Source organism: Streptomyces sp. NPDC043878, assembly GCF_056435735.1.
Window position 1 is genome coordinate 28,388 of sequence record NZ_JBWKDW010000021.1, and the last position, 57,671, is coordinate 86,058.

Annotated in this window: 41 protein-coding genes and 7 pseudogenes (1 of these 48 cut by a window edge); 19 read left to right on the forward strand and 29 right to left on the reverse strand. The window is 70.0% G+C overall.

Annotated elements, in window-relative coordinates; genetic code table 11:
• The 11 genes and pseudogenes from AC07AZ_RS26745 to AC07AZ_RS26795 all read right to left on the reverse strand — a co-directional run.
• Positions 1-1,206 (reverse strand): annotated as a pseudogene (locus tag AC07AZ_RS26745) (hypothetical protein); the annotation flags it as partial.
• A gap of 320 nt (positions 1,207-1,526) precedes the next feature.
• Positions 1,527-2,072 (reverse strand): hypothetical protein, encoded by a 546-nt coding sequence (locus AC07AZ_RS26750; protein ID WP_478852035.1) that lies wholly within the window; start codon positions 2,070-2,072, stop codon positions 1,527-1,529.
• Positions 2,073-2,125: 53 nt separating this feature from the next.
• The gene (locus AC07AZ_RS26755) at positions 2,126-2,416 is read right to left on the reverse strand and encodes a WXG100 family type VII secretion target (RefSeq protein WP_358386856.1); all 291 of its coding nucleotides are present in this window, start codon (positions 2,414-2,416) and stop codon (positions 2,126-2,128) included.
• An 83-nt stretch (positions 2,417-2,499) separates the two neighbouring features.
• Positions 2,500-2,832 carry a WXG100 family type VII secretion target gene (locus AC07AZ_RS26760; protein WP_478852038.1) on the reverse strand — a complete coding sequence of 111 codons (333 nt, stop codon included), beginning with the start codon at positions 2,830-2,832 and terminating at the stop codon, positions 2,500-2,502.
• A 63-nt stretch (positions 2,833-2,895) separates the two neighbouring features.
• Entirely contained in the window at positions 2,896-6,237 is a 3,342-nt protein-coding gene (locus AC07AZ_RS26765) for a right-handed parallel beta-helix repeat-containing protein (RefSeq protein ID WP_478852040.1), read from the reverse strand.
• A 2-nt stretch (positions 6,238-6,239) separates the two neighbouring features.
• A complete protein-coding gene (locus AC07AZ_RS26770) occupies positions 6,240-9,293 on the reverse strand; it encodes a hypothetical protein (RefSeq protein ID WP_478852042.1) in 3,054 nt (1,017 codons plus the stop codon).
• 1 nt (position 9,294) lies between these two features.
• Positions 9,295-10,632, reverse strand: coding sequence for a type VII secretion protein EccB (gene eccB / locus AC07AZ_RS26775; RefSeq protein WP_478852044.1), 1,338 nt, complete (start codon positions 10,630-10,632; stop codon positions 9,295-9,297).
• A 9-nt stretch (positions 10,633-10,641) separates the two neighbouring features.
• Entirely contained in the window at positions 10,642-12,048 is a 1,407-nt protein-coding gene (gene eccD / locus AC07AZ_RS26780) for a type VII secretion integral membrane protein EccD (RefSeq protein WP_478852046.1), read from the reverse strand.
• 58 nt (positions 12,049-12,106) lie between these two features.
• Positions 12,107-16,084, reverse strand: a complete 3,978-nt coding sequence (eccCa, locus tag AC07AZ_RS26785) for a type VII secretion protein EccCa (RefSeq protein WP_478852048.1) — start codon at positions 16,082-16,084, stop codon at positions 12,107-12,109.
• A 227-nt stretch (positions 16,085-16,311) separates the two neighbouring features.
• A complete protein-coding gene (locus tag AC07AZ_RS26790) occupies positions 16,312-19,191 on the reverse strand; it encodes a helix-turn-helix transcriptional regulator (protein ID WP_478852050.1) in 2,880 nt (959 codons plus the stop codon).
• 124 nt (positions 19,192-19,315) lie between these two features.
• Complete coding sequence (locus AC07AZ_RS26795; RefSeq protein ID WP_478852052.1) at positions 19,316-20,254, reverse strand: NADP-dependent oxidoreductase; 939 nt, start codon at positions 20,252-20,254, stop codon at positions 19,316-19,318.
• 216 nt (positions 20,255-20,470) lie between these two features.
• Here AC07AZ_RS26795 and AC07AZ_RS26800 point away from each other — a divergent pair, with 216 nt between their 5' ends.
• The 4 genes from AC07AZ_RS26800 to AC07AZ_RS26815 all read left to right on the forward strand — a co-directional run bounded on the left by AC07AZ_RS26800 (position 20,471) and on the right by AC07AZ_RS26815 (position 25,178).
• Positions 20,471-21,454 (forward strand): helix-turn-helix domain-containing protein, encoded by a 984-nt coding sequence (locus tag AC07AZ_RS26800; RefSeq protein ID WP_478852053.1) that lies wholly within the window; start codon positions 20,471-20,473, stop codon positions 21,452-21,454.
• Positions 21,455-22,082: 628 nt separating this feature from the next.
• Positions 22,083-23,072, forward strand: coding sequence for a bifunctional DNA primase/polymerase (locus tag AC07AZ_RS26805; protein WP_478852233.1), 990 nt, complete (start codon positions 22,083-22,085; stop codon positions 23,070-23,072).
• A complete protein-coding gene (locus AC07AZ_RS26810) occupies positions 23,069-24,631 on the forward strand; it encodes a DNA primase family protein (protein ID WP_478852055.1) in 1,563 nt (520 codons plus the stop codon). The genes AC07AZ_RS26805 and AC07AZ_RS26810 overlap by 4 nt, the downstream gene beginning before the upstream one ends.
• Positions 24,632-24,791: 160 nt before the next feature.
• Positions 24,792-25,178, forward strand: coding sequence for a DUF6009 family protein (locus tag AC07AZ_RS26815; protein WP_478852057.1), 387 nt, complete (start codon positions 24,792-24,794; stop codon positions 25,176-25,178).
• Positions 25,179-25,519: 341 nt separating this feature from the next.
• Here AC07AZ_RS26815 and AC07AZ_RS26820 read toward each other — a convergent pair whose 3' ends face one another.
• From AC07AZ_RS26820 to AC07AZ_RS26830, 3 genes are all read right to left on the reverse strand, one after another.
• Positions 25,520-25,996 (reverse strand): RICIN domain-containing protein, encoded by a 477-nt coding sequence (locus AC07AZ_RS26820; RefSeq protein WP_478852059.1) that lies wholly within the window; start codon positions 25,994-25,996, stop codon positions 25,520-25,522.
• A gap of 971 nt (positions 25,997-26,967) precedes the next feature.
• A complete protein-coding gene (locus AC07AZ_RS26825; RefSeq protein WP_478852061.1) occupies positions 26,968-27,573 on the reverse strand; it encodes a helix-turn-helix transcriptional regulator in 606 nt (201 codons plus the stop codon).
• A 441-nt stretch (positions 27,574-28,014) separates the two neighbouring features.
• A complete protein-coding gene (locus tag AC07AZ_RS26830) occupies positions 28,015-30,879 on the reverse strand; it encodes an AAA family ATPase (RefSeq protein WP_478852063.1) in 2,865 nt (954 codons plus the stop codon).
• Positions 30,880-31,157: 278 nt separating this feature from the next.
• Here AC07AZ_RS26830 and AC07AZ_RS26835 point away from each other — a divergent pair.
• Together AC07AZ_RS26835 and AC07AZ_RS26840 are read left to right on the forward strand one after the other, a co-directional pair.
• Positions 31,158-31,301 (forward strand): annotated as a pseudogene (locus AC07AZ_RS26835) (hypothetical protein); the annotation flags it as partial.
• Positions 31,302-31,384: 83 nt separating this feature from the next.
• Positions 31,385-31,759 (forward strand): Tn3 family transposase, encoded by a 375-nt coding sequence (locus AC07AZ_RS26840; RefSeq protein WP_478852065.1) that lies wholly within the window; start codon positions 31,385-31,387, stop codon positions 31,757-31,759.
• Between the two features lie 2 nt (positions 31,760-31,761).
• Here AC07AZ_RS26840 and AC07AZ_RS26845 read toward each other — a convergent pair whose 3' ends face one another.
• A complete protein-coding gene (locus AC07AZ_RS26845; protein WP_060895633.1) occupies positions 31,762-32,454 on the reverse strand; it encodes a GntR family transcriptional regulator in 693 nt (230 codons plus the stop codon).
• Positions 32,455-32,552: 98 nt separating this feature from the next.
• On the opposite strand from AC07AZ_RS26845, the gene AC07AZ_RS26850 reads away from it, so the two are divergent.
• Together AC07AZ_RS26850 and AC07AZ_RS26855 are read left to right on the forward strand one after the other, a co-directional pair.
• The gene (locus tag AC07AZ_RS26850) at positions 32,553-33,086 is read left to right on the forward strand and encodes a YbhB/YbcL family Raf kinase inhibitor-like protein (RefSeq protein WP_478852068.1); all 534 of its coding nucleotides are present in this window, start codon (positions 32,553-32,555) and stop codon (positions 33,084-33,086) included.
• Between the two features lie 33 nt (positions 33,087-33,119).
• A complete protein-coding gene (locus AC07AZ_RS26855; RefSeq protein WP_478852070.1) occupies positions 33,120-34,016 on the forward strand; it encodes an SCO6745 family protein in 897 nt (298 codons plus the stop codon).
• Positions 34,017-34,224: 208 nt separating this feature from the next.
• On the opposite strand, the gene AC07AZ_RS26860 is transcribed toward AC07AZ_RS26855, so the two are convergent.
• Positions 34,225-34,851, reverse strand: coding sequence for a TetR/AcrR family transcriptional regulator (locus AC07AZ_RS26860; RefSeq protein ID WP_478852072.1), 627 nt, complete (start codon positions 34,849-34,851; stop codon positions 34,225-34,227).
• A gap of 119 nt (positions 34,852-34,970) precedes the next feature.
• Here AC07AZ_RS26860 and AC07AZ_RS26865 point away from each other — a divergent pair, with 119 nt between their 5' ends.
• The 4 genes from AC07AZ_RS26865 (at position 34,971) to AC07AZ_RS26880 (ending at position 37,543) form a co-directional block, all read left to right on the forward strand.
• Positions 34,971-35,936: an alpha/beta hydrolase family protein gene (locus AC07AZ_RS26865; protein WP_478852074.1), complete on the forward strand. Its 966-nt coding sequence runs from the start codon at positions 34,971-34,973 to the stop codon at positions 35,934-35,936.
• 109 nt (positions 35,937-36,045) lie between these two features.
• Positions 36,046-36,435 (forward strand): DUF2255 family protein, encoded by a 390-nt coding sequence (locus AC07AZ_RS26870; protein WP_478852076.1) that lies wholly within the window; start codon positions 36,046-36,048, stop codon positions 36,433-36,435.
• A 3-nt stretch (positions 36,436-36,438) separates the two neighbouring features.
• The gene (locus AC07AZ_RS26875) at positions 36,439-37,293 is read left to right on the forward strand and encodes a cyclase family protein (protein ID WP_478852078.1); all 855 of its coding nucleotides are present in this window, start codon (positions 36,439-36,441) and stop codon (positions 37,291-37,293) included.
• Positions 37,294-37,336: 43 nt separating this feature from the next.
• Positions 37,337-37,543, forward strand: a complete 207-nt coding sequence (locus AC07AZ_RS26880) for a transposase (protein ID WP_478852080.1) — start codon at positions 37,337-37,339, stop codon at positions 37,541-37,543.
• Positions 37,544-37,866: 323 nt separating this feature from the next.
• Here AC07AZ_RS26880 and melA read toward each other — a convergent pair whose 3' ends face one another.
• From melA to AC07AZ_RS26910, 6 genes and pseudogenes are all read right to left on the reverse strand, one after another.
• On the reverse strand, positions 37,867-39,177 hold the full coding sequence (gene melA / locus AC07AZ_RS26885) for an alpha-galactosidase (protein WP_478852082.1): 1,311 nt from the start codon (positions 39,175-39,177) through the stop codon (positions 37,867-37,869).
• Entirely contained in the window at positions 39,174-40,130 is a 957-nt protein-coding gene (locus AC07AZ_RS26890) for a carbohydrate kinase family protein (protein ID WP_478852084.1), read from the reverse strand. The genes melA and AC07AZ_RS26890 overlap by 4 nt, the downstream gene beginning before the upstream one ends.
• A 42-nt stretch (positions 40,131-40,172) precedes the next feature.
• Positions 40,173-41,066, reverse strand: a complete 894-nt coding sequence (locus tag AC07AZ_RS26895; protein WP_478852086.1) for a carbohydrate ABC transporter permease — start codon at positions 41,064-41,066, stop codon at positions 40,173-40,175.
• Entirely contained in the window at positions 41,063-42,001 is a 939-nt protein-coding gene (locus AC07AZ_RS26900; protein WP_478852088.1) for a carbohydrate ABC transporter permease, read from the reverse strand. The genes AC07AZ_RS26895 and AC07AZ_RS26900 overlap by 4 nt, the downstream gene beginning before the upstream one ends.
• 12 nt (positions 42,002-42,013) lie before the next feature.
• Positions 42,014-43,344, reverse strand: a pseudogene (locus AC07AZ_RS26905) (ABC transporter substrate-binding protein).
• Positions 43,345-43,987: 643 nt separating this feature from the next.
• On the reverse strand, positions 43,988-44,803 hold the full coding sequence (locus AC07AZ_RS26910) for an endo alpha-1,4 polygalactosaminidase (RefSeq protein WP_478852090.1): 816 nt from the start codon (positions 44,801-44,803) through the stop codon (positions 43,988-43,990).
• A gap of 731 nt (positions 44,804-45,534) precedes the next feature.
• On the opposite strand from AC07AZ_RS26910, the pseudogene AC07AZ_RS26915 reads away from it, so the two are divergent.
• The 3 genes and pseudogenes from AC07AZ_RS26915 (at position 45,535) to AC07AZ_RS26925 (ending at position 48,747) form a co-directional block, all read left to right on the forward strand.
• A pseudogene (locus AC07AZ_RS26915) lies at positions 45,535-46,763 on the forward strand (Gfo/Idh/MocA family protein).
• A gap of 75 nt (positions 46,764-46,838) precedes the next feature.
• Entirely contained in the window at positions 46,839-47,729 is an 891-nt protein-coding gene (locus tag AC07AZ_RS26920; protein ID WP_478852092.1) for an SIS domain-containing protein, read from the forward strand.
• Between the two features lie 172 nt (positions 47,730-47,901).
• On the forward strand, positions 47,902-48,747 hold the full coding sequence (locus AC07AZ_RS26925; protein WP_478852094.1) for a class II fructose-bisphosphate aldolase: 846 nt from the start codon (positions 47,902-47,904) through the stop codon (positions 48,745-48,747).
• Here the strand turns inward: AC07AZ_RS26925 and AC07AZ_RS26930 are convergent.
• The 4 genes and pseudogenes from AC07AZ_RS26930 to AC07AZ_RS26945 form a co-directional block, all read right to left on the reverse strand.
• A complete protein-coding gene (locus tag AC07AZ_RS26930) occupies positions 48,666-48,989 on the reverse strand; it encodes a hypothetical protein (protein WP_478852096.1) in 324 nt (107 codons plus the stop codon). The genes AC07AZ_RS26925 and AC07AZ_RS26930 overlap by 82 nt on opposite strands.
• A 99-nt stretch (positions 48,990-49,088) precedes the next feature.
• A pseudogene (locus AC07AZ_RS26935) lies at positions 49,089-49,139 on the reverse strand (hypothetical protein); the annotation flags it as partial.
• Positions 49,140-49,251: 112 nt separating this feature from the next.
• Positions 49,252-50,295, reverse strand: coding sequence for an alpha/beta hydrolase (locus tag AC07AZ_RS26940; RefSeq protein WP_478852098.1), 1,044 nt, complete (start codon positions 50,293-50,295; stop codon positions 49,252-49,254).
• Between the two features lie 570 nt (positions 50,296-50,865).
• The gene (locus AC07AZ_RS26945) at positions 50,866-51,750 is read right to left on the reverse strand and encodes an aldo/keto reductase family oxidoreductase (protein WP_478852100.1); all 885 of its coding nucleotides are present in this window, start codon (positions 51,748-51,750) and stop codon (positions 50,866-50,868) included.
• A 93-nt stretch (positions 51,751-51,843) separates the two neighbouring features.
• On the opposite strand from AC07AZ_RS26945, the gene AC07AZ_RS26950 reads away from it, so the two are divergent.
• A complete protein-coding gene (locus tag AC07AZ_RS26950) occupies positions 51,844-52,707 on the forward strand; it encodes a LysR family transcriptional regulator (protein WP_478852102.1) in 864 nt (287 codons plus the stop codon).
• Positions 52,708-52,772: 65 nt separating this feature from the next.
• On the opposite strand, the pseudogene AC07AZ_RS26955 reads toward AC07AZ_RS26950, so the two are convergent.
• Positions 52,773-53,657: pseudogene (locus AC07AZ_RS26955) on the reverse strand (alpha/beta fold hydrolase); the annotation flags it as partial.
• A 53-nt stretch (positions 53,658-53,710) separates the two neighbouring features.
• Here AC07AZ_RS26955 and AC07AZ_RS26960 point away from each other — a divergent pair.
• Positions 53,711-53,860 (forward strand): annotated as a pseudogene (locus AC07AZ_RS26960) (IS3-like element ISMyma3 family transposase); the annotation flags it as partial.
• Positions 53,861-53,920: 60 nt separating this feature from the next.
• Here the strand turns inward: AC07AZ_RS26960 and AC07AZ_RS26965 are convergent.
• A complete protein-coding gene (locus AC07AZ_RS26965) occupies positions 53,921-55,174 on the reverse strand; it encodes an acyltransferase family protein (RefSeq protein ID WP_478852104.1) in 1,254 nt (417 codons plus the stop codon).
• Between the two features lie 405 nt (positions 55,175-55,579).
• Here AC07AZ_RS26965 and AC07AZ_RS26970 point away from each other — a divergent pair, with 405 nt between their 5' ends.
• Entirely contained in the window at positions 55,580-56,167 is a 588-nt protein-coding gene (locus AC07AZ_RS26970; RefSeq protein WP_478852106.1) for a DUF4158 domain-containing protein, read from the forward strand.
• On the opposite strand, the gene AC07AZ_RS26975 is transcribed toward AC07AZ_RS26970, so the two are convergent.
• A complete protein-coding gene (locus AC07AZ_RS26975) occupies positions 56,133-57,011 on the reverse strand; it encodes an alpha/beta fold hydrolase (protein WP_478852108.1) in 879 nt (292 codons plus the stop codon). The genes AC07AZ_RS26970 and AC07AZ_RS26975 overlap by 35 nt on opposite strands.
• A gap of 112 nt (positions 57,012-57,123) precedes the next feature.
• Here AC07AZ_RS26975 and AC07AZ_RS26980 point away from each other — a divergent pair, with 112 nt between their 5' ends.
• Positions 57,124-57,671, forward strand: partial view of an AfsR/SARP family transcriptional regulator gene (locus tag AC07AZ_RS26980; RefSeq protein ID WP_478852110.1) — the start only. It continues 1,390 nt past the right edge of the window; 548 of the gene's 1,938 nt are visible here — the first part of the coding sequence; the start codon lies at positions 57,124-57,126; its stop codon lies off the right edge, out of view.

A 57,671-nucleotide genomic window follows, 5' to 3' on the forward strand; every position in this document is an offset into this window, starting at 1 on the left:
CGACACCCCCGCCACCCGCGGCTGGTTCGGACTATCGAACGCAACCACAGGCTCCTGCTGCCCCGACACCCCCGCCACCCGCGGCTGGTTCGGACTATCAAACGCAACCACAGGCTCCTGCTGCCCCGACACCCCCGCCACCCGCGGCTGGTTCGGACTATCAAACGCAACCACAGGCTCCTGCTGCCCCGACACCCCGGCGGGGGCGGGGTTCACCGTCCTCCACTGGCGCCGTCCCCGGTCCCCCGGCGGCCCGGCGGGGGCATGGTTCGCCGTCCTCCACTGGTGCCGTCCCCCTTGGCCCTGCGGACTCTGGTACCCAGGCGCGTACCCGTTGCCCGCACCCGCGTACCCGTTGCCCGCACCCGCGTACCCGTTGCCCGCACCCGCGTACCCGTTGCCCGCACCCGCGTACCCGTTGTCCGCACCCGACGGGTTGTCCGCACCCGACGGGTTGTCCGTCTCCCCGTTGTAGCCCGACGTCGAGTAGTTATCCGTCGGCGTCGACGTCGGCGTACCGCCCGTCGCGGCCGGGTCGATAGGGGATGTCGGTTGGACGATGGAGTCCTTGTTGATCTTGTAGTGCTTCGCCAGGGCTACGAGCACCTGCCGCATGTCGTCGGTCATCATCTTGACGATCTTCTCGTTGGCGCTGACCCGGACCAGGCCGTTGCTCATCACGAGGTCCGGATTGATCCGGGCGGCCTCCTTGGCGTACCAGGTGTCGATGTCCTTGATCTTGGCGATCGCCTCGTACAGATGGTGCGCGTTGTTCGCGAGCTGCTGAGGTACGTTGTTGTCGCCGGTGACGCCGCCCGAGAGCACGCCGGCCATTTCGAGCGTCTGCTGGCCGAGCTTGGACATGGCGGAGCCGAAACCCGTCGCCGCCTCTCCCTTCCAGAGCCCGTTCTCACCGGTCACACCCTCGGCCAGGCCGGACAGGTAATCGCCGACTTCCTCCAGTACATTCTGCACGTACCAGAAGGTGTCGGCTGCGTCCTGGATGGTCTGCGGGTTGGAATAGCCGGCTGCCTTCTGCTCGAGGTCGGAACCCGTGTAGGCCGCGCCACCGGTGATCGCGGCCATGATGTGCTTCCAGTCCCAGTTGCTGTAATCGCCGCTGGTGTCGCCTTCCTCGTCGGGAAAGACGCCGTCGTCCCCCTCGGTGAAACCAGGGACGTCATTGCTCTTGCCGCCGTCGGCCATGCTTCCGCGCTCCCGTCGCGCAATGCCAATAACGCGCAACGCCACTTCATGGACGTTGCGCTGCCACATCACTCACGAGGCGCCCCGCCAGGTACGGGGCGCCGTTGTCCGTCATTCCGTGTGGCCACCGACGGCCGGTCGATCGGCGGCTGTGTGCGACGGCGTCAACTTCCCTCTCACTGCAGTCCTGACCGAACCGGCGTGACGGCGGCCGGAGATGAGCCCGGGCCGCCCGGTGACATGGCACCGGCTTCGCGCGAGTGGACGTCGGCGCCCGCGCTTCCCGCATCGGCATGCACACGCCGCCACGATCGTCACGATCAGAGCTGATCCGACTGCAACGCCTGGAGATCCGTCTCCGCTGTCGTGATCAGAGTCCGCAGCTCATCACCCCCCTTCTGGTTCAACTCCTCGATCGTGGAGTACTTCGTGGCCAGCGTCCGGAGGTTCTTCGCGGCGTCCATCAGTGCCGTACGCAGGTCATGAAGGGCCTTGGTGTAATTCGGCCGCAGACCCTTGTCACCGGTCACCGCCGCCTTGAGGGCCTCGGCCTCTTTGAAGGCACCGGGCGCGATGTCCTTGAGGTGATCGACCCGGGTCCAGGCAGTACCGATGATCTCGGCCAGCTCGTCCAGGTTGTCGGCGTACTTGTTCAGCACGTCGGTGTCGACCTTGACGTTGCCAGACCCGTCCGGGGAGACCCCCGGTATCGAAAAAGCGGGGAGGGTGGGGAGCGGCGAATGGTCGACCGTCCCCTCGCTGCTGTCGGAGTACGCTCCGCCGCTGTACTGCTGCGGTTCCTTGGAATGCTGGTTGTGGTTCTGGGTGTCGTTCGAGCTGTAGTTATAGACGCTCTGATCGCCCACCGTTGGTCACCTCCCGTCCGTAACCCACGTTGCGGCCCCTGGTCGTCAAGACGTCACGACTCCCAAAGGTTCATGCCGTACTTCTCGCCGTGCACGTAGTGCTCGGTGATCGTTCCCAGCGAAGCGGTGGCTTTATAAGCCTGCCCCTGCATGACCTCCGCTGCCGCGTCCCACTTGGCCTTCGCGACGTTGTAGGTCTGACGCGCGTCGCTGCTCCACTCGGCCAGGCGCTGCTTGGAGGAGTCGTCCAGGTTGCGGATCATCTCCTGGATGTTCTTGGTGATGGTGTCCATCTCGCCCGCGACGAACTCCATCTGAGAAAAGCTGACCTCGTACGTAGCCATGCTCGTTCCTTTCGTTCAGAAGCTTTGTGATCTCACCGGTCGGCCGGTCGGCGCGCCCCGCGTGGGTTCGCGCCGACGCCGGCTCAGAATCCGGGCAGACCCGCGCCGATGGCCTGCTGGAGGGAGCTCGCCGAGTCGGCTGTGCTGGTGTGCACCCGGTCGTACGAGCCGGTCGTCGCCTCGAGCTTCTCGGTGACCTTCTGGAGTTCCTTCTTGACCAGGTCGCAGTTCTCCAGCCACGTGTTGAGGGCGTTGATGAAGGTCGACCCGGCGTCCCCCTTCCAACTGCTCTCCAGAGTGGTCGCCTGGTTCTGCATGTTGGTGAACGCGCTGGCCGTCTCGGCGAGCGCCTGCTCGAAATGCGGCAGCGCCGCCCGCATTCCCGCTACATCGACCGTCGTCGTACTCTCAGCCATCGCTCATCCCTTCTTTGACTGGGTGGTGCACCGAGGTGTTCCCCGCGGCACCCTCTGCTGTGCTCAATCCTGCGCGGCCACCACGGCCGCGAGGAACGGTGAACGGTCTTCGTTGCCTGCCGGTACGCGGAGCTGTGCCCGCGTGTCACTAAGAGCCGCCGGTGCCGGGGCGAGGTGCGGTGCCGGGATGTCGCGGGGCCGCAGGGCGGGCGCCTTCGACCGCTCCGCCACGCGGTCCGCGAGACGGTGCGCGCCCCAGGCGCCGTCGGCGGGCGGCTGGACGGCCAGCAGCTCCGCCAGGGCGGCGTGGGTGCCCTCGCCGAGCTGGTGGCCGCGCGCGGCCAGGCGGCGGCAGACCAGCTCCGTGAGATCTTCCGGCCCGTAACCGGGCAGGTGCAGGTACTCCGCGAAACAGCGGGCGGCGGTACTGCCCTGTGGCAGCGCCGCACGGAGCGCGGTGGGCGTCGCCCGCAGGACCATCGCGGTGCGCGGGAAACGGCCCGCGGCGGCCACCACGGCGTCCCACACCGCCGTCCGCTCGTGCGCCGGCCGGGCGGTGAAGGCCGCGTCCAGGTCGAGTTCGAGGACCCCGCCCTCGGCTTGCTCGAACAGCGTGGCCGCATGGACCTGGGGCTGGTCCGTCCACCGGGCCGGAACCTGCGAGAGCGCGGCGCGGTGCACCGCCCCGTTGGGCAGGACGCCGGTCTCCGCGAGGCACTTCGCGTACAACGTGGACACGGCGCGCCGTCCGCTGCCCTCCTCGCCGATGAGGGCGACGTTGGCGGCCGGGGCGGGAGGACTGCCGTCGCGGCACAAGGCCACCAGATCGTTGGTGCGCTTCAGCAGTGCCGCCCGCACCTCCCGCAGACCGCACAGTCCGGCCAGTCGGCGCATGGCGGGGGGCGGTTCGGCGGGCGGCTGGGACGCCGCCGCCCCGGACGGAGGCGGCTCCGGCTTGCCGGCGTCGCCCTCCGGGACCGGGCCGATGTCGGCCGCCTCCAGACGGCCCAGCGCGGCCGTGTCGCGCGGCGGGTCGACGGCGAGGCGCGACGCCTGGTTGCTGATCATGGTCTCGAAGAGGGAGCGGGCGACACGGCCGTTGCCGAACGTCGGTCCCTTGGGGATGTTCTCGAAGTACCGGGTGAGGGCGTCCAGGGCGGAGTCGTCGAGTTCGTAGTAGTGCTTGGTGCACAGGCCCTGCACGATGGTGACCAGTTCGTCGACCTCGTAGTTGGGGAACTCCACCGTGCGGGCGAAACGCGATGCCATGCCGGGGTTGGACTCCAGGAACTGGTCCATCTGCTCGGAGTACCCGGCGACGATGACGACGATCTCGTCGCGATGGTCCTCCATCAGCTTCATCAGCGTCTCGACGGCCTCCTGGCCGAAGTCGGGACCGCTGCCCTTGGCCTGGTTGGTGAGCGTGTAGGCCTCGTCGATGAACAGCACACCGCCGAGAGCCTTGTTGAACACCTCGCTCGTCTTGATCGCCGTGCCGCCGATGATCTGGGCGACGAGCCCCGAGCGGGAGACCTCGACGATGTGGCCCTGGCTGAGGATGCCGAGTTCGGCCAGGACGGCGCCGTAGAGACGGGCCACGGTGGTCTTGCCGGTGCCCGGCGGCCCGGCGAAGACCAGGTGACGGCTCATCGGCGGCATGGGCAGGCCCAGCTCCTCGCGCCGCTGCGTCATCTTGTTGACGTTGATCAGGCCGTTGACCTCGCGCTTGACGCTTTCCAGCCCGACCAGTGCCTCGAGTTCGGCGAGCGGTCCGGTGCCGAGGGAGCTGGAGCGCCGCTCGCCGCCCGGTGCTGCCTTGTCCTGTCGCGTGCCGCCGCGGGAGGGGGCCGGCCCGTCGGACGGCGGCTCCTCGTGTTCCTCGCCGCCTCTGAGCCGGTTGACTCCCGTGCCGCTGTTGTTGGCGACCTCGCAGCGCTGGATGCCGACCAGTTCGTCCGAGTTGCTGCGGACACCGTCGCCCACGTTGTCGACGATCGTGCAGTCGCTGAGGTCCGCCCGGCCCGACGCCTGGATGTTGACACCGTGCCCCTTCGCGTCGTGCACCCGGCAGCCGGCCGCGGTGAGGGTGCCCCCGCCCAGCACCCGGGCCCCGTCGACCGAGGAACCCGTCAGCTCGCTGTCCCGCAGGACCACCTCCCCGTCGGTGCCGACGAGCACGCCGGCGTCCGCGATCGTGGACGACTCCACCTCGGCCCGTGCCCCGCCGGACACCGCGATGCCCCAGTCGCCCGCGGCACGCAGCCGCACACCGGCGAGCCGGGCGGTGGAGCCCTCGTTCAGTTCCACGCCGGTGCCCTGGTGGAAGTCGAGGTCGCCATCACGAAGTTCCAGGCGGGCGGAGCCCGACACACGCAGCCCGGCCGAGCCGTCCTGGACCGACAGCTCCTGGAAGACCGCGGTGGCGCCGCCGCTCAACTGCGCCGTGCCCCGGGCAGCCCCGCGGACGCGGAGCCGGACGAAGGCCGCCTGGCTGCCGTCATCGAGGAGCACGGCCAGCGGGGTACCGGTGATCGCGCAGTTCTCCAGGCGTGGCTGGGAGCCGCCGGTCACCTGGAGCCCGCTGGTGGTCGCGGAGTCCAGCGTGCAGTCCCGCAGCACGGGGGCCGCTCCACCGCTGACGTGCACCGACTGACCGCCCGACCCGCTGAGGGAGCACTCGGTGAACGTGGTCAGGCCGGTACTCGTCAGATACGCGTCAAGGCTGGTGGAGCCGGTGACGGTGACGCGCATCAGCTCCGCCTTGGCCTGCTGTTCCACCACGACCGCGGGCTTCTCGCTGTTGGTCACGGTGGTGGACTCGACGGTGACAACACCCTGCCCGTTGACGCAGATTCCGTTCCCGCCGACGCGTTCCAGGACGCAGCCGCGCACGGTGAGGCGTCCGTTCTCGGCGACGACGACGGCGGAGGAACCCAGATCGGTGAGGGTGGTGCGTTCCATGGTGTTGGCGGTGGGCGCGGTCACGACGATCCCGGCGCCGCCCGGATTGCTCGCCCGGCAGTCGCGCATCGCCAGCTGACCGTCCTGCCAGGCGATCACCGCGGCCCATGCGTTGCCCATCACGGTGCAGCCGTCGAGTGCCGCCTGGCCTCGGCGGACGTCGACGACGGCGGCGTTCGCGTCGGACCCGGCGAGCGTGAGGCCCGACAGCTGCACCGCTTCGGCGTCCACCACGACGGTGCTGCCCACCGGCGACTCGAGCCGCACGCTGCCGGGGTCGCCGTCCGCGGACAGGGTGACCGCGCGGTTGAGGGTGAGGGCCTCCTGGTAGGTGCCGGGCGCGATGGAGATCAGCGCGCCCTCCTCGGCGGCGGCCAGTGCCTGGGACACGGTGCGGTAGACGCCGGGGTGGGTCATCGAGACTCTCAGGACCTGCCGGTTCACGGCTACGCCCCTTTCTGCGGCAAGGTACCGGCCGAGGACCCGGGCTGCCGCGGCCCGTCTGGCGTTCTCGGTGGGGTCTGTAGCAGTCCGGGAGCGGCGCGGAAGGCTTCCGCGTACTCGTCGGGAAGCGGATCGCCCGTCCGCTCGGGGTCGTCACCGGCCTGCTTCCAGAAGGCGTGGATTTGTTCCAGGCCCGCCAGCGCGATCTCGTCGAGCGGCACGCGTCCCTCGCCGATGCGTCCCTGCTCGTCGACCTCCGACCTCGACAGCTCGCGCAGCATGATCGCCGGGCGGTCGCCGTCGACGGTGCGCAGCACCTTGAAGCCGGTGCCCGGCGGGAAGACGACCCGGTCCGCGATCTCCGGCAGCACCAGCGCCGTACGACGGGCCGTCAGTGACCAGATGAGGATGTCGGTGTTGCCGGTCAGGTCCCGGCGGATCGCGGACAGGGCCGAGAGGAACGAGCGCTCGGTGAACGCCATGCCCTCTCGGTACCAGGCGCGTTCGGCCGCGCTGAGGGTGGCCCGCAGCAACGCGCCGCCCCGGTAGGACGGCAGCCGGCGCAGTCCAGCGGCGGCGCAGCGCGACAGCGGCACGTGCGGCCCCGTCGCCGCGGCCCGGATGGCGGCGTCGATGGCCGGCGTCGCACCCGAGAGGTACAGGCGGACGGCCGCCAGGTCGGTCAGTGCGTCGCTCGCCGAGCTGCGCGGGCCGCCGTGCAGCCCCGGGGACTCGGACAGCAACCGGGTGACGAAGGCCGCGGCGGTGTCGTAACGGGCGCCGAGGCTCCGTCGCACCCAGTCGCGTTCCCGGTCGATGCCCTTCTCCGGTGGTACGACGTCAGCGGCGGGCGCGGGACTGGGCTGGACCCGAGGAGTGTCACCGCCCTGCGGCCCGGAGGGCACGGGAGGCGGCGCGGCCACGGGCTGGGGGGCGGCAAGAGCGTCGTCCTCGGCCGCGTCGGGGGCCGCCGCGGGGGGCTGGGGCGCGGGCCGGACCGGCTGGGGACTCGGTGACTCCAGGCGGATGCGCGGCGCCCCCGACGGTCCCGGGGCAGACGCCGGGCCGGGCGCGGGTGCCGGTCCCGGCGCGGGCGGCGGCACGTGGGTGGGCTCCGCAGACGGGGACACCGTCGGCACGGACGGGGACGGGCTTCCCGGCACCGGGGGGATGGCCGGTGCCGACGGCGGGGGATCCATCGGCACCGGCGCGGAGGGAACCGGTGCCGACGGCGGGGGATCCATCGGCACCGGCGCGGGGGGAACCGGTGCCGACGGCGGGGGATCCGTCGGCACCGGCGGCGGGAAGTTGGTCTGATCGGGTGCCGCAGGGGCGGACGGCGCCGCGGGCACAGCCGTCTCATGCGGGGGCGGCACGGCTGCCCGGCCCGTGGCGACGGGCGGCAGAGCGGGCAGGCCTGGGCCGGCCACCGGCCGCGCGGTCGGCACCACGGACGGCTGCGGGGCGGGCTGCTCCGGTCCCGGTTGCGACGTGGGCACGCGGGACGGCGGCACGTCGTAGGGCCGCTGCGGGGGCTGAGCGAGCCGGCCGGGAGCGGGGGCGGCCTCCTGCGTGCGGGCCGCCGCCGGGAGATCCGTCCACGCGCTCTCCTGCCCCAAGGGCGACGGTGCGGTCCCCTCCGTGCGCGGCGCGGCCTCCAGGACGCGTCCGTCGGCCGGGCCGGGCGCGGCGGGGACTGGTCCCCCGGGCGGCAGCGGCGGCGGGCCGCCTTCGGGGAAACGGCCCGCCTCGCTCGAGGGCATGATGCGGCCTTGCCGGCCGAACGAGGGGTCGAGGCCGCGCAGCAGTTCGTAGGAGATGTACCGCATACGGTCGGCGGCCATCGGGTTGGTCTCGTCGTACAGGATGGCGGGGTACACGGGATCGGCCGCCGCGGAGCGCACGGTGTGACCGTCGGGCGGCTCCACTGCCGGACGCACCCACAGGCCGCTCTGCACGACCTCCAGGACCACGTCGGGGGCGTACTGGTAGACGCCGTGCCCGATGGCCGGGATGTCCCCCACCGGGACCCGTGTGTTCAGTGGCACCGGGGCCTGCGCCCGGCCGCCGGTCTGCGAGCGCGGCAGGAAGCCGAACTGTTCGGCGTACGGCCGCCAGCTCAGCCTTCCGTCGCGTCCGATGGTGCGCACCACGGGTGCCCCGCCGTCCGCGCCGGGAGTGGGCACGCCCGCGTGGACGACGACGGGTTCGCCCAGCAGGTCGGCCAGGGTCTGACCGAGTGGTGTGCCGCTGGGGACGGCCACCGGACCGTAGGGCAGGAAGCGCACCAGGGGCCGCGCGGTGAGGGGCATCGTGTCCCAGAAGGCGGAGATCTCCTCCAGCGGCAGGGCGGACGTCCCCGGGCTGCCGAGCGCCACCCCGATCTGGTCGGGGTGGCCGACGAACTGGTCGATCAGCCACTGGCGGTGTTCGGGAGCGGCCGCGTCCTCCCAGGTGCCGCGGATCCACGCGCCACCGGGCAGCGGCTCGACCATGCCGCCCGCGCCGGTGGGGCGCGGCTGGTCGGGCACCGAGAACTCCCACTGCGGCTTGGGGAAACGCCGCGACTCCGGTACCGACGGCATTCCCGGCCGGTACCGCAGCCAGCCCAGGCCGTGGCTGGCGGGGACGAACAGTGCTCCGCCGGCCGCGGGGACCACGGTGCCGTCGGGGGCGAGCACGACCCGTTGCAGCCGGTCGGCGAGCAACTGGGCGGCCTGCTTGACGTCCTCCCGGGTGCCGCGGCCGGGGACGATACGGAAACTGCCGCCCCGTCGGGCCAGGGACCGGGCGACCTTCTCCCACACCGCGTCCTCGGGGCTGGCGGGCAGGTCGAGGACGACGAGGGTGTGCTGGGGGTCGGCGGCCAGCCGCCGGGTGAAGTTCAGCGCCCGGCTGTCCACGAAGCCGCGCGGGTGGACCAGCAGCGCCGTGCCGACGCTCCGCGACTCCAGGGCGGGTCCGCCGGTGCCCGGCGCCATACGGGACAGCCTGGCGGACAGGCGGTGGCCGAAGTCGCCGCGCGCCGCCGGACGGTCCCCGGACCGCCCGGCCATCTCAGCTGCCTCCCTGGACGACGGTAGCGGCCCGGGCCCGGCTGAGCCGGGGACCGGTGGGGATCAGGTCGAGGGTGGACGCCGGGAGGGTCCGCGGGGTGATTCCGCCGTAGCCGAGCGCGTCCACGGCCTGGCCCACGAGGGGGTACTTCACACCCTGCTCGGTGATCAGACAGGGGTCCGGGGTGTCGTAGTCCCCTGGCTTCTTCGGCGGAACGGCAAGGACCGCGTGGGCCGGTGGGACGACGACCCGGGTGCCCGCAGCCGTCACGCGCCCGGTCTCCCGCACCACCCGGCTGCGCACCCCTGAGTGGTCCACGGTCCGCAGCAGGCACAGCGCGGATCCGTCGGCGGCGGTGGCGTCGGTGCCGTTCAGCAGGTCGGGGATGCGGTGCAACAGGGAGTTGTCGGAGGAGGCGTTGACGGCGGCGATGTCGTTGGGGCTGACCTGCCGGGGGTCTTTGCCGCCCGGTGCGGCGGCGAGCAGCGCGGCCTCGGTGGCGGTGAGGGAGGCGATACCGTCGCGCCGGAGGACGTAGAAGTGGTCGGCCCCGCTGACGACGGTGTGGAACAACTGGCCGACTCGTACCGTGGCGCCCCCCAGGGTGCCGCCCTCGGTACCGGCCTCGGGGATGCGGGCGGGAGCGATGGTGGTGCCGGTGGGCAGCGCCTCCAGCCAGGCCGAGGGAGCGGTGACGGGCTGCTCGGTGTCCAGGCCGAGAGCAACGACGGAGGACCGGCCGTCGATGGGGTACTTGGTGTTTCGCCACAGCACGTAGCGGGTGCCGTCGGGGCCCGACACGAAGACACGGGCGTTGTCCGGCACACCTCGGGCGGACCGCGGAGCGAAGTCGAGTGCCTCACCCCCGCCGGACCCGGTGCGCAGGCAGTCCGTCCACGCTCCGATGAGCAGCGACGACGGCTGTGCGACATCGTCGGGGGCGCCTGGAATCCCCAGGAGCGTTCCCCGGGGCACGTCGTCCATCGACGAACGGGAGACCTGCTGCACGGCGGTGTTGCTGCCGACCATCAGGAGCGCGGAGGCGTAGTTGGCGGTGGGGTGCAGCATGCCGCCGATGTAGAGGTAGCGGTTGCCGGTCTCCTTCTCGACGACCAGAGCGCCGGCCTTCATCCACGACGTGTTGTCGACGGGCTTGATCACCCCGTAGACCACGGAGACGAGGATGAGCAGGACGGCGACGATGACTCCGAACATGGTGCCGAGGCCGGATCGGCGCATGGGGGCCTCGCCGGTCCCGGGGTCCCCCGAGACCAGGGCTGAGGCCAGACGGCCGGTGGCGAACTGGTAGGCGTGCAGGTGGTCGCGTCGGCTTTGCACGGCTTCCCCTCAGCTGACCAGTGCGCGGAAGTACGCGTACGCGTGCAGCAGTTGCAGTGTCAGTGGCAGCAGGGCCAGCGCCGTCAGCACCTCGAGGATGTCCGCGATGTGGCCCCACACCGGAAGCAGCCGGGTCGTGGGCAGCCGCCACGCTCCGACCAGCAGCGCTCCGGCGGCCACCAGCAGGGCCAGCAGCAGCGCGCACCCGACGAAGGCGGAGGCGGTCGACGCCCACGTGTACATCACGGAGAGCAGCCCGAGTGCACCGCACAAGGCCATCGGAACGCGCTGCCAGGTCGCGTTCAGGTTCTTGGAGCGCAGCAGTGCGGCGCCGGAGAGGATCAGGGCGAACAGCCAGTAAAGCCAGCCGTTGTGCTGGGCCAGCAGGACGAACGCGGTCGCGCACAGCAGCCCGGTGGCCAGGCTCATCACCGTGAGCATGGCGTCGGCACTGGCAGCGCGCCGCCTGAGGAGGGGCTCCAGTTGGGGGTCGATGTCCTCCTGGAGTTCGTCGGCGTTGCGCGGCAACTGCGGGACGCGCAGCCGGGCCAGCCGCAATGAGGCTCTCGGCGCGAGGTGGCCGAGCAGGAAGAAGACGACCGCAACCGTCACCGTGCTGCCGGCCGCGTCCAGGCCGAAGGCGGCGGACAGTGCTCCGGCGATCGTGGCGAGGACGGCCGTGAGCAGCATCGTGCTGGTCAGCGTCAGGGCAAGCCTGGGCAGGGCCAGCAGCACCGCGGACATCAGGGCGGCGCATCCTCCGCCGAGCATGATGTCGCCGGGTCGGGGCGACAGCAGGGCTGCGGCGCCGTGCAGGGCGGTCAACCCGGTCAGGGCCGCGAACACACCGGTGCCGAGGCCGGTGATCAGCAGGGTGGTCCGGTCGGCGGGCCGCCGCTGGTCCAGGGCACCGCCGGCGCACAGGGCGATGGCGGCGATCGCGTAGAGGATGGGTACGAGCGCACCGTCCGCGGTGCCGGGGACGGCCACGGCAAAGCTGGCCAGTACGAGGGCGGCGAGAGTGTGGAAGAGACGGCGGGTCAGTTCCGGACGCCATCGGTCGCGGTGCGAGCCGACGGCGTGGGCGACCCCGTCGGCGACGTCGTCGAACTCCAGCTCCGGCATCGGGTCGTCCGCGGGGCGCAGATACAGGATGTCGCCATGGACCAGTCCCGCGCTCTGCGGTGTGGCGTCTATGTCCAGCGGGGGCTCGCCCAGGCGCTGAAGTGTCCAGGTGCCGGTCCCCCGGTCGAGGTCTGTGGGGATGTGCCGCATCAGCATCGTCAGCAGGGCGGAGACGGGTGTGGCGACGGGTACGGCCAGGTCGGCACGGCCGACCGGCCCGGCGATCGTCAGTCGGCACACCTCCGTGCTGACCGTCCGGCGGGCGCCGGGGGCGGAGACTGCGGTGGTCATGGTGCTCCTGGAAGACATGAGGGATGGCGGTGCCGTGGGCGGGCGGCCGGGGCCGCAGTCAGGGGCCTGCGTAGCCGACCTGGATCAGCCGGATGCCGCGCCGGGTGACGAGTTGGGCCCGGCCGGGGGGAAGCGTCCGGGGCCGGGCCTCACCGACGAACTTGCCTTCCTCCTTGGGGTAGGAGTGCAGCAGAGCGGGGCTGCCAAGTTCCCAGATGCGGCGCAGGATGGGGTCCATCATGGCTCGGGAGGCGCCCGAGGTGGAGCGGGAGATCACCAGGTGCAGCCCGATGTTGACCGAGTGGGCGAGCATCGGGGCCAGGGAGTTCAGCGGTGACTGCGTGCCCATGCCGGGGCCGCCGCCGTACAGGTCGTAGTCGTCGATGAGCACGAACAGCCTGGGCCCGGTCCACCAGTCGCGGCGCGGCAGCCGTTCGGGGGCGATGTCGGCCCCGGGGACTCGTTTGCCAACCGACACCGCGGCGCTGCCGGCCAGCTGGGTGAGGCTGTCGCCGTCGACCGCGAATCCGACCCGGTATTCCTCGGGAACGGCGCCGAACAGGTCGCGGCGGGTGTCGGCGAGGAGGATGCGGGCCTCGTCGGGGGTGAAGCGGCGGGTGATGGCGTCGATGGCCAGACGCAGCACGTTCGTCTTGCCGGTCTCGCTGTCGCCGAACACCAGCAGGTGCGGAGTACTGCTGAAGTCGTGCCACACGGGGGCAAGCCGCTGCTCGTCCCAGCCGAGGCTCACCCTGAGGTCTCCTTCCGGCGGCGGCAGTTTGGACAGCGGCAGCTTGGTGGGCAGCAGCCGCACCCCGGGGGCCGAGCGCCCGGTCCAGAAGGTGTCGATCTCGGCGACCGCGGCCTTGGTCGCCGCGGTGAGGTCGTCGCTCCGTGAAGAGCTGTCCAGTCGCGGCAAGGCGCACAGGAAGTGCAGCTTGGAGTGGGTGAGCCCGCGGCCAGGCTGGTGGGGGACGGTGGCGGCGACCCTCGATCCGTGCTCGGACTCCCCGCCGTCACCGAGCCGCAGTTCGAACTTGGTGCCGAACAGATCGCGGGCCCGCGGACGGATCTCCGACCAGCGCACCGCCGAGGCGACGACATGAAGTCCGAACGACAGACCGCGGGCTGCCAGATCGGTGATGCGCGGTTCAAGGTCCTCGAAGTCCTGTTTGAGGGTGCCCCAGTTGTCGATGACGAGGAACACGTCACCGTAGGGGTCGTCGATCTCCCCGCTGTCACGCCTGCCTCGGTAGGCCGTCATCGACTCCAGGCCCAGGTCGGTGAAGCGCCGCTCGCGAACCTCCAGCAACTGGGTGAGTTCTTCCACGGTCCGCTGCACCCGGTCGCGGTCCAGGCGGGTGGCGATGGAACCGACGTGTGGCAGCCCGGCCACGGACTGGAGTCCGCCACCGCCGAAATCGAGGCAGTAGAACTGCACTTCGCGAGGGGTGTGAGTGAGGGCCAGGGCGAGCATCAGGGTGCGCAGCATCGTGGACTTCCCGGTCTGCGGTGCCCCAGCGAGCGCCATGTGCCCGTCCGCGCCCGCCAGGTCGGCCACCAGCAGTTCCCGCAGCTGTTCGAAGGGCCGGTCGACCATGCCGATCGGCACGCGCAGCTTGCCGAGCGCCGGGTAGTCGCTCGCGCTCATGCCGCGCTCCGGGTCGGGGACGATACCGGGCAGCAGCTGGTCGAGGGTGGCCGGGACGTCCAGCGGCGGCAGCCACACCTGGCGGGCCGGCGGACCGGCACCCTCCAGCCGGTCCACCAGGACCTCCAGCAGGCTCTCCTCGTCCTCCGAGGCGGGCTCAGCGGTCCGTGTCTCGGGTTCTTGGACGAGGATCTCCCCGGCCTCCTCCGCCGCGTCCAGGGACGGCGGCACGCGCTGCTCCATGCCGAACGGAACGATCTCGTCGCTGCCCTGCGCCGTCTCGGCGGAGCCGCCGGAGACGGTGGGTGACGCCGGGCAGGGACCGGAGACGTAGGCGGCCTTGAAGCGGGCCAGATTACTGGTGTCGATCTTCAGATAGCCGTTGCCGGGTGCCGAGGGAAGCTCGTAGGCGCTGCCCACACCGATCACACTGCGGGATTCCATGGAGGAGAAGGTGCGCAGCGCGATCCGGTAGGACAGGTGGCCCTCGACCCGGTGGATGCGGCCTTCGTCCAGTCGCTGCGAGGCGAGCAGCAGGTGGACGCCGAGCGATCGGCCCAGGCGGCCGATGCTGACGAACAGATCGATGAACTCCGGCTTGTTGGCGAGCAGTTCGGAGAACTCGTCGACGACGACCAGCAGTGACGGCAGCGGCGCGAGGGGGGTGCCGCCCAGCCTGGCCTTCTCGTACTCGAACAGGGACGAGTAGCCGCTCTCCCGCAGCAGTTCCTGGCGGCGCATCATCTCGCCGTTCAGCGAGTCGCGCATGCGGTCGACCAGGTGCAGTTCGTCGGCGAGGTTGGTGATCACCGCGGAGGTGTGCGGGAGGCGGTCCATGTTCAGGAACGTCGCGCCGCCCTTGAAGTCGACCAGGACGAAGTTCAGCACTTCCGAGGAGTGCGTCGCGGCCAGACCCATGACCAGCGTGCGCACCAGTTCGCTCTTGCCGGAGCCGGTCGCTCCGATCAGCAGGCCGTGCGGGCCCATACCCGCCTGCGCCGACTCCTTCAGGTCCAGCTCCAGGACCTCGTTGTCCTCGGTGATGCCGATCGGTACCCGCAGGCGTGTGCTCTGCGGGCTGCGGGTGCGCCACAGCGCGGCCACGTCGAAGGAGCGCGGGTCGCGGATGCCGAGCAGGGCACTGAGATCGAAGTCGGTCTCCAGGGGCTGGTCGACGAGGTCGACGCCGCCGTTGGTGCGGAGCGGGGCCACAACGCGCGCCAGGGACTCGGCCGCCGAGGAGGACAGCGAGTCACTCTCGGCGGTGACGACGGTCTCGCCCGCGTGGAACTGGACGGTGCCGTCCTGGAGCGTCAGCCGCAGTACGTGCGGTCCGCCGGTCATGGCGCCCGTGGCGTCGAGCAGTACGACATTGCGCAGTCCGGCGCCGAGCAGCCGCGAGGTCTCCGGGATGTGCACCCGGTAGGCCAGCACGACCACGAACGGTTCGCTGACCCGGGGGGCGGCGTCGGGATCATGGTCGGGGCGGTCGGTCATCTCGTGGCCGAGCAGGTTCAGCAGCGTGTCGGGGTCCTCCGCCACCAGCCGCAGCGGCCCGGTCGCGTCCTCCTCGTACGGGTGGAGGTTGTGCGGCAACCACTTCAGCCAGCCCCACTCGGCGCGTCCCACCGCGTCGGAGAGCAGCGCGACACGCAGTTCGTCCGGTGAGTGCAGCACGGCCAACTGCCCGATCACGGCGCGCAGCAGACCCAGCGCGGCGGCCCCGTCACCGGCGAGCTCCACACTGGTGAACCGGCGCAACGGCAGCGTCACCGGGAGGTGTCCGACCGACTGGTAGGCCTTGGTGAAGCGCCGCAACGAGATCGCCGACAGGGGTTCGAGGTCCTCCACCGGCTTGGTCCCGGGCGGCACCAGGATCAGGTTGGCGGGGCGGGAGCCCAGCCCGATGCGCACGTCCGCGAAGTCGTCGTGGCCGGCCCTGCGCTCCCACAGTCGCGGCTGGCCGGCCATGGCCAACAGGTCCTGCGGGCGGGGGTTGTCCCAGTGCGCCGCCGCCCGCTGCTCGGCCGCGGACTGCCGGACCCGCCTGCGCACCTGAGCCAGATAGCGCAGGTAGTCCCGGCGTTCGGCGCGCATCTTCCGCTTCCGGTCGGCACCGCGCCGGCCGAGCTGGCCGAGCCCCATGCTGATCATGGCGACGCCCATCATCCCCGACATCATGTACGTGGTCGTCGAACGGGCACCAAGGGTGAACATCATGACCATGGCGCCGACGCCGAGCAGCATCGGAAGGAAGACCAGCACCGAGGTGAGGTCGGCGGTCGGGGGTTCGGGGAGGATCGGGGGCTCGGCGAGCTCGATCTGGTCCTCCGGAGCTTCGGGGCCGGGAATACGAGGCGAGCGCTTCACGACCACGGTGCTCATGAGGCTGTCTCCTGCGGACTGAGGGGCATTCAGGGTTCCGCGGCAGTACCGGGACGGGGTGCCGGTACTGGTCTCGCGAGCCGCAGCAGTGCTGCTCACCCACCCTACGAACCGGCCCGGACGGAGTCCGGGCCTGCGCGGGCACATTGTCCGTGCGGACGGCGGATATTGCCTGCCCGTTCAGCGACTGCGGCCGGTGTCTCTCCCCGAGGGTGCCAACCGTGCTGTCAGGTCGCGATCGCGCTGTTCCCCGGGTCCGGTCCGCCGTGGTGGCCGCTGGTGTCCGGCACCAGCCCGAGCCGGACCAGAGTGCCGTCCAGCCAGGCCGCGGCCAGCTTTACCCGGGAAGGGCACCCGGTACGTCTGAACAACCGGGTCAACCGCTGCTCCACGGTCTTTTCGCTGCACGCGAGCCGGGCCGCGATCTGCCGGTTGGTCAATCCGACGCTGACCATCTCGATCAGAGTGATGTCTTCATCGCTGAGCCCTTTGCTCGCCGAGCGGCGTCTCGGCAGCGAAATGTTCCGGCGTTGCGCCGTGCGATCGATCACAGCACGCACCGGCCGCCCGATTGCCATCATGTGCGAGATCCGCTTCACCTCGGTCAGCCACGGCTGGGGGTCGTCGCCGACCTCCAGCAGGCCGTAACAGCACATCAGGCCCAGGGGCGCGTCGCCTCGCCGGGTCAGCGACCGGTGGGCGGCCAGCAGGCTGTCGGCGTCGCGATGGACCATGCCGCGTCCGATGAGCACCGCCTCGCGGCTCATGGGCGAGGCTGCCTCCTCGTGCAACGCTTCCAGTTCCTCCAGCGCTTGCCGCGCCGTCTCCGGCCGGTCTTCCAGCGCGGCCACCATGAGGATCCGCAGCAGCACTCTCTCCACGCCGGCGAGCGTGCCGTTCTTGCGTGCCCGGCGCGCGTCGCGCCATCCGCCCGCCAGCGCCTCGTCCGTCTGCCCCGACCAGTACCGCACGGCGATGCGCACCCGGTCCACCAGTGGATGCATAACGTTGTCGGGGATGAGGTCCAGCCACGCGTGGGCGTGCCCCAACTCTCCGCGCATGCAGTAGATCTCCGCCGCCAGTGCCCGGGCCAGCTGTCCCGGCCCGACCGCGCCGTCGGGGCGGCTTCGTGTCTCGATCCGGCGCGCGGAGGACAGGGCGCTGTCCCAGCGTCCCTTGAGGTAGTCGCGGACCATGGCCTGGTAGCGGATGGCGGTGCTGTGTCCGGCTCCGGTGTAGTGCTCACCCAGCACGGTTGCGAAAGCGCCCGCCAAGTCCCCGTAGGCTGCGGCGTTCCGCAGCCGGTCGAGAGCCTCCTCGGCGACAGCGCCGGACGGCAGCGCCTGCCGCGCGCTGTCGATCTCCGCCTTGCTCCCCACGGCGGCGGCCATCAGCCGCAATTCGGCGGGCGCGGGCAGCGGGCTGTAGCCGCATGCCGGGGTGGATGTGGGAGTCTGCTCGTCGTCCCATGCCGTCAGGGTTATCGGACCGATCCCGTACAGTGCGGCGAGCGACACCGCCCTCGCTACGGCCGGCATCGGCTCCAACGCGGTTCGGTAGCGCGCGCCGGCGCGCTGGCAGAAGGGGGGCCGATGCTCGTGCAGCACCGCGAGAACCCATGACTGGAGCGCGACTTGCAGGGCTGTCCCGTGCCCAGCGGACCGGTCTTGGGCGGGCGTGCTGTCCGCCCACCGTTCCGCACAGGCGAGCAGGGGTTGACCGAGTTCCAGCACCCCCTCGTAGTCGGCGTACCGGAGGCTGAGTTCGGCGGCCTCGCGCAGCAGAGCGGGCGTTCTCGGGTCGCCGGGCGACAGACGCCGCAGCGCCGACCGGTAGGCCCGCGCGGCCCGCCGCAGAGCCGACCGTGCGTCGTTGCGGGCTGCGGCGAGCAGCAGTGGGATTGCGAGCTCGTCGTCGAGTAAGGAGTCGGCCGCCGCGACGTGGTCGGCCAGGTACGGGTAGCGGGCGCCTGCGGTGGCAGCGTCCATCCGGTCGGTCACCGACGTGACGACCTGGGCGTGGACGCCTGGCAGATCGCTCCGCACGGGCAGCGTCCGCAACGTCGTGGCCAGTGCGGGAACGGGGAACGACAGGCGGCGGTCGCCGTCGACGGTCAGCACCTGGCTCTTGACTAACTGGTCCACACCGGCGGCGACCGATTCGGCGTGTGCTCCGTCCTGCGGCCCCACGAAGCGGAGGTCGTCGAGGCGGAGTTCGCCGCCACCGATCAGGTGGGCCAGCGTTGCGGCCAGCCCCACGGACTCGGCGGCCATATCGGGCCGCATGAGCCGGAGCAGCTCATCCGGGCGGCTGACGGGGTCCGGCAGGTCCGGGCGCTCCGTCAGGCAGAGCCGGCCGTCCAGTTCGAGCAGGCTGCCGCTTTCGCGCCAGCAGGTCAGCAGGGACAGCACTGCCTCCGGGTTTCCGGCCAGCGGTCCCAGCGCACGTAACAGCGCTGTCAGCAGCGCCGGTTCGACGGGGCGGCCGGCCCACCACGCGGCCAGCTCACCGATCCCGGACGGCGGAAGCGGCCGCAGCTCCAGCACTCGGTCTGCTGTCGCCGCCAGACCGCCTCCGTCGGCCCATCCCGCGCCCACGGGACGGCCGGCCATCACCACGGGGATGTCCGTCGGCCGGAAGGCGCGCAGTACTACGCCCAGAGCGGAGGCCGTCTGTGACGGCATCCGTTGCACGTCGTCGAGAACGACAGCGAAGGGGACGGACTGGGCGGCGTCGGCCAGTACTTCACCCATGGTCTTCAGCAGGATCGATTCACCACCGCGGTGGGTGATGCGCCACTGCACCCGGCGCACGGCGGTGATCCGGGCCGGCAGCCAACCGTCGTGGATCCTGGCGAGCACGTCGCACACGGCATCGGCCAGGGCCGCCACGCCAGGCGGCTCTTCGGTGTCCTCCCACTTCATCGTCACGACCTTGGCGCCGTTCCGCGTCGCCACCAGCCGTGCCCGCTCCAGCACGGCGGTCTTCCCTACCCCCGCCGGGCCGGTGATCAGCAAGGTCTGCGCCGACGTACCGGTGGATCCCAGGATCTGGGCCACTTCGTCGACCTCACGGTCCCGATCGATCAGAGACGCACGGTGCCGCACGAGCACTCCTCACACGCCTACGAGCCGCCATCTTCCAAGTCGATCACTTGCACACCTCGCGAGGGCGGCCACCACGTGGCGGCGGGTGATCGTGATTGTCTTTTCAAACGCCAGTGGGTGGGAGTCAGATGCTGGGCACGACGACGACCTTGCCGTTGGGCAGTGCGCCCGCGGCGGCGTGCAGAGCCGGCAGCTCTGCCAGCGGTACCCTCCGGGCGACCTCCACGCGCAGCTCGCCACGGTCGATCAGCGCCACCATGTGCGACAGCTGCTCAGCGTCGCTATGGACGAACAGATTGATGCCGCGTACGCCGCGATCCTCGTCGGCAGGCGCGGGCATCCACACCGTGGTGTGCACCAGCACACCGCCGGGGCGGATCAGGCCGAGGAGGGCGGCCAACTGAGCCGGTTCGACCGGCGCGAGGTTGAGCGCGACGTCGACCGGACGTTTCACCGCCGCGATGACGTCGGCGGTCGTGTGGTCGATGATCTCGTCTGCGCCCGCCGCCGTGACGCGCGAGCTGCTGCGCGGGCCGGCCGTGGCGATCACGTACGCGCCGGCCCACTTGGCCAGCTGCACGGCGTAGCCGCCGACCTTTCCGCCCGCACCGTTGATCAGCACGCGCTGCCCGGCCGTCAGCTTGGCGTGCTTGAACAGCGCCTGCCACGCGGTCAGGCCCACCAGCGGCAGCGCAGCCGCGTCGGACAGCGCGATGCTCCTGGGCGCCGGTGCCAGGACGTCGGCCGGTGCCAGGACGTACTCGGCGGCGGCGCCAGCCTTCGCCATTGGCAGGAAACCGATGACCTGGTCACCGACCTGGACGCCAGTCACGCCCTCGCCGAGCGCGTCGACGGTTCCGGCGACGTCAATGCCGGGTGTGTGCGGAAGCGTCACCGGGATCGCCCTCAGCATGAGGCCAGCGCGGATGTTGGCGTCGGCCGGGTTGAACGACGTCGCCGCGACACGGACCCGCACCTGCCCGACGCCGGGAAATGGCTGCTCGACGTCCTCGTAACGCATGACGTCCGGGTCGCCGTACTGATGGAAACGCACTGCCTTCATATGTCTTTTCTGCTTTCGCCCGAGAGGTCGCGGTGGCCTTGCTCCGCATGCGGAGCAAGGCAAGGCATGGTCTCTGTGGCGCCGGGTGCACCCGCAGGCGGTTGATCGTCAACGGTTGAAGTGCAGCCAACAGTAGGAACGGCCGTGCGGGGAAAGCGTGTACGTTTGCGACACCAGATGGGATTCCGGCGACATCTTCATCGGCGCGGAGGACACATGAGCAGCAGGCCGCGTTTCCTTGGACCGAGCGCCCAGGTGGGCACGTTCACCGCCGAGACCGACTCCACCGGAACCGGCCGGGGAACGTGGGAGCCGTTCATCGACACCTGGAACGACCGCATAGGAGACCTCTACCCCCTGCCGGAGTTCAGCGCTTCCACGGTCGACGGCTTCCAGGGAAAGGTGCGCTCGGTCACCCTGCGGGACACCGTCGTCACCGAACTCTGGGGCTCCTCCCCCGTGAGCACCCAGTCAGTCTGGACGCACGAGCACGACCACATCAGGCTGTACGTCGGGCTGCGAGGTGCGATGACCCTGGGGGACCCGCACGACCGGGGCGGTGACGCGTACGTCTCGGCCGGCACCTACTTCATGCACCACGTCGTGACGGAGAACCACTTCCACACCACGCCGGAGATCGGCAATTGCATCTTCATCTTTCCCGGCGACGCCCTGCGGTCCCTGGTCGCCGGGAAACCACGCGCGGGCCGGGCCACCTCGCCCGCGGCGCAGATCCTCATGGCGCACACCAGCATGGTCCAGCGGACCGTGAGGGACCTCAGTCCGGGGACCGCCCACGCGTCCCGCAACGCCCTGCTCGAACTGGCCAAGGGACTCGTCCTCGACCACTTCGACGACCACGAGCCCACCTTCACCCCGGCGCTGGCCCAGGCGGCCAAGGACCTGGCCGACGCCCGGCTCACCGACGCCGGTCTCTCCCCGGCCGCGATCGCCGCACACCTGCACGTCTCGGTGCGCACCCTGCAGCGGGCCTTCACGAGTCTGGACGAGTCGTTCAGCGCCTACGTCCGCCGCCGGCGTCTGGAGGAAGCGGCCGCAGCGCTCACCGCCCCCGGATCACGGCTCAGCGTCTCCGAGGCGGCCGCGCGCTGGCACTTCACCGACAGCAGCCACTTCATCCGCGCATTCAAGAAGCACTACCAAGCAACACCGGCGCTGTTCGCCCGCCGACCGGGCTGACGACTCAGCCGTCCCCGTCCGGTCCCATGCCCGTTTCCCATCCTCCGGTATGGATCTTTTTCAGTCCCGTAGGAGAACGTGCAGTTCAGAAGGTTGCGTAGCGAGTGAACGGGACTGACGGGACTCACCTTGGGAGTTATTCCGATGAGGGGCGCGCGTACGGGCGCGTATAAGACCGCATATGCTTGTCACTGCTACGCAGCTCATATATGCGCCCTTCGGTCCCGTCAGTCCCGCGAGGCGAGGCCAAATAGCTTCTGAGCTGCATGTTCTCGCACGGGACCGAAGCGGGACCGAACCCCTGCCGCGAACCGACTGTCCCCGCCCCGCAGGATGTGAGCCTCCGGTGGGGTTGACGGGACTCACTTTTCCGACACGCTTGCCCTGCCCCCCTCAACGTCGCGATAGTGTGCGCTAATCTCTGTGCCGCATGCCTAAATCTCAGTCCCGTTAGTCCCGTCAGCCTCCGCCCACTTGCAGGCCCTGCTGCTGACGACGAAGACTGCGGACCGAACAGATTCGACAAGGACACCCAGTGCCCCGCGAGGTTGCGACATCCTTGCCCCCCCTTTCGGGACGTGGCGAGCCACGTGATGTGGCGCGTTGGTGCGCCGCCGCGGGCTGGCCGGTGCATCCGCTGGCGCCTCGGCAAAAGACGCCAGCGGCCAACTGCGAGCGTTGCAGGCGAACTCGGCACAACCCAGCCGACTGCCCTTGTATCCCCGCTGGAGGCTGGTGCCACGGCTTCCACGCCGCTACGACTTTGCTTCAGCGCATCGATGCCTGGTGGTCCGCCCAGACCCGCCTTGGGGTAGGGGTCTCCTGCGGTCCCGCGAACCTCGTGGTCATCGATGTGGATGCGCATGGCGCACAAGTCCCTCACCGCTCCCGCCTGCTGCCAGGCATCCCGATCGGTCCGCAGGTACCCCTCACAGGGCTGGCCACCGGCTTCGACACGCTGGCACTTCTGGCAGCTCTACGCCACGAACCGAGTCCCGCGGAGGACGAGGAGACCCTGCGCGTGCGTACACCATCCGGTGGCCTCCACATCTGGTACCGCAACCCCGATCCTGAAACGCGCTACCGATCGTCCACAGGGTCGAGTCCCGAGGTCGCGCTTGCCTGGCAGGTCGATGTCCGCTCTGATGGGGGCTATATCCTCGCGCCGGCCACACGGACAGCAGCCGGTACATATACCCGGGTAGGAAAAGCCCGGCGTCCTGCTCTCCTCCCCGGCCGGCTGGCCGCTGAACTCGCCCGCACCGGCCACGTACCCTCCAGCCCGGCAAACCGCCTCCCACCTGACGCACCGACCGCACGACCCCGCCGACGAGCGGGCAAGTCCGCGAGCCGGATCCTCGAGCCTCTCCTGGAACTGGTCGCCGCCTGCGGGCCCATCCCCGAAGGAGCCGGCTTCACCGAGAAACTCAACCGGGCAGCTTTCACGGCCGGAGGCCTCATTCAGGGCGGCCACCTGACGGAGACGGAGGCGAAGACTTTGCTGTTGGAAACAGCCAACCGCGCGCGCCCCCACCAGGAACGCCGCAACGTCTCCATCATCGAATCCGCTCTGTTCGCCGGCAAACAACGCCCGCTCCACCCCAAAGGACGCTCATGAGCAGCGCCGAAACGCCCCCCTTCGACGCCGTGGCCGCAGCCGAGCAGATCCACCAGCAGCAGAGTCTCGACCTCCACCTGGCCGACGGGCCGCCACTGCTGCCGGCGCAGGCGGCTGCCGAAGCCGCCCGCCGTCCACTCCCGCCCACCGTCGGCCTGCTCCCGGACGAACTGACCGATCGGGCAAACGCCAAACTGTTCGCCCGGCTTTACAGCGACCGCTTCCGGCACGTCGAAGGACTCGGCTGGTACTGCTGGGACCAGTACCGGTGGAAGCGCACCGGAGGGGAGAAGGGAGCCATGTGGGCGGCCGGCGACATGGCCGAGCACATGCCGCGCACCGACCCCCGCGGCATCTTCAGCGACCGCGACCTCGCAGCACACCGCCGCCGCACCCAATCCACCGCAGGGATGAAAGCCCTCCTGCAGCAGGCGCAGGCCGCCCCCGGCCTCAGCCTCGACCCCGACACCCTGGACGGCGACATCTACGTCCTGTGCACCCCCGGCGGAGTCGTCGACCTCAAAACCGGCGAACTGCGCAAACCGGACCCGCTGTCCGACATGCACTCCCGCGCCACAACCGTCGCCCCGCACGACATGCCGATCCCGCGCTGGTACAGCTTCCTGCGCGACACCTTCGGTGACGACGACAAGGGCCGGGAAACAATCACCTTTCTCCACCTGCTCCTCGGCTACTCCGTCACCGGCGATGTCGGCGCCCAAGTCCTGCCGTTCCTCTACGGCTCCGGCGCCAACGGCAAATCAGTCCTGCTCGAGGTGATGATGCAGATCCTCGGTGACTACGCGAACGCTGCACCGCCGGGCTTCCTGATGGAAAAGGGAAAATTCACCGAACACAGCACTGAACTGACCGAACTCCACGGTCGGCGCATCGTCGTATGCAGTGAGCTCAAGCCGAACGACAAGTTCAACGAGGCCCGGGTCAAGCTCCTCACCGGCGGCGACACCATCACCGCCCGACGGATGCGGCAGGACTTCTTCACCTTCACGCCCACACACAAGCTGTGGCTCCTGGGCAACCACCGTCCCGAAGTCGGCACCGGCGGCTACGCGTTCTGGCGGCGCATGCGGCTCATCCCCTTCGAACGCAAGGTGCCCAACGCGCGCAAGATCGACAACCTGGCCCAGGAACTCGTCCGCGACGAAGGACCGGGCATCCTGCACTGGCTCATCCAAGGCGCACGTCAGTACCTTGCCACCCGCGACCCCCTCCACGGCCCCGCCGCCGTACGACTGGCCACCGAAGCCTACGAGAAAACCGAGGACCACATCGGCCGCTTCATCGCCGAACGGTGCACCACGCTCACCAACGGACAGCCCAACCCCGACCTGCGCGTAGAGCAGAAACTCCTCTACGAAACGTATGGCCGCTGGTGCTCAGCAGAAGGCATCCGACCCGCGACGAGCCGAGCCTTCGCCAGCCGCATCCGCCAGGAACTCGGTCTATCCTCCCCGGCAGAGATGATCAAGAACAATGACCGCAAGCTGTACCCAGGGCTCGCCCTGCTCCCAGAAGCCGGAACGGAGAGCGTGGAATGAGCACGGTGACGCAACCCGGCACACTGGGAAGGCCCACCGACGCGCCGTACGATGAAGGGCGCGACGTTGAAAAAAGCTGTGCGAGGAAACACGGGGCAAGCGGTGGTCTCCCCACAGGGACCGGCCGGCAGCCGCTCGACGAGAAGGAGGGTCTTCGGCCATGAGCTCGATGCTGCAAGACAGCCAGCTCAACGATGAAGTAGAAGTGGTGTGGCTGGAAGACCCGGCAGACCTCGACTACGTCCGGCAGGCCCTGGACAAAGTGCATACCCGCCGAGGCAGGCCCCGATACGAACGCGACGGACGCCTCATCGGCTACAGCAACCTCAAAGTCGGCGCCGCAAGTGACCCCGACAGCGGCCTCTTCGCCCGACGCACGTTCTTCCTCCTGCCCCACGACCGCGACAACGAGCCGACCGGACCCTACGAGGTAGGGGCGCCTGGGGAAGCCGTGGATCCCAGCACCATCGAGCCCGGAAGAGTCGGTGCCAAGACCTCGCGCTCCCAAAGGGGCCGCGCCGCCGGGATAGCCCCAGCCAGCAAGTAGCAAGCACACTGCTCGCTCGGCTGCCCACTGACGAGACCGGCGGGACTCAGTCTGCCCGGGGGACACACCCCACAGTGGCCTGGGACGGTGAGGACGAGTACAAGCAGGGCGCGACAAGATGACGGGACCGACGGGACTGACTGATGGACTTCTCTGCGCTGCGGTGCGCCGGACGCACTCCGGGTCATGCGTATGGAGAAGTGTCAGTCCCGTCAGTCCCGTCTAGCGTACGCACGCCATAGCCGACCAGCGCTATTTCAGTCCGCCCAGAGGCAGCCTGGCGGACTTCTGTCAGCCATCCCCGCGTCTCGGGGCAACCCCACAGGGCCGGGGTGAGCAGGTCAATGGGTTGGCCATCCCCAGTCCCCGGCTGTGGAGCCGCAGGATTCGATCTGGAGCCGGGCCTCGGACCCGGCTCCCGCGCCACCGGTGACGCCGAGACAGAGACCGTGACTCGTCAGGTTGCGTATCTGGTAGTGGTTCTGGTGCCCGTACGCCAGGTACCAGAGCTGGTTGTCCCCGGTCGTGCCGTCACAGGAGTACTCGATCACCTTCGTACCGGCTGCTTGGGGATCGTTGGTAGGAAGGTCCATGCACAGGCCGTCCTTGGTGTTGCGGATGACGAACAGCCGGGCTCCGCCTGGTCCCTTCGGCCCCGAGGCGACCCTGAGGCTCCACATCTGGTTGTCGATCGAGCCCGGCTGGCACTGGTACTGCTGAACCGGGACGTTCGGGGACCCTGGGTCGTTGGTCGGCACGTCGGCGCAGTACCCCGTCCCCAGGTTCTTCAGGAGCACGTTGTCGGCACCTGCGAACACCGCAGGGACACTGACGGTGGACTGCTTGGTGCTGTTCGCAGTGCTGTGCCCGCCGGTGCGGGTCTTGCTGTGCCCGGCCTTGTGTTTCCCGGACGCGGGTCCGCGGGCGTTGCCCAACGATGGCGACCGGGCGGGAACGGATGGCGTCGAAGGGTTGCCGGAGGGCGACGCCGACCGCGAAGGCGCTGCCGATGACGGGACCGTCTGGGGCTGTGGCGGGTAAGCGCCCACAGAGGCGTCGGCGGCCTTGAGCGGCCTTGTATGGTCGCCCTTCGATGACGAATCCGAGTTCGCCGCAAGGAACGGGACCGCGATCATCGCCGCGGCACCGAGGGCAGCGCCGACGTACACCATTCTCGTTCGGCCGGACGAGGTCTGCCCGCGCTCGTCCTTGTCCGGGCCCGCGGACACCGGCGGGGCCTGGGCGGTGGTCTCGGCCGACGACGAGTCACTCTCCCACACGGCCAGAGCGCCGCTGTCCGCCGGTGTGCTCCTGCGTCCGTCCCTGTCCGTACTGCCGGGCTCGTCGGTCGCGCCGCCTGCCGGAACCGCTGTCTGCTGCTGCACCGGTTGTGACGCGGGGTCGGGGGTCAGTGCCGCGGAGGAGTTGATGGGTACCGCGGGCAGTGCGGCCGCTCGGCGGACCAGTGGACTCTGGGCGGCACCGGCGGCGTCTTGTTGCGTGGACGAGGACAAGCCACGCCCTCCTTCCGAGGGTTCTGGTGCCTGGCGAGGGATGGGACGGGGATCGTCCTTCGAGGCCAGGGAGGTCAGCGAACGTCGGCCTGGTCGGGACCGCGTCGCGCAACCCCTGCGATCATGGGCAACGTTGTCCAGGCGGGCGTGCGGGACGCCCACGACCTTGTACTGCCGCCCGGCCGGCCCTTCGTGATCAGGAGGGGGGTCGCTGCTGGGGCACGGCTCCCGGGCTGTTGACGCCTCCATCCCCTGTTCGAGGATGTCGGAAGCCCTCAGATGATGCCTGAGCGTATGGCGTAGGAGACGGCGTGGGCCCGGTTGCGCAGCTGCATGCGCTTCATGAGGCCGTACAGGACGTACTTCACGGTGCGCTCCGAGTAGGAGAGTTTTCGCGCGATCTCTGAGAGCTCCTGGCCTTCGGCCACCAGGCGCAGTACGTCCACTTCCCGGGGAGTGACGCCGGAGGCGTTCAGACCGCGGGGGGTCAGGACCTCTCTGTGGGTCCACTGCACTTGTTCCAGCAGGGTGCCCTGAAGAGCGGGAGGAAAGCTGCCACCGCCTGACGCGACGGTGAGCAGCGTCCGGACAAAGGCCTGGGGGGTGAAGGAATCGCGCCACAGCACGGCGCGCACGCCTCGGTCGACTGCCATCGAGATGTTGGCCAGCCACTGCCGTCCCACCACCAGTACGAAGCGTGCTTCCGGCCGGTCGCACAGGGTGGGGAGCAGGTCGAGGGCTTCGGCGTCCACGGTGTCCATCGCCACCACCATGACGTCCGCCTCGTACGGCTCGTCAGCGGACAACTCGACGACGCGGCGGTCGTTCTTGAGGGAGCTGACCAGTCCGGCCCGTGTGACGGCGTCGGGAGCGTGAATCACCACCCGAGTTGTGTCTGTCACCACCTGCTGAGGCATTCGCTTTCCCTTCGGGAACCCGTGCTTGTTGTGCGGCCTGTTGCAGCTGATGAAGATCGTGTCATGGCTGCATCGGCACCTGGCGTCCCTTCGGGCCCTCCCCGTTAAGGGCAGGGAAATGTCGCACGAGTGTCCAGTGGGCAGATGGGGCAGAACGGTGACTTTCCGTTGATTCCAGCATCGCGCCCCGGTTCGTGGCAGGCACCCGACCGGCACAGAGGGGACAACTGCGGACAGGAGCGGAGCACCCGGGGGCAGGACCCACCGTGCGGGTGGGGTGCCGGCGCGTGCGTCTCGCCGGGGTGGAAGGGAGATATCCGGTCACCGGACGGGGAGACCTGGTGTACGCGGTGGAGCAGCGCTGCCACGGCAGCCAGGAGAGCCGGGTGGCGGAGCCCGCGCCGGTCAGCGGTCCTGAGTGAGCACCGTCGTCACGACTTCGGCGCGGGACCGCAGGCCGGTGCGCGCCAGCAGCCGGGAGATCCGGTCCGCGACGGCCTTCTCGCTGAGACGCAGCACGGTGGCGACCTGGCGGTTGGTGAGGCCTTCGGCGATCAGGGTGGCGAGGAGGTGCTGGCTTTCGGCTGTGGCCTCTTTGCGACCGGGGACGGTGAGGCCGGCTTCGCGCAGCGCCGTCCTGGTGTGGAAGCGCCACAGCGCGGCCCCGGTCTCCTGGAACAGTTCGTAGGCCTCGTGCAGCAGGGTGGCCGGGCCCGCGCCGTTGTCGGCGGCTGCCGACAGGGTGACCGCGGTCTCGAATGACTGGGATCGGGAGCGGGCCAGATCCACAGCTTCCCGCAGGTCCCGCCGGGCACGGTCGGGGGCGTCCTGGCGCAGGACTCTCGCAGAGGCCAGCAGGTAGAGCAGGCGTGAGCGGCCGCTGTCGAGCTGCTGCGCCACCTTGTGAAGGCGCCTCAGGCAGGTCACCGCCTCACTGGTGCGGCCTGCTTCGACGTGTATCCCGGTGAGGGCGGCCCATAGTTCGTCGGTGCCGTGGACGTGTGCGCGGGCGTCCGCAGCGCTCAGGCCGCGGCGGAGCGACCGGGCGGCACCGGACGGGTCGCCGAGAGTCCGCAACACGTCGGCTTCGGCATGGTCCAGGGAGTGTTCGAGCGGACCGTCCGGCCCGCCCCGTGCGCTGTTGATCAGGCGGTGTGCGTTGTTGACGCCGCCCCGGGCGAGGTGAATGGCCGCCATCCGCGCCGGAAGCAGATACCTGTCGGTGGCCGACGTGACCGCCTGGCCGGTGGCCAGCGACCAGCGGGCAGGTTTCAGTGCCTCGTCCCAGCGGCCTTCCAGATGGCGCCAGAGGAACAAGCCGTACGGCGGCAGTGCTTCGGGCGTCAGCCCGCGGTCGGACAGCAGGGCTTGTGCCCCCTGCAGGTCGGAGGAGCACAGCAGTTGTTCGCACAGGACGACCGTCAGCACGTACCGCAGGTCAGGGGGCAGGTCCTTTGGCTCCGGCGTGGTGAGTGAACGCGTGAACAGCTCGGGGTGGCCCAGCATCAACTCGGCGGCGACGCGGTAGCGGTGGAGGACCGGCACTGTACGGCTGTCCGGGGTGGTGTGCCACAGTGGCTCGGTCCGTGAGAGCAGATCCACGGCCTCCCGCCACCTCCCCAGGTGGCACAGGGCCACTGCCCTGCCTCCCACGGCCGCCCCGGCGGGCAGGGGCGACCTGTCCCACCACTGCGCCGTGGCCATCCGGGTCAGGAACGGCCAGTCCTTCTCGACTGCTGCCACTGATGCCAGCACACCGGCGATGCCGTGGAGCAGCGGCATGGTGACACCGTCGTGAGGCGTGCGCAGTAGTGATTCGGCGATCGTCCGCGCCGCCGGGTAGTCGCCTGAGACGTATGCGGCTCTCACGTTTCGCAGCAGGGCGGGGCCGCGGGCCGCCGGGTCCTCGATGAGGCGGGCTGCCGCCCGGAACCAGCGCAGCATTCCCCGGCCGCCCAAGTCGGGCCACTGGCGTTCCGCGATCGCGGTCAGCTGTTCCACCGCGCGGTCACGGTCGACCAGGGGGCCCGCGTCAGCTATCCGGTCCGCCAGATAGAAGTCGGCCTGCGGCTGCGGGAGCACGATGGCCGCCCGCCGGCCGCCGGTAGACCCTTCCGTGGTGTCCCACAGCGCCGTCACTGCGGCCGCGGAGAGCTGACTGCGCTCCGAGGGGCCCAGCCGGGCTTCGACGGCGCAGGCCATCAGCGGGACGCGGAACGCCCAACCGCCTGTTCCGGTGCCGTCCTGGCGAGGGAGCTCCTCCAGGATCCCGGCCTGGGTCAGGTCGCGGATGCCCTCGCTGACAGTGGCGTGGGGCAGTCCGATGGATGACCCGAGCAGCTGCGGGGCGCAGGGGCCCAACGGCCACAGCACGCTCAGCGCCCCGGCCACTGTCCGGCCGGGTTCGCCCAGTGTGTGCAGTGTGGCGAGGAACGGGGCACTGTCCGGCAACGCGGGCACCGGAACGCCGGCCAGGAAGGCGTGCCCCTGGACCACCCGGATCGCGTCCTGTTGCGTCCATGCCGTGAGCAGGGCGTCCATCGCCCCCGGGACCCCTTGGGTGAGTTCGTGGGTCCGCTGGACGAGAGCGTCGTCGGGGGTCGCCTGAAACCGTTTCGCCAAGGCGGCCTCGATGTCATGGGGCTGTAAGCGCGGGAGGTCGATGGTCCGCACCGCCTTGCCCTCTGCCAGCCGTCGCCCGGACAGGCCCGGCTCCTGGGGTCTGTCCGGCCCGCCCGCCGACACCACCAGCCGGGTGCGTGGATCGATGCCCGCGAAGTCGAGTTCGCTGAGGATGGTGAGCGAGTCGGCGTCGCCGTGCTCGATGTCGTCGACCACCAGCACCGTGGGTCCGTATTGCGTCACAGCGGTGGTGAGCGCTTCCGCCGCCGCCGTCCGCTCGCCCTTCTCGGCAGCGGACATCATGTTCGCCACCAGCCTGCCGCCCGACTGCTGGTGCGCCGTGTCGGACTGGGTTTTCACCAGGGTGGTGATCAGGCGCAGTGCCAGCAGCAATGGGCGTTCCTCGTCACCTGGCACGCATGCGAAGAACAGCGCGCTGGCCCCTTCCGCCCGCAGTCGTCCATGGGCCGCTCGCAGGAACGAGGTGCGCCCAGCCCCCGGTTCGCCCCGGACGCATACCAGGCGCGGCCCGTCCGGGTCGCTCAGCAGGCCGTGGATCGCCTGCAGTTCCGACTCACGTCCGACCATGCGCTCCTGCGTGCGCTGCACGCGTGCCGACGGGTCACCGTGGGCCAGATCTGTCGTCACTTTCCGATCAGCCACTGCCGATCGCGCCTTTCGCCGAACGATGCACAGCAGTCGGGTGCGCCCGATCGTCTCGGGCGGACCCCAGTGGACAAACGTACGTCCATGGCTGTCATTATGGCCGCCTATACGGCCCTGTTCTCCTGAAGCTACGGCGAAGTGACAATTAGCTCTCCGTAGCGGATCCGGGGTGCGCTTGTCAGCGTTCTTGATCTTCTGGGCTCATTGGGGGCCGTGCTCGGCGAGGTTGGTCCGGTCATGATGACCGGAGGGAGCGCGGGGTGCGGCATGAGCGGGAGCCGGAGGACCTGATCGAGGTCTGGACGCTGCTGGAGGAGGACCAGGAGCAGCTGCGGAACAAGGCGGGGGCGAACCGGTTGGGGTTCGCCCTGTTGCTGAAGTTCTTCGAGGTGGAGGCCCGGTTCCCGGAGGACGCCGTGGAGGTCCCGGTGCCGGCGGTGTCGTACGTCGCCCGCGCTACTCGATCACCGCAACGAACATCCGGCACATGGGCCACATCGCCGGCACCTACCAAGTGCAGTTCCTCGACGTGCTCCACCGCGATCACGCCGAGATCGAAGACCGCGTGCGCACCAGGAACTCCGCCAACCACGACCTGTTCTACGGCAAGGACGGCGACCTGAACGGCTCCGACAAGGAGTCCCAGGAAATCTCGATGCTCGCCCTGCACCTGTTCCAGTCCGCGCTGGTGCACGTCAACACCCTGCTGCTCCAGGACATCCTGAGCGAGGAGATGTGGCAGAGGCGGCTCGCCGACGCCGACCGGCGAGCTCTGTCCCCGTTGTTCTGGACCCACGTGAACCCATACGGCCGGTTCGAGCTGGACATGAATTCCCACCTCGACCTCGCTGTTGTGGCGTAAGTCTAGGTGGCCTGGCCTGAATCGTCGGTCAGAGCAGCCGCGGTCAAGGTGAGGTGCTGGACCAGGACCGCGGCTGCGGTGTCGGCGTCGCGGGCCAGCACCGCCTCCTCCAGCCTGCGGTGTTCCTTGGCGCCGTCCCGGTCGGGGTTGCGGTGCGCCGACCAACGGCGGGCCAGCTCACTCGCGGTCCACAACCGGTCGAAGGTCTCCAGCAGTGCGCGGTTGCCACACCCCTCCAGCAACGTGCGGTGGAAGGCCCTGTGAGCCTCGGCCCAAGCGCCGGTGTAGTAATCGCCCTCTTCCGGCACGTACGCCGGAGTGCGCACCAGACGATGGTGGGCGGCCCGCACACGGGCCTCCCAGTCGACGTCGCCGCGCTCGATGGACATGCGCAGTACGACCGGTTCGACGGTCCGGCGGGCTTCCGCGATCTCCTGCCAGCGGCGGTCGGAGAAGGACGGGACTGCGAAACCGCGGTTGGGCAGCCGGTCGGCGAGCCCCTCGCCGACCACCCGCACGAGCGCCTCGCGCACCACGGCCAGGCTCACGCCCTGCTCCTTGGCAAGATCTTGCGGCTTGAGGGGGGCGCCAGGGGAATGGTCCCCGCGCATGATCGCGTCCCGCAGGTGTGCGTAGACCTGCTCGGAAAGCATCTGCTTCCCCGGCGGGGTCGAGGAGTGCGCCGTCTGAGTCATGAACCCATAGTAGACGATCCACTAAATAATCGATTATCCGTGTTACGGTCGATTCAGTAGCCGATGAGGACGTCCTCGTCCGGAAAGGAACGACCGCTGTGCCTGCCAACGACCCCTTCGCCCGCCTCCCCCAGGCTGCCTCGTTCACCGTCACCAGCACTACCGTCACCGACGGCGCCGCGTGGCCGCCCGAGCAGCACTCCTCCGGCCTGCCTGGCGGGAAGGACATATCTCCGCAGCTGTCCTGGAGCGGCGCCCCGGACGGCACCAAGAGCTATGCCGTCACCGTCTACGACCCCGACGCCCCCACCGGGTCCGGGTTCTGGCACTGGGCGGTCGCCGACATCCCCGCCACCGTCACCGAGCTCCCCGAGGGCGCCGGCAACCTCACCGGCTCACAACTGCCCGCAGGTGCCTACCAGTTGCCCAACGACGCCCGCGTGGCCCACTACATCGGCGCCGCCCCGCCGGCCGGACACGGCCCGCACCGTTACTTCATCGTGGTGCACGCCCTCGACATCCCTGTCACAGGCGTTCCGGCCGACGCCACACCGGCCGTCCTCGGCTTCACCATGGCCGGTCACACCCTCGGACGCGCCGTGTTGATCGCCACGGCCGAAACGCCCGCCTGACAGCGCCGCCCGACTCCCGGAGACACCACCGTGATGCACCTCGACGCCCTTCCCGACCACGCCCGCACCGGCGACGGCCCGATGGACCTCAACGCCGTCCGTGACGTCAGCCGCGCCGTCAGCGCCGCCCACCTGTTCATCTACCTTGCCCCCGAGAGCGCCGAGGAGGCGGCCGGGCTCGGCGTGACCGACCGCGGGCCGGTATATCTGGCCTTCCGGTCGGCCGCGATGGGCGCGGTCCCCTGGCACGTCACGCTCGCGGCCTTCTACAACTTCAGCCCGCGGGCAGTGAGGGCCATGGCGGGCGTGTGGGACGCCGCGTCGCCCGAGCGGTGGCAGGCCGCCCGCTTCCTGGCCGCCGGACGGGCGATGCGGCGTGTCAACGTACATCTCACGGACGACCACCTCTCCGAGGCGCGCTCGCTGATCGACCCGGTCATCGCCGGTGCCGACCACGCCGGCAAGGTGCTCGCCGCCGCGAACGCCTCGGTCGCGCTTCCATCCGATCCTCTTGTCGCACTGTGGCAGCAGATCACGGTGGCGCGCGAGTGGCGCGGCGACGCCCATCTCGTCGTACTCGCCGACAACGGCCTCGGGCCATGCGACTGCCTCGTTCTGCACACCGCGACCGGCCGCCTCCCGACAGCCCTCGCGCGAGCGACCCGTCAGTGGGACGACGAGGAGTGGAGCGCGGCGACGGCACGCCTCGTCGCGCGCGGCTGGCTCGACTCCCATGACGTTGTCACCGACGCCGGCCGTGCGGCACGCGAGCGCATCGAAGTGGAAACGGACGAGCACTGCGCCGCGCTATGGGCGCCGATCGGCACCGCGGGTGCCCGCCGCTTCGCCTCGCTCATCGCGCCGATCACCAACGCGTTCACCGCGGCAGGGACGTTCCAGACCGTTCATGGACAGCCTGATCTCGCATAAACGAACCTTTGCGCGAGCAAGATCAATCGCGAGCCGCCAAACCCTCGCCGACCCCGGATTCGTTCTCACGGCCCGCCATTCCGGCTCGCCCGGCCCACCCAACCGATCCCGACACCCACCGGCCGCGCCACCTGCCCACCACGGCCGCCGTGACGGCCGCGCTCGGTAACGGCCGACGGAACGGGGCCTGCTTCATCAAAGCGCGAAGTCAGTGAGCGGCGTCTCCCTCGGAGCGTGAACGGCCGCTCCGCTGCTCGGTGGTGAGAAGGCCGGTGACGAGCAGGTCGACCAAGCGGCCGGCGTCGTAGCGGGCGTCGTTACCGGCGCCGATGCAGAGGTTGCCGATGCCGCGCATGAGCATGAACCCGGAGATCTGTTTTGTGCCGGTGTCGCCGAGCGCCGCAAGCAGGAGGGCGTCGCAGACGGGTACCAGTTGGTCGAGGAAGTACCGGTGCAGGGCGTCCGCGCCGTCGGCATCGGCCCCCATGGCGCCGGCCAGCCCGTGCTTGGTGACGAGGAAGTCCACGAACCCGGCCACCCACCGCCGCAACGCCCCGCTGGGTTCCGCTGCCTCCTGCAGCAGGGCCGGCCCGGCCTCGGCCAGCGCTTCGACCTGGTGACGATAGACCGCCGCGATCAGAGCGGGGCGGGTCGGGAAGTGCCGGTAGATCGTCCCCATCCCCACACCCGCCTGCGCCGCGATCAACCGCACTGGCGCGTCGACCCCGTGCGTGACGAATACGGCTGCGGCCGCATCGAGCAGGACCCGCTCGTTGCGGCGGGCGTCGGTCCGCTTGCTGCGCGGTGCTGCGCCAGGGGTGTTCGGGTCGGTCATCGAAGGTACTTTCGTCGAGGCTTTTTGCGAAGCGGAGCAATGTTCCGTATCATGTGGAGCGTCGCTCCGCTTTCATTGTTGACGGCGGGAACCCAGAACGCAAAGGACAGAGGACTCTCATGAGCAGCGCTCCCGCAACAACCGATACTCCGATCGTGCACGCCCTGGACGAGGTCGTCGGCGCCGGCGACCGAGTCGTGTCCGTCGCCCCTGTCGCACTGGACGCCCCCGGCCGGGCCGTTCCGCTCGCGGTGCGGGTCTCCGCACCGGTGGCCGGTGAGAGCCTGCCGGTACTGCTGTTCTCGCACGGCAACGGCTGGTCGCTGGACGGATACGCTCCGCTGACCGCGTTCTGGGCATCGCAGGGCTTCGTCGTGGTGCAGCCGACCCACCTGGATTCCCGGCGGAACGGCATCGGATTCGACGACCCGGCGTTCGGGCAGATCTGGACCGAACGGTACGCGGACCTGGTACGCGTTCTCGACCAGTTCGACACCGTGGAAGCGGCCGTACCGGGGCTTGCCGGGCGGGTGGACCGGGACCAGGTCGTCGTCGCCGGCCACTCCTGGGGCGCGCAGACGGTTCAGATGCTACTCGGTGCCCGCATCCTCGACGGATCCGGGCACGTGGGCAGGGACTACGCGGACCGACGGGTCAAGGCCGGTGTGCTGCTGGCCGCGACCGGGATCGGTGGCGAGGAACTGCACCCGTTCGCCAAGGAGCACTTCCCGTTCATGAACCCGTCCTTCGCCGAGCTGACCACGCCGACGCTCGTGGTCGCCGGCGACCACGACCAGTCCAAGATGTCCAGCCGCGGCCCGGACTGGTTCACCGACGCCTACACGCACAGCCCCGGAGCCACCGACCTGCTCACCCTGTTCGGTGCGGAACACTCCCTGGGCGGTATCCCGAACTGGGAAGCCGCGGAAACCACCGACGAGAACCCGGAGCGCGTCGCTGTCCTGCAGCGCTTGACCACCGCCTATCTGCGCAGCGCCCTGAACCCGTCCGACACCAGCTGGGACAAGGCAGCCTCCGCCCTCGCCGAGGCCGGAACGGCGATCGGCCGCATAGACGGCAAGTGACGGCAAGGAACTGCGAGCAACCGCGAGCAACTCTCGCGGCGGTGCCGCCGCTGCGACACCGGCAACGGCGGCACCGTCTGCCTCCCCTCGGCGGAAAGGACCGCATTCCATGACCGGCTGGACCTCCCGGCAGCTCGACACGATCGCCACGGCGGACGACTTCCGCATAGCGCCCTTCCGCGGCGACGGCGTCACCCCCGGCACCTTGATCTGGGTGTGGGCTGTCCATGTCGCAGACGCGATCTTCGTGCGCAGCGGGAACCCGGAATCCAGGTGGTTCGCCGCCGCGATCCGGCAGCGGGCAGGAATCGCCTCTTTCGGCGACTTCTCCGGCCCCGTCGTCTTCACCCATGTCACCGACGGCCCGACGAAGGACCTCGTCGATGCCGCGTACACCGCCAAGTACGGCGACGACCCGTACTTCTCCGCCGGACTCCTCGCCCGTTCGCGGGAACAGATAGCCCGCGTCCTCCCCGTCCGTCCCACTGATCGGAGCTGACAGATGCCCGACACGCCCCGGTGGGGTGCTGACGACGAGCTCGGCACACTGCACTACATCACCGACACCGTCCGTACCCGCGCCCTCGCGGCAGCCCGCACCGGCCGAACGGTCTCCCTCGCCCGCGCCGTGCACCCCAGACCCGCGCCGGTCGGACCCGGTGCCGCCACCGACGGCGAAGCCGCCTGGCAGCAGTCCATCCTCTACACCGGCACCCCGCCGGCAGCGATCGCCGAACAGTGGATGATCACCCCGCACCACCCCGCCATCACGCACCTCGACGCGCTCTCCCACATCATCGTCGACGGCACCGTCTACCCAGGCGTCCCCGTCGAAGACCGGGTCACCCCCGCCGGTGTCACCACCGGATCCACCGCTGTATTCGGTGCCGGCATCCTGACACGAGGTGTGTTCCTGGACCTCGCACCCGGTACCCGGCTTGCCGACGGGTACCCGATCACCGCACGCACCCTTGATACGGCAACACGGGCCGCAGACACCACCGTTCAATCCGGAGACGCGATCGTCGTCCGGACCGGCTGCGATCCCGTCAACCCGAACAGAGCGGCAATGCCAGGACTTGACCGGTCAGCGGTCGCCTGGCTCGATGAACGCCGGATCAGCGTCTGGGTCGGGGATACCGGCGATGCCTGGCCACCACTCGATCCCACCGATCCCATGCCCCTTCACCGGCGCGGCCTCCACGACCTCGGACTGCCCCTCGTCGACAGCGCCGACCTTGAAGCTCTCACGAGCACCTGTGCCGAGACCGGCCGCAACAGCTTCCTGCTCCTCCTCGCCCCGCCGCGCATCCACGGGGCCAGCGGGACACCGGTCAACCCCATCGCCGTGTTCTAGGGTGCGTTTCAGAAGTGGATCTTGATATGTCAAGATCCACTTCGTGGCGAGGCACGATCTGACGAATGCGCAGTGGGCGAGACTGGAGCCGCTGCTCCCGGCCGGGAAGAAGCCCGGGCATCCGCCGGTGCACACCAAGCGGCAGCTGATAGACGGCATACGCTGGCGCACTCGCGCTGGTGCTCCGTGGCGGGACGTGCCCGAGGGGTACGGCCCGTGGGAGACGGTCTATGGCTTGTGTGCGCCGTGAGGCGCTTCGTTGTATCCCCGACTCACTCGTACTACAGCCGGAGATCTTGTGACGGAGCCTGCGGTGCGTCGTTGACCGGGCATGATGCTGGGTGTGACGGCTGGGCAGATAGCCGAGTGGGATGCCGAACTATCGGTGTTGACCGGGTCGTTGGGGTTCTTGTTCAACCGGCCGGAGCCGCGGGTGGTGTTCGCGCAGTTCATCGAGGGACTGCTTGCGGAGCTGCCGAAGAAGAACGGCATGACGCTGTCGGAGCGTGCCGGGCATTTGCACCTGGTCCGGCCGGCGGGCCGACGCACTGCTGGCCCGCCGGTCGCAGCCGCTCACGAGCCCAGGCGGACACGCAGCCCGGGCTGGAGGAGGTCGCCGTGGGCGGTGACCATGTCGTCGCACAAACGCCAGATGTCCTCGACCGGCAGGGCCGCGGCCGTGGCGGGGTCGGTCATCGCCGCGTGCCTGATGTGCCGCGGTTCGTCCTCGATCACCGCCCGCACCACCAGGTCGTTCGCGCTCAGGTAGGTGCGGTTGAGCGCCGCCAGCTGGGGCGGGAGGGAACCGACTCGGGTCGGCTGGACGCCCAGCGAGTCCACCAGGCACGGCACCTCGACGACGCCGTGCGCGGGCAGGTTGTCGATCAGGGCCCGGTTGGGGACGTTGCCGTAGACCGTGCGCGGGGTGCCGGTGACCATGCTGTGGATGATCTGGGGCGCGTACTCCATCGTCCCCTCGACGGCGACCGGTGCCCCGGCGGTCAGCGCGTCGCGGGTCTTCTCGTAGGTGGCGACGTTCTCGTCGACGATCTTGAGGTACTCGCCGATCGGCAGCCGCAGCCGTTCGACCTCGCTGCTGTGGTGCAGGTACCAGGGAACGTACTCGGAGGAGTGCTCGCTGGTCTCCGTCGGGTAGTAGCCGAGCCGGCGGTACATGTCGACCCGGACCCTGCGGCGCAACTGGTCGTCGGAGGCGATCAGTTCGTCGAGCTTCGGGTAGAGGCTCCGGCCCTGGTGCTCGAAGCGCAGCACCCACGCCTGATGGTTGACGCCCGCGGCGTGGTAACTGATCTCCTCGTAGGGGACCTTGACCAGATCGGCGAGGTCGCGCATCGTCCAGTACACCGAGTGGCACAGTCCCACCACCCGGGTCAGGCCGGTGGCCTGCGTCAGGTACTGGACGTTCATGGCCATGGGGTTGGTGTAGTTCAGCAGCCAGGCCTGCGGGCAGACCTCGGCGATGTCTCGTCCCAGTTCGCTGAGGAACGGGAAGGTGCGCAGGGCGCGGAAGATGCCTCCGATGCCGAGGGTGTCGCCGATGGTCTGGCGTACGCCGTAGCGGGCCGGTACCTCGAAGTCGGTCCGGGTGGCCTCGCCCATACCGATCTGCACGATGTTGATGACGAAGTCGGCCTCCGCCAGGGCCTTGCGGCGGTCGGTGTCCGCAGTGACGGTGGGATCGGCGCCGAGGGTGTCTGCGATCCGGACGGCGGCGGCGTACGCGGTGGCCAGACGCTCGGTGTCGATGTCGTGCAACGCGATGTGCGCCGACTTCAGTTCGGCGAACGCGAGGAGGTCGGCGATCAGTCCCTGGGTGAAGACGACGCTGCCTGCGCCGATGAAGGCGATCTTGGGGGTGGTCATACCGGGGTTTCCTCGGTCTCGGAAAGGCGGGCGAGGGCTTCGTCCCGCGTGGGCTGTGCGGTGGTACCGCCGTGAGCACGGGTGGACAGGGCTCCGCAGACCGCGGCGAAGCGGAGCGCTTCCGGCAGGGGTGTCCCGTCGAGCAGGGCGGCGATGAATCCGGCGTCGAAACTGTCCCCGGCGCCCACCGCGTCGACCGGCCGGACCCGGATGCCCCGGGTGGTGAAGAGCCGTTCACCGTCGTGGCACAGCGCGCCGTCGGCGCCGTTCTTGACCGCGGTGACCGGGCCACGGCGGGCGAGCCGTGCGGCGGCCTCGGCGGGATCGTCGGTGCCGAGGCGGGCCAGGCGCCGGGCTTCGGCGGCGTTCGGCAGCAGGAAGTCGGTGTGGGCCAGGACCGCGTCCAGGCCCGAGGCCTCCCACCGGCCCGCCGGGTCGTCGTTGGTGTCCAGGGAGGTGGTGGCGCCGTGCCGACGTGCGGTGCGCAGGAGTTCCGGGAGCGCGACCGCGAGCTGTGGCATCAGGAAGTAGGAGGCCGAGTGGACGTGCCGCGCGGCCCCTAGCAGCGTCGCGGGCACGTCGTCGGCCGTGGTCGCGGCCAGGGTGCCGGGGGCGGTGACGATGGCCCGGTCGTCCCCGCGGGTGAGCACGACCGTCATGGGGGTGGGCCGGCGGGGGTCGAGCCGCAGCGCCTCGGTGTCGACGCCGTGGGCGCCGAGCCGGTCGCGCATGTAGCGGCCGGCGTCGTCGTCGCCCACCCGGCCGGCGAAGGCGACTCTGAGGCCGAGGCGTGCGGCCCCGCAGGCGACGATCGCGCCGGATCCCCCGACGGTGAGGGTGCCGGTGGGCACCAACTGTTCGCGCTGGCCGAAGGCGAGCGGGCCGACGAGCGGGCCGACGACGACGTCGGGGTTGACGTCACCGATGACGAGCAGGTCGAAGGTGTGCGGCATTGAGGTGTTCCTGACTGAGTGGTGTGTCGGGTGCGAACGGGGTCAGCCCTTGAGACCGGTGGAGGTGATGGACTGGATGAACGCCTTCTGCGCGCCGAGGAAGGCGAGCAGGACCGGCAGCACGGCGATGACGTTCCCGGCCATCACGGCGGCCCACTGGGTGTGGTGTTGTCCCTGGAAGGTGGTGAGGCCGAGCTGGAGCGTGTACTGGGTGTCGTGGTTGATCGCGATCAGGGGCCAGGTCAGGTCGTTCCAGGTGCTCAGAAACGTCAGGACGGCCACCGTGCTGAGGGCCGGCCGGGACAGCGGCAGCACGATCCGCCACAGCAGGTGAAGCCGTGAGCAGCCGTCGATCCAGGCGGCTTCCTCCAGCTCGCGGGGCAGCGAGAGGAAGAACTGGCGCAGGAGGAACACCGAGAAGGGCGTGACCAGGGACGGCACGATCAGCGCGCCGAGGGTGTCGATGAGGCCGAGCTGCCTCATCACCAGGAACGTGGGGATCATCGTCAGTTGGAACGGGATCGCCATCGTGGCCAGCATCAGGCCCAGCAGCAGCCGGGAGCCGGCAAACCGCATCCGGGCGAACGCGTAGCCGCCGAGGGTGCCGAGCACGAGGTTCGCGGTGACCGTGACGAGGCTGACGACGAACGAGTTGGCGAACCAGCGGGGGAACATCGCGTTGCCCAGCACATAGCGGTAGCCGCCCAGGTCGAGGTGGGAGGGCCACAGCGCCGGCGGGAAGCGGTTGATCTCCGCATTGCTCATGACCGAGCTGAGCGCCAGCCAGATCAGCGGTACCGCGAAGAGCAGGGCCATCGGCGCGAGCAGCAGGTGCCAGGGGCTGAACGGCAGTAGCGGGTGCCGTCGTCGCGCGTCGGGCCGGGGGGCGGAGGAGGCCGCCTGTGCGGCGCCGGGCGGGGCGGAGACGGTGGTCATACGGAGGCCCCCTGGACGCGGCGGCGGACGAACTGGAAGATCAGGCCGATCAGGCCCAGGGCCACGGCCAGGACGTAGGCGGAGGCGGCCCCGTATCCGGCGGTGGCGTTCTGGAAGGCCTGCCGCCAGATGAAGTAGACGATCACCGTGGTGGAGCCGAGAGGGCCGCCCTTGGTGGTGACGTACACGAGGTCGAACGTCTGGAGGGACTCGATGGTCTGCCACAGCAGCAGGAAGACCGTGACGGGCGTGAGGGCGGGCAGCGTGACGTGGCGCAGGAGCTGGAGGCGGCCGGCGCCGTCCAGCCGGGCCGCCTCGATCAGCGAGGCCGGCACGTCCTGGAGTGCCGCGAGGTAGATCACCAGGCAGAAGCCCGTACCGCTCCACAGGCTGATCGCGACAAGTACGGGAAGTGCCTGGGAGGGGTCGGTGAGGAAGCCCTGGGACGGGATGCCGAGGTGGTGCAGTACGGCGTTGGCGGCGCCGAACTCCGGGTCCAGAATGAAGGAGAACAGCACGCCCTGGGCGGTCGCGGAGACCACGAACGGGACGAAGTACAGGGTGCGGTAGAGCCCGACGAAACGGATGCGCCGGTTGAGCGCGAGGGCGAGGAGCAGGCCCACCGCCATGCTCGCGGGCACGTACAGCGCGGTGTACAGCAGGGTGTTGCGCAGGGCCTGGCTGACGTGCGGGTCCTGGGCGAGGGCGCGGTAGTTGTCCAGGCCCACCCAACGGCTGGGGGTGACGAGGTCGTCGGCCTGGAAGGACAGCAGCAGCGACCAGATGATGGGTACCACGCTCAGGCCGATGATGATCAGGACGGCGGGGGAGACGAACGTCCAGGCCATGGCGGCCTCACCGGTTCGTCTGCGGCGCAGGGCTCGCCGGCTGTCCGGGGGCCCGGAGACGGTGATCGGGGTGGGCAGTCGCGACATGACGGGGGCTCCTCAGCGCGGGATGAGCAGTGCGGCGTTGGCGTCGGCAGCGCAGGCGCGCAGTGCCTCTGCGGGGCTGCTCCGCCCCAGCAGCACGGCGACGACGGCCTGTCCGAGAGCCTGCGAGATCTGCGGATAGGCGGCGTGGACGGGGCGTACCCGGGCCGTGAAACGAGGGCCTTGGTGAACACCCCCAGGCCCTCGGTGCCGCTCTCCTTGTGCTGCCAGGCGGGCAGATCGCGGGTCCGGCGGCTGAGCGGCAGGCTGCCCGCCTCGATGTCCCAGCGCACGTCCTGTGCGGGCTGTATGAGCCAGCTCACGAAGGTCTTGGCGGCCCGCTTGCGGGCGCCGCCGTTGTCGAACACGGTCCAGGTGTCGGGTCCGCTGATGGTCACCGGCCGACCGGAGAAGCTGGGCAGCGGCACGACGTGGTAGTCGATCTTCGCCTGCTGGATGTCGGGCAACTGCCACGGACCGGTGACGACCATGCCCATGCGGCCGGACTCGAAGACCTGGTACATCTGCTCGCTGCCCGGCTTCGGGTCGACGTAGACGCTCTTGTCGCGGGCCAGGGCGGCCACCACCTCCAGGGCGCGGGTCCCGGTGTCGCCGAATCCGATGTGCTTGCCGTCGCCGGCGACGACGTCGCCGCCTAGGTCCCAGATCATGGGCCACAGGCGCCAGACGGTGTCCTCGTCGCCGACGCCGGGCCAGCCGGTGCCGAAGCGGCCGCCGCCGGCGTCGGTGAGCGCCTTGGCGGTGGCGACGAAGTCGTCCCATCGCCAGCCCGCTTCGGGCAGCGGCAGGCCGGCCTGCCGGAAGAGCTTCTTGTTGCAGACCACGGCGAGCGAGTCCAACAGCGCGGGCGCGGCGCGCACCTGGTCGTTGACGGTCACGGCCTCGCGCGCCGGTTCCCAGTAGCTCGTCCAGGGAGCGGGGGCGTGCCGCACCGTGTCGGTGAGGTCGACGACCTGCGGGCTGCGGGCGACGCTCGCCAGGTCGGAGCCGAAGATGTAGGCGATGTCCGGGTAGGAGCCGGCGGCGAGGGCGGCCGTCACCTTCTGGAGCATCGCGTCGGCGAGGACTCCGCCGCCCAACTCGACCCGGATGCGGGGGTGGCTGCGCATGAAGGAGGCGACCAGGGATTCCACGGCCTTCTTGCCGGTGTCGGTCTGGCCGTGCCACATCTCGATGGTCACGGTGCCGTCGGCGCTGACGCCGTCGTCGCCGCCCGCCGCGCAGCCGGCGGCCGACAGGCCCGCGGCCGCCGCGGTGGCCAGAGCCGCGCCGGCGCGCAGCACGTCGCGGCGTGCGGGCTGCGCGCTGCGGGTGACCGCATACATGGGTACCTCCGGTGTGGAGCTGTGGGACACGCGTTTCCGCACAAGGGGTGCGTCCGGTGTACGGCGTTCCGGCCGCGGCGAAGGCCGGTGGTCCCGGCGGGGCCGGGTGTACGGCCTCTCTCCGTCGGCCGTGGCGTCGCGGCGGGCGGTGCTCAGCGTCGGGCGCGTAACGAGGCGGACGGCGGTCGTGCCGCTGTCGCCGACACCGCGCGTCCCGGGTGAGGCGAGGCCGGTCGGGTGTGGACGTCGGGAGACCGGGCCGGTCGGTCCGCACGGGAAGTGCGTCCAGGCACGGTGGCCGTGTCAAGGCGGCCGCGGGGAGTCGCGCGGATAAGGATCATGTCCGGGCCCAGAACCTGGTGGGCACGTCCCCGCCTCGGACCCCGACGGGGTCCTGGCGACTCAGTCCGGACTTCTGACGCGTGGCCACCTACCGGCTGGGCGTACCTCTGCCGCCGAGTGCTTCGACTGCGGCGTTGGCCAGGAGTTAAACGACGGTACCGGGCGGCTGTCAAGAGGCGGGCAGCGTTTGGACCTGCGTGAAACACCGGTGAAATGCGCATGATTGAGCATGGAGCCTGCGTGGACACGCGCGACATCAGCCTGTGACGGCTCACCGAGCCGCCACAGGCCGACGCGCGCTCTAGCAGGTCTTGCGGACGTACCCGCTGGTGCCGGCCGGCGAGACGTCCACGTCGCGCTGGACGATGCTCAGCGTGCCGCCCCACCCCTTGCACGCCTTCGACCTGCCGGCGCCGGTGTACTCGATCACGATCACGTTGTTGCCGAAGGCGCTGGTGTAGTCGCCGCACTCGTCGTACTGGCCGCACTCCTCGGCCACGGCGAAGTCGAGGCCGTTGGCCGTGCGGTTGCCGGCCAGTTCGGCGGTGTTCTTCTGGGCGATGGCCAGGCCGTCCGCGTGGGCACGGGCGGAGAGCAGCTTGATGAACGCCTGTGCGTTGTTCGCCGTCAGGCGGTTCCCGGAGCGGGTGTAGCTGTCGTAGTTGTCGGGCTCGACGGCCTGGAAGCCCTTGTTCCGGCAGCCGTCGATCTGGGCTCCGATCGTGTTGGCGATCCGCTGCCGCTTGGCGGCCGTGCCGACGTCGAGGAGGGCCTCGCCCCAGTCCTCGTCATAGACGACCTTGCCCGCGGAGTCGCGCAGCAACAGGTCCGAGTCCCAGTCGCTCTCGGCGCCCGGCTGCGCCTGGAAGGCGTTGACGTAGCAGATGTTGTACAGGCCCGCCGCCGGGGAGGCGGTGTGGTCGCGGGTGACGACCCTGACGCCGGTCGGCGGCGTGTAGGCGCCTCCGATCTGGTAGTCGAAGGCGGCATGTGTGGGCGGCAGGGATACGGTCGCGGCCTGCGTCGAGGGCGCCTGGACGAGCAGAGCGCCGGTCAGGGCCACAGCGCCGACGGCCGCACCGGTGAGTTTGCGGGAGGTGGTGTTGAGGCTGCTCATGCGGTGAGCTCCAGAGGAAGCGGGCACGTCCCCGCCTCGGACACGTGGGATGTCCTGGCGACTCGGGCCGGGCTTGCGGCGCGGGGCCCGCATACCGGCTGGGCGTGCCTCTGAACGCGGAGCGTGACTCCAGCGTTGTCCGGGAGTAAAGCGATCCCCTGTGAGGATGTCAACGCGCCGCCGAAGTCCCCCTGGTACGGGGCGAGTCGGGGCGCCCGTAAGCCGGGCGGCAGGCTGCCGGACAGGACGACGGCCGCGGCATTGTTCAGCAGGAGCCGGTAGTGGCCGGTGAACTGGGCCCATTCGGTCCTGGTCACCGACGGACCGGGCTCCAGGAGGATCGTGGTGTCCTGGTCGTCCACGACGGCGACGGTACGTCGGCTCTCGCCCTGGATCGGGGCGAGTTGGCCGGACAGGCCGGCCGGCGAGTTCGGCGCATACGGCGGCGCCGGTCGGTCCGTAAAAATGCTTGAACTTGCTTGAAGTGAGCATTGATGGAGCATTTTCAAGCATCTATTGTCATGGGTGTCACGGTCGAGCCCGGGGTGCGTTGCCGGTCCGGGATGCGTCGTGGCACATGTCTGCCGCGCCTCCCGTGCGGGCTCCGTCTTCACAGCGCCCCCGGTACGCGGCGAGTCCGTCGGCCACCGCGTACCGCGGCCGACCGTCCGACCGGCCTACGACGCCCAGGCGTCGGCCACGTCTCCCCGTCCGGGACGAAGGGGTGTTCCATGACCAACCAGCCGACCGGGCCGGAACTGCGCGTCGGTGTCGTCGGCACAGGCCAGCGAGCCGGGCTGGCCGTCCTGGCCGAGCGGCCCGGCTCGGCCCGCGTGGTCTCCTGCGCCGATACGTCCGAGCGCGGCCGCGCCGACGCCCGGACGGTCTTCGGGGCCGGCGTCCAAGTCCACGAGCGCTACGAGGACATGCTCGCGGACGGCCTGGACGCCGTCTTCGTCCTCACCCCGGACGACATCCACACCGCTCCGGCCCTGTACTTCCTCGAAGCGGGTGTCGCTGTGTTCGTCGAGAAGCCTCTGGCCGTCGACCTCGACGACTGCGACCGGGTCCTGGCCGCCGCGGCCCGCACCGGCACCCGGCTGTACGTCGGGCACAACCTCCGCCATCTGCCGGTCCTGCGCGCCATGCGCAGGCTCGTCGACGAGGGGGCGATCGGAACCGTGCGGGCCGTGTGGTGCCGGCATTTCGTCGGCCACGGCGGCGACTACTACTTCAAGGACTGGCACGCCGAACGGGCCCGGACCACCGGCCTGTTGCTCCAGAAGGGCGCGCACGACCTGGACGCGATCCATTGGCTGGCGGGCGGCTGCGCCCGCACGGTGACCGCACTGGGCGACCTGTCCGTCTACGGGGCCAGTCCGCACCGCCGTACCCGGCCACAGGGGTCGGAGCGGGTGCAGGACTGGTTCGACGAGGGCGTCTGGCCGCCGTCCGCGCTCTCAACCCCGTCATCGACGTGGAGGACATCAGCATGGTGCTGACCCGCCTCGACAACGGGGTGCTCACGAGCTACCAGCAATGCCACTTCACCCCCGACTACTGGCGCAACTACACCGTCATCGGCGACGAGGGCCGGATCGAGAACCTCGGGGACGGCGTCCAGGGCGACGCCCCGGTGATCAAGGTGTGGAACCGGCGGCGGTCCGGCTACCGCCCCGAGGCCGATCTGACCCTGCCCCCCGCCGAAGCGGCCGGCGGCTCGCACGCAGGCGCGGATCAGTCCCTCGTCGACGAGTTCCTGCGTTTCGTCGCGTACGGCGGCGCAACCGAGACGTCGCCCGTCGCCGCCCGCGAAGCCGTCGCGACCGGCATCGCGGCCACCACGTCCCTGCGTTCGGGCGGCGCTCCGGTGGAGGTCCCCGCCCTCGACCCGCACCTCGCCGACTACTTCGCGCGCCACCAGCCCGACTCCCGCGCCCCGGCCTCCCGGAGCGACTGAGCCCTCCTCCGCACCCCACCGACCCACGCAGCGCCCCTGCGCGCGGCGCCCGTCCCTCCGGCAAGGAGCACACACATGTCGTTCATAGGCGAGGAGATCGCCCGCCAGCCCCAGACCTGGCTCAAGGCCGCGAGCGTGGCGGCCGAGGCGGCGGATCTGCTGCCCCGCCCGGGCGAGCGGGTTGCCGTCGTCGGCTGCGGCACCTCCTGGTTCATGGCCGAGGTGTACGCCGCGCTGCGCGAACGGCGAGGCCTGGGCGAGACGGACCACTTCGCGGCCTCCGAGTTCCCCCACGAGCGCACCTACGACCGACTGGTGGCGATCTCCCGGTCCGGCACCACCACCGAGATCCTGGACCTGCTGGAGCGCAGGCGCGGCCGTTTCCCGGCCGTCGCCCTGACCGCCGACACATCCACCCCGATCGTCGACGCCGCCGAGGACGTCCTCGACCTGTCCTTCGCGGACGAGAGGTCGGTCGTGCAGACCGTCTTCGCGACCACCGCGCTCACCGCCCTGCGCGCCGGTCTGGGCGAGGCGGCCGAGCCGCTGGCGCAGGCCGCGCGCACGGCACTCGACGCGCCACTGCCCGAGGAGTGGCTCGCCGCCGACCAGATCACCTTCCTCGGCCGCAGTTGGGCGCACGGCATCGCCCGCGAGGCATCCCTGAAGATGCGTGAGGCCACCCAGAGCTGGACGGAGGCCTACCCGTCCCTGGAATACCGGCACGGCCCGATCGCCATCGCCGCGCCCGGTCGTCTGGTGTGGCACTTCGGCGCGGACGAGGACGGACTGCGGGCGGACGTCGCCGCCACGGGCGCGTACTTCGTGGATCACCCCGAGGACCCCCAGGCCGACCTGGTGCGGGTGCAGCGGCTCGCCGAGGCCGGCGCCGTGCGCAGGGGACTCGACCCCGACCGGCCGCGCGCCCTCAGCCGCTCCGTGATCCTGGACCGGCCCGGTTCCTGACCCGGCACCCGGCGACGTCTTACACCGGTGCCGCCTTTCCGGCGGCGGACCGGGCCGGACGCCGCACCTTCCGGCCCGGTCGGCCGGGACGAGGCGGGCCCGGGGTCACCCGAACGCCGGGTCCGTCGCCTCGACGGCCGTCGGCCGCGCCCGCCCTCTCCGAAAGGACGTCATGCTCTGCCGCACCGCGGACCTGATCGCCGAAGCCCATGCGTCGGGCTCCGGCATAGCCGCCTTCAACGTCATCACACTGGAACACGTCCAGGCCGTCGCCGACGCCGCACAGCGCACCGGCCGGCCGGCGATCGTGCAGATCAGCCAGAACGCCGTCCGCCACTACGGCGGCGACGTCATGCCGTTGGCGGCCGCCACGACCGCGGCGGCCACGAGCAGCGGAGCCAGGCTCGCGATGCACCTGGATCACGTCGAGGACGTCGAACTGTTGCACGGCACGGCCGAGTGCGGGGCCAGTTCGGTCATGTACGACGCCTCCCGGCTGCCGGACGAGAAGAACACCGCCGCGACCCGCGCCGCCGCCCGCTGGGCGCACGACCACGGCCTGTTCATCGAGGCCGAACTGGGTGAGATCGGGGGCAAGGGCTCGGCGCACCTCCCCGGTGTGCGCACCGACCCGAAGGACGCCGCCCGGTTCGTGGCCGAGACCGGCGTGGACGCCCTCGCCGTCGCCGTGGGCAGCAGCCACGCCATGGTCACCCGCAGCGCCGCGCTGGACCTCGAGCTGATCTCCCGCCTGCGCGACGAGGTGCCCGTGCCCCTGGTCCTGCACGGCTCCTCCGGCGTGCCGCACCCGACGCTGAGGTCCGCCGTCGAACACGGCATGACGAAGATCAACATCGGGACGCTGCTCAACGTCGCCTTCACCCGGGCGGTCCGTCGGGCACTGGCCGAAGCGCCGGAACTGGTCGACCCGCGCCGCTATCTGACGCCGGCCCGGTCCGCGATGACCGACACGATCGCCGACTGCCTCACGACACTGACGGCGCCCGCATCGCCCTGACGCCGAGCCGGCCCGGTACAGCGGGGTGGTGACACGTCGTCGGCGGCGAGCGGCAGCGGGGCCCGCGCGATCACGGCGTCGACGCGCTTGCCGGACAGTGCCCCGACGTCGCGGCAGCTCAGATGCCGGGTGGCGATCTGGGCGTCCGGGTAACGGCGGCGCAGTTCCCGTACGGCGGCGGTGATCAGCAGATCTTCGACGTAGCCGATGGCGCTTCGTTCGGTCTGGGCTTGTTCACGCACGGCCAGCTCGACCTGGCCGGCCGCCTGCAGCAGGATGTGGGCCCGGGGAAGGAACGTCCGGCCGGCCGGAGTGAGCCGGGTGCCCTGGGGCGTGCGGTCCAGCAGTCGTGTGCCGTGATGCTTCTCGAGCCGTTGGATCTGGCGGCTCAGCTCCCCTCGCCCGCCCGCTTACGCTGCTGTCCTTGTCGACACAGCCGACGCAGAAGTGGACGGTGGGTGAACTCCTGTTACCCAGTCTTGCTGGGGGCCGTGCCACGTCCTGTCAGAGCTTGCGGGACAGCCATGTGTCGATGGTGTTGGTGGTGCTGTCGGCGTTGCGCTGGAGGGCCAGGTCGTGGCCGGCTCCGGGAATGGCCTTCACGTCGACGTCGGGGCTGGCCGGGTAGGCGGCGGTCTCCGCTTTGAGGGTCTTGTCCAGGTCAGAGGGGTCGAAGTACAGGCCGTCGTGCTGGCCCACGAGCGACAGGAGGGGAACGTCGACGCTTTTGCCGTACGTGTCGTTGCTCTGCTCGTCTCCGAAGGAAGTGAATTCTCCGATGGTGGCGGTCTGCTTGGCCGCATCGTCGGCCTTGACGGTGCTCAGGTCGGCGTTGAACGGCCAGTAGAGCAGCTGGCGCATGCCGTCCCGGGTGGTGAGGGAGCCGTCCGGTATCGCACGGTCGGTGAAGGCGGCGTCTTCGGCGGCGGGGTGCATCGCAGCATTGAACAGCAGCTGACCGGCGCCGGCGTGGTGCATGAATCCCGTGACGACGACAGCGTCGACGTCTTTGTAGGTCGCGGCTTCCTGGATGGCGACCACGCTGCCCATGGAGTGGCCGACCAGTGCGACCGGCAGCCCCTTATGGGCGGCCTTCAGCTTGGTGACCAGTTGGTGGATGGCGGCGGAGTGAGTCGTGCCGTTCAGCTCGTCCGCGGCCGGTCTGCTGGAGTTGCCGGTTCCCAGGCGGTCCACGGCGACGGTGATCCAGCCGTCCTCAGCAGCCTCGCGGGCCTGCGAGATCCTGCCGCGGTCTGTCATGAGATCGAAATACCTGTGGTCATAGGTGACGCCTGGGATCATCACCTGGATGCCCCGCACGCGGGCGCGGGTCGGCCGGTATTCCACGGCACTCACCGTCTGGTCAGCCGGTCCGCTGCCGGTGAGTGAGACCTTTTCGGTGATCGTGTGGCGGGTGACGCCCGATGCGCGCTCGGAGGCGGCCGACGCGTTCTGGGGCGCGACCGTGACGGCGGTGACGAGCAGCGCGGCGGACGCCGCGCCCACGGTGAGAAGGGCCACTGGGTTTCGGGACTTGGTCGAGGACATGGAGAATCCTTGCTGTCTTGGCCGAGCGCGGTCTCGGATGAGGCCTCGGCAGGCGCGGCTGATGGCGAGTGGGTTGTTGGTCGAGCCGTAGCTACCGGTGGGCAGGTCGGCCTGTCATCGGAGCGGCCGCAGGAGCGGCCTGGAAGGGGTGGGGCGGCGGTCACGTATCAGTAGTGGCGGACCGCGTGCGCTGATCTCGGTGCCTGGGGCGATGGCCGGCCACCAGCTTCTGCAATGACGCGATCTGTCTCCGTTGATGGGGGGGCGTGGTATCGCGGCCCCAGCACGCGAGCAGGCCGACGTCAGCGCCGGTCATCCTGGGCTGTTCGTTGGCCTGGGCTCACCACTGGGCCGTCGGCAGGCACATGGCGCCGGTGCCCCCTTCTGCCCTCAGGAAGACGGTCGAGAAGGTCCAAACCACGCGTGGGAAGGGCCGAGTGGTGGCGTGCGCCGACCATGCCGGCCGGGACGCGCAACGAAGTCACTGCCGTCCCGGCCGGCATGGCGTTTCGCGGCTCCTGCTCTGGATCCGCGGCTCGACCTCACCGGGCGGACTCGCCCCGGGCAGGTTCAGCGGCCGATCTTGTCCAGCTCGGCGAGGTCCTCCTCGGAGAGCGAGAGTCCCGCGCCGGTGACGTTCTCGCGCAGGTGGGCCACGGACGAGGTGCCGGGAATGAGCAGAATGTTCGGTGACCGCTGCAGCAGCCAGGCCAGGGCGACCGACATCGGCGTCGCATCCAGCCGGGCGGAGACCGCGGTCAGCGCCGCGGACTGCAGCGGGGTGAAGCCGCCGAGCGGGAAGAACGGGACGTAGGCGATGCCCTTGGCGGCAAGGTCGTCGATCAGTTCGTCATCCTGACGGTAGGCGAGGTTGTACATGTTCTGCACGCACACGATCGGCGCGATCGACTGCGCCTCGGCGACCTGCTCCGCCGTCGTGTTGCTCACTCCCAGGTGCCGGATCAGGCCCTCCTGCTGGAGTTCGACGAGGGCCTCGAAGGGCTCGGCGAGCGAGCCGGGCCGGGGGCCCTGGGCGTCGCCGAGCCGGAGATTGACCACGTCGAGAGCGTCGACTCCGAGGTCCTCAAGGTTCTGGTGAACGGCGCGGCGCAGATCCTCGGGCCGCCGGGCAGGGGGCCAGCCGCCCTGCTCATCGCGGACCGCGCCGACCTTCGTCACGATGTGCAGCGATGCGGCATAGGGGTGCAGCGCTTCACGGATCAACTGGTTGGTGAAGCGTGGTCCGTAGGCGCCGGAGGTGTCGATGTGGGTGATGCCCAGGGCGGCGGCCTCACGCAGGACCGCGAGCGCGCCGTCGCGATCGGCGGGCATGCCCATAACCCCGGGGCCGGCGAGCTGCATAGCGCCGTACCCGAAACGAGTGACGGTCAGGTCGCCCAGGGTCCAGGTGCCGCCGGGCAGTGACGGGGAAGGTGTGTTCGTGGTCTCGCTCATGCCGTCGATGGTCACTCCCGGACAGGCGTCGCATCCAATACCGATACGGTGCCCTGTCATACCCAGTGGGTATCACCGAGGTATGGTGGGGCCATGGACACCTTGGAGACCCGCGAGCTGAGGTACTTCCTGGCCGTCGCCGAGGAACTGCACTTCGGCCGTGCCGCCAAGCGCCTTGGCATGGCCCAGCCACCGCTTACCCGGGCGATTCAGCAACTCGAGCGGCGCCTCGGCGTCGCCCTACTGCAACGCAACCGCCGCGGCGTCTCCCTGACCGACGCCGGAGAGATGCTGCTGCACGAGGGCCGCGCGGCCCTCGACGCGACCACCGCCGCCGCCCGCCGCACCCGCCGCGCCGGCGGCGCCGACCGTCCGGGCAGCTCCCGCAACCGCCTGGTACTGGCGGTGAAGGCCGGCTCATCCCACGAACTGTTGCACAAGCTCCTCGACGCCTACGCGGCCGAGCCCGACGCCGCCGAGATCGAGGTACTGCCGAGCGGCACGTGCGAGCAGGGCGAGATGCTGCGTGACGGCCGCGCCGATGTGGCGCTCATGCACGCGCCGTTCAACTCCCTCACCGGGTTCGACAGCGAGGAACTGATGACCGAAGGGCAGATCGCCGTCTTGCCCGCCGGGCACCCCCTCGCCACGCACAGGACACTGTCCCTCGCCGACATCAGCGACATCCCCGATCTTCCGCTCGCCCGCTGGGCCCACGACGGTGCCTATCCACCCGGCCCGGGCCCCGAGATCCGCGACCAGACGCAGCTGGCCCAGTTGATCGCCCTCGGTCGCACCGTGGCCGTTTTCCCCGACTCCGCCCGCTCCTGGCTGTGGGCCGAGCACACCGCCGTCCCCCTGACCGACGCGCCCGCCGTCGTCACCCACATCGCCTGGCCCGCGCACAGCCGCTCCCTCGCCCTCGCGGGGCTGATCCGCACAGCCACCCGGCTATGACCGGCCTCGGAGACGCTCGGATGGCTCATCACAGCGTCCCCCATTTGCTTTTGAACCAGCACTCCGTGGCCCCCTGCATCGACGTCGACCAAGACTGCATCGCCACCCATTGCCTGGCGCATGCCACGAGCGGCACTGAGCGGAGTGGCCGGGTCGCGTCGATTCTGCAGAATCAGTACATTGCGCTTTCCAATTGGTTTGACCTTCGGCTCCGGGCCGGTTGGATGCGAGGCCCAGGCCGAACAGGGCGTGATGTTGGCCGGAGCACCCGCCGTGAGTGGGAACTTCGCCCGGTCGACAGCGGTGTTGTGAGCATAAGTCCTGATGTGGCGTGGCCAGGCCTTGTCCCCACAGCTGATCGCCCAGCCCGCTGAATAGAGTTTGTCTTGCGGAACTCCCTGCATCGTGCCGTTGGCGACGAAGTCGTTGGTCAGTTCCGTGAGGAAGGTACGGTCGGCGTCGCTGGGATTTCCTGCTGCGACGCCGGCTGGGGCCTGCCACAGCCGGGCCAGCATGGGCACCGGCGACTCTTTCGTCGCGATCATGCTCGCGTCGTTGTACGAGAGCTGCCAGGTGAAGAACCGTATGAGATTGCCGTTGACCGGGGCTTTGGTACCCGGCAGCGAGACAGGACGACGATCGAGCTCGGCCGCCAGGGCGAGGTAGTTTCGCCGCACGTCACCGGGCGTGCTGCCGAGACCGACTGTGTCCTTGCTGGCGACCGCGAATCGGGCAAGATCGGGCCAGCGGTCCCCCATTGCTTCACTGAATGTACGGAAGTCGTCGTAGCCGCGCTTGTTGGGGTCGACCGAACTGTCGAGCACCACGCGGTCGACATTCTCGGGAAACAGCGCTCGGTAGATCGAACCCAGGTAGGTGCCCCAGGAAATGCCGTAGTAGGAAACGGAGCGCTCTCCGAGCGCGCTGCGGATCCGGTCCATGGCGGTCATGAACCGCTCCGGGTCCGATGGAGGCTCCAGACTGCCCTGACTTGGGTGGAGTCATGGCACGTCCGTCCCCCTACCCTCCCGAGCTTCGTGAGCGTGCGGTGCGCATGGTCGCGGAGGTCCGCCCGAACTACCCGACCGAGTGGGCCACGATGAAGGCGGTCGCCGCGAAGCTGGGCATCGGTGCCGCGGAAACGGTGCGGACATAAGCGACCGTGCCGACGCCTCGGACCTCATCGGTCCGAGGCGTCGGGTGTTGCAGGCGGCTATTCAGCGTCCTTGGGACCAGATGCCCGTCGTGGAGCCGGAATGCGACGCGCCAGTCTCCGGCCCCACGTCTGACCTGGCACTTCGATTGCCCGGTACGTCAACACACTCACAGGCAGTAGCACGGCATAGAACGCGATCTCCAGCGCGAGATTGTCCCGCTGCCAGCGGCCGATCGTGCCATCTGTCACTGCCAGCAACACCGGGTGTACCAGGTAGACCGAGTAGCTGATCGTTCCCAGCCCGGCCAACCACAGCGGTATCCGCCGGCGGCGAAACACCAGTCCGACACCAAAAGTGGCCATGGCCAGCAGGAATGCCACGATCCAACCCCGCCGGGTGAAGTTGGCCCCTCCGCCGTACCGATACGCACTCCCCACAGCACAAGCCACCACAGCCACGGCGGCGCCGGCCGCGTACCGCCACGTGTTCTGACCGCTTTCAGCCCGGTAGACGGCGGTGCCGAGGAACATCACGGCGAGGATCACAAGACCCTCCCACATGGGGACGGTGCCGTTGCACGTGACCAGTACGAGTGCCAGCACTCCTCCCAGCACAGCACCGAACACACGGAGCACGGGAGATCCTGCGCTCGCGCAGCAGATGGCGACCGCCATGGTGATCGCGGCAACAACTACCAACAGGCCGACGCCTACCGCACCGGACAAAGCAGAGGCAGGCAGCGCACTCGCTGCTGTCACGCTGGCCGCGGCCAGCGATGCCAAAATGACGGCGAACGTTGCCGACCGCTGGTGAAGCCGGACCGAGAAAAGGGCGACGACCAGCAGGTAGAAGGCCATTTCGTACGAGAGTGTCCATAGGACGAGAAGAAGATTGGGAGTCCCCAGCAACTCCTGGAACAGGGTGAGATGGGCGACGGCGACCGCAGCGATGCTCTCCCCGCCGAAGTCGCGGATCTGCGCGATGCCCAATAGATGGGCGGCGAGGACCGCAGTGACGACGACCATGCATAACGGGTAGATGCGGAAGATCCGTCCGATCCAGAACGTTCGGATGCTTCCTCGCCGTTCGAGCGACGCGGGAATGATGTAGCCGCTCACCAGGAAGAACACCATGATGCCGTACCGACCGGTGTTGAACTCCGGCATCAGCACCCGCCGGAACTCGGCCATGAAGGCGACTGACGAGTGATCAAACACCACAAGGAGTGCCGCGATGCCACGCAACGCGTCCAACCAGCCCAAACGCGATGGACCGACCGACGCGACAGTCACGGGGAAGTGAAGCGGCACGGAGGGTGACCGCTCCTGTGCCGGAGAAGCGGGGGTGGGGGGTTCCATACCTATCTTGGGCACCCCGAGTCGTCGGGCAGACGTCTTCGGTCCTGAGCGGGGTGTCTTCGATGTGCGGGTGCGTTCGGTAGTTGTACAGGTTGTCCGGGCCGCCCTGGTCGCGGAAGAGGAACGTTCGCGACGGTCAGCGAGCGGGACGGATCGTCGTCGGGGATCATCGCGGTCGTTTCCTCAGATGTCGGTCAAGTGGGAGTCGGTCGCCTGGCGCGACGACGACCTTGCCGCTGGGCAGAGCGCCGCGACGTCGGCGTGCAGGGCCGACGGCTCAACCGGGTGCACCCGCGGGCGGTTGATTGTTGACGGCTGAAGTGCAACCAAGAGTAGGAACGGCCACGCATAGTAAGCGTGTACGTTTGCGACACCGGATGGGATTGCGGCGACATCTTCGTCGGCGCGGAGCAGTTGGGGATCAATGATCCGTCGTGTCTGAAGCTGTACCCGGAGCGGCTACCGACCCAGCACGAGCACGCCTGGGAGATCCGGAGACAGCTGAAGATCCGGGATTTCGACGACGGCGATCGGCCCGGCGGCACCACGGAGGGAGGGGCGGAGTCCGGGGCCAGGATCGGGAATATCGGGCGGCGGCCTGTGGGTGCGTCTGTACGACGAAGGTCCGTCTTCCCCCGCTTCCGACTGGGGGGAGACGTCCCCGCGCCGAACGCTGTCGACATCGTGAGTACCGTCGCGATCGCCGCTGCGGCCTTCTCCTTCTCTCCCTCCTCCTTGACCGGCGTGCTGGCCATAGCGGCAACGGACATGTGGGGCATGGCCAGGGGGTGCGGCGGCACCCGGGACTGGAGCTGTTCCTGGCCCATCGCAGCGCCCGGGACCGGTCCATCGCCGAAAACCCAGGGCTCGCCGACCCGATCGCGGCCCAGCCGGCGAGTCGGGAACAGGCTCAGCGGGCCAGCAGGTCCTGGATCGCCGCCGTGATCTCGCCGGGTGCCTCCTCGGCCATGAAGTGCCCCGCTCGGGTCAGCCGGTGGTCCAGGTCCGGCGCCCACGCCTTCCATACCGCGGCAGCGTCGTAGCCGAGCTGCGCGCCCCAGTCCTGCTGGACGACCGTCACGGGCATGGCCAGCTGCGACCCGGCGTCCAGGTCCGCTTGGTCGTGCATGACGTCGATGCCCGCCGAGGCCCGGTAGTCCGCGACGATCGACGTCACCGCCGCGGCGCTCGCCCGCAGGTATTCGGCACGGACATCCTCGGGCATGGTGGTCGGGTCGTTGGCCCAGGCGTCGAGGAACGAGCCGAAGAACGCGTCCGCGCTGCCTGCGATCATCGTCTCCGGCAGGCCTGGCGGCTGCGCCATGAGGAAGAGGTGGTAGCCGACCGCCGCCGAGGCGCCGTGCAGGACGTTCCACATGTCGAGCGTCGGCACGATGTCGAGGATGCCCAGGTGCGTGATGGTCTCGGGGTGGTCCAGCCCAGCCCGGAAGGCAACCAGGGCGCCCCGGTCGTGGCCGACGAGGGCGAAGCGCTCGTGGCCGAGGGCCGCGGCCAGGGTCACGACGTCGGCGGCCACGGTGCGCTTGGCGTACACGTCGGGGCCGGTGGCCGCCGGCTTGTCGCTGGCGCCGTAGCCCCGCAGGTCAGGACAGATCACCGTGTGCTCGTCGGCGAGCCGCTCGGCGACGTGTCGCCACATCAGGTGGGTCTGGGGGAAACCGTGCAACAGCACGACCGGGCTGCCGCTGCCGCCGACAGCCGCAGCCAGCTCCACACCGTCCGCACCGGGCAGGCGGATGTGATCGAAGCCGGGAATGGTGAGCGTCATGAAAGGCCGTCTTTTCGGGTCGGGGACTGGACCGGATCAGCTTGGGCGACGGCGATCAGCAACCGATCAGTACGGTTGGGCGCAGCCGGCCCCTGGCACGGAGGATGGGGGCATGCGAATCGACGTGCTCGGTGTGGTGCGGGCCTTCCGCGACGAGGGCAGTCCGGTTGAGCTGGGCGGCCCACGCCATCGCGAGGTACTCGCCCGGCTCGTCGCCGCCGAGGGACGGATGGTCACCACCGACACCCTTGTCAATGACCTGTGGACCGATCCGCCTGCCCGCGCCGTGGGCGCTTTGCGTACGTTCGTCGCCGCGCTGCGCCGCGCCCTCGAACCCGACCGGCCGCCCCGCAACCCGCCGCGCGTACTCGTCACCGAAGGTCCCGGCTACGCGCTGCGCCTGCCGCGCGAGGACGTGGACGTCCGTCGGTTCCAGGACACCCTGGCCCGAGCCCGGCGCAACCCCGCCGCGGTGACCGACCTCGGCACGGTACTCGCGGCCTGGCGCGGACCCGCCTACGCCGATGTGACCGGCTCCGCATGGGCGCAGCGCGAGCGGACCCGGCTGGAGGAGCTGAGGTTGGAGGGGGTGGAACTGCGCGCCCGCATCCTCCTCGACTCCGGGGAAGGGGCCGATCTCGTCGCCGAACTGGGTGCCCA

What these genes read in the sequence shown, in the direction of transcription:
- AC07AZ_RS26755 (WP_358386856.1), bottom strand. Translation starts at nt 2,416, where the DNA reads ATGGCTACGTACGAGGTCAGCTTTTCTCAGATGGAGTTCGTCGCGGGC.
- AC07AZ_RS26760 (WP_478852038.1), bottom strand. Translation starts at nt 2,832, where the DNA reads ATGGCTGAGAGTACGACGACGGTCGATGTAGCGGGAATGCGGGCGGCG.
- AC07AZ_RS26770 (WP_478852042.1), bottom strand. Translation starts at nt 9,293, where the DNA reads ATGGCCGGGCGGTCCGGGGACCGTCCGGCGGCGCGCGGCGACTTCGGC.
- eccD (WP_478852046.1), bottom strand. Translation starts at nt 12,048, where the DNA reads ATGACCACCGCAGTCTCCGCCCCCGGCGCCCGCCGGACGGTCAGCACG.
- eccCa (WP_478852048.1), bottom strand. Translation starts at nt 16,084, where the DNA reads ATGAGCACCGTGGTCGTGAAGCGCTCGCCTCGTATTCCCGGCCCCGAA.
- AC07AZ_RS26795 (WP_478852052.1), bottom strand. Translation starts at nt 20,254, where the DNA reads ATGAAGGCAGTGCGTTTCCATCAGTACGGCGACCCGGACGTCATGCGT.
- AC07AZ_RS26800 (WP_478852053.1), top strand. Translation starts at nt 20,471, where the DNA reads ATGAGCAGCAGGCCGCGTTTCCTTGGACCGAGCGCCCAGGTGGGCACG.
- AC07AZ_RS26810 (WP_478852055.1), top strand. Translation starts at nt 23,069, where the DNA reads ATGAGCAGCGCCGAAACGCCCCCCTTCGACGCCGTGGCCGCAGCCGAG.
- AC07AZ_RS26815 (WP_478852057.1), top strand. Translation starts at nt 24,792, where the DNA reads ATGAGCTCGATGCTGCAAGACAGCCAGCTCAACGATGAAGTAGAAGTG.
- AC07AZ_RS26840 (WP_478852065.1), top strand. Translation starts at nt 31,385, where the DNA reads ATGGGCCACATCGCCGGCACCTACCAAGTGCAGTTCCTCGACGTGCTC.
- AC07AZ_RS26845 (WP_060895633.1), bottom strand. Translation starts at nt 32,454, where the DNA reads ATGACTCAGACGGCGCACTCCTCGACCCCGCCGGGGAAGCAGATGCTT.
- AC07AZ_RS26855 (WP_478852070.1), top strand. Translation starts at nt 33,120, where the DNA reads ATGCACCTCGACGCCCTTCCCGACCACGCCCGCACCGGCGACGGCCCG.
- AC07AZ_RS26860 (WP_478852072.1), bottom strand. Translation starts at nt 34,851, where the DNA reads ATGACCGACCCGAACACCCCTGGCGCAGCACCGCGCAGCAAGCGGACC.
- AC07AZ_RS26865 (WP_478852074.1), top strand. Translation starts at nt 34,971, where the DNA reads ATGAGCAGCGCTCCCGCAACAACCGATACTCCGATCGTGCACGCCCTG.
- AC07AZ_RS26870 (WP_478852076.1), top strand. Translation starts at nt 36,046, where the DNA reads ATGACCGGCTGGACCTCCCGGCAGCTCGACACGATCGCCACGGCGGAC.
- AC07AZ_RS26875 (WP_478852078.1), top strand. Translation starts at nt 36,439, where the DNA reads ATGCCCGACACGCCCCGGTGGGGTGCTGACGACGAGCTCGGCACACTG.
- melA (WP_478852082.1), bottom strand. Translation starts at nt 39,177, where the DNA reads ATGACCACCCCCAAGATCGCCTTCATCGGCGCAGGCAGCGTCGTCTTC.
- AC07AZ_RS26890 (WP_478852084.1), bottom strand. Translation starts at nt 40,130, where the DNA reads ATGCCGCACACCTTCGACCTGCTCGTCATCGGTGACGTCAACCCCGAC.
- AC07AZ_RS26895 (WP_478852086.1), bottom strand. Translation starts at nt 41,066, where the DNA reads ATGACCACCGTCTCCGCCCCGCCCGGCGCCGCACAGGCGGCCTCCTCC.
- AC07AZ_RS26900 (WP_478852088.1), bottom strand. Translation starts at nt 42,001, where the DNA reads ATGTCGCGACTGCCCACCCCGATCACCGTCTCCGGGCCCCCGGACAGC.
- AC07AZ_RS26910 (WP_478852090.1), bottom strand. Translation starts at nt 44,803, where the DNA reads ATGAGCAGCCTCAACACCACCTCCCGCAAACTCACCGGTGCGGCCGTC.
- AC07AZ_RS26920 (WP_478852092.1), top strand. Translation starts at nt 46,839, where the DNA reads ATGTCGTTCATAGGCGAGGAGATCGCCCGCCAGCCCCAGACCTGGCTC.
- AC07AZ_RS26925 (WP_478852094.1), top strand. Translation starts at nt 47,902, where the DNA reads ATGCTCTGCCGCACCGCGGACCTGATCGCCGAAGCCCATGCGTCGGGC.
- AC07AZ_RS26940 (WP_478852098.1), bottom strand. Translation starts at nt 50,295, where the DNA reads ATGTCCTCGACCAAGTCCCGAAACCCAGTGGCCCTTCTCACCGTGGGC.
- AC07AZ_RS26945 (WP_478852100.1), bottom strand. Translation starts at nt 51,750, where the DNA reads ATGAGCGAGACCACGAACACACCTTCCCCGTCACTGCCCGGCGGCACC.
- AC07AZ_RS26950 (WP_478852102.1), top strand. Translation starts at nt 51,844, where the DNA reads ATGGACACCTTGGAGACCCGCGAGCTGAGGTACTTCCTGGCCGTCGCC.
- AC07AZ_RS26975 (WP_478852108.1), bottom strand. Translation starts at nt 57,011, where the DNA reads ATGACGCTCACCATTCCCGGCTTCGATCACATCCGCCTGCCCGGTGCG.